This is a genomic window from Pseudochrobactrum albidum (assembly GCF_051851455.1).
Classification (GTDB): Bacteria; Pseudomonadota; Alphaproteobacteria; order Rhizobiales; family Rhizobiaceae; genus Pseudochrobactrum.
The window spans coordinates 288,002-345,672 of sequence record NZ_JBPVTR010000023.1; the positions used below are offsets into that span (position 1 = coordinate 288,002).

47 protein-coding genes and 2 pseudogenes (2 of these 49 running past the window's edge) are annotated in these 57,671 nt (G+C 51.1%); 27 read left to right on the forward strand and 22 right to left on the reverse strand.

Annotated elements, in window-relative coordinates; genetic code table 11:
- Nucleotides 1-683, forward strand: the 3' end of a protein-coding gene (locus ACSTTO_RS10400; protein ID WP_439273119.1) for an alpha-D-glucose phosphate-specific phosphoglucomutase. The gene continues 949 nt to the left of window position 1, outside the view; 683 of the gene's 1,632 nt are visible here — the last part of the coding sequence; the start codon falls outside the window, past its left edge; the stop codon is at nucleotides 681-683.
- 57 nt (nucleotides 684-740) lie between these two features.
- On the opposite strand, the gene ACSTTO_RS10405 is transcribed toward ACSTTO_RS10400, so the two are convergent.
- The 3 genes from ACSTTO_RS10405 to ACSTTO_RS10415 all read right to left on the reverse strand — a co-directional run bounded on the left by ACSTTO_RS10405 (nucleotide 741) and on the right by ACSTTO_RS10415 (nucleotide 4,946).
- Nucleotides 741-1,472 (reverse strand): Bax inhibitor-1/YccA family protein, encoded by a 732-nt coding sequence (locus ACSTTO_RS10405; RefSeq protein ID WP_439273120.1) that lies wholly within the window; start codon nucleotides 1,470-1,472, stop codon nucleotides 741-743.
- Nucleotides 1,473-1,686: 214 nt separating this feature from the next.
- Nucleotides 1,687-4,239, reverse strand: coding sequence for an ABC transporter permease (locus ACSTTO_RS10410; RefSeq protein ID WP_439273121.1), 2,553 nt, complete (start codon nucleotides 4,237-4,239; stop codon nucleotides 1,687-1,689).
- A complete protein-coding gene (locus ACSTTO_RS10415; RefSeq protein ID WP_439273122.1) occupies nucleotides 4,236-4,946 on the reverse strand; it encodes an ABC transporter ATP-binding protein in 711 nt (236 codons plus the stop codon). The genes ACSTTO_RS10410 and ACSTTO_RS10415 overlap by 4 nt, the downstream gene beginning before the upstream one ends.
- 271 nt (nucleotides 4,947-5,217) lie before the next feature.
- On the opposite strand from ACSTTO_RS10415, the gene ACSTTO_RS10420 reads away from it, so the two are divergent.
- Nucleotides 5,218-5,826, forward strand: coding sequence for an arylesterase (locus tag ACSTTO_RS10420; protein ID WP_439273275.1), 609 nt, complete (start codon nucleotides 5,218-5,220; stop codon nucleotides 5,824-5,826).
- A 296-nt stretch (nucleotides 5,827-6,122) separates the two neighbouring features.
- The gene (thpR, locus tag ACSTTO_RS10425; RefSeq protein WP_439273123.1) at nucleotides 6,123-6,770 is read left to right on the forward strand and encodes an RNA 2',3'-cyclic phosphodiesterase; all 648 of its coding nucleotides are present in this window, start codon (nucleotides 6,123-6,125) and stop codon (nucleotides 6,768-6,770) included.
- 75 nt (nucleotides 6,771-6,845) lie between these two features.
- Here thpR and ACSTTO_RS10430 read toward each other — a convergent pair whose 3' ends face one another.
- Nucleotides 6,846-7,364, reverse strand: coding sequence for a low molecular weight protein-tyrosine-phosphatase (locus ACSTTO_RS10430; protein ID WP_439273124.1), 519 nt, complete (start codon nucleotides 7,362-7,364; stop codon nucleotides 6,846-6,848).
- Nucleotides 7,365-7,566: 202 nt separating this feature from the next.
- On the opposite strand from ACSTTO_RS10430, the gene ACSTTO_RS10435 reads away from it, so the two are divergent.
- The 5 genes from ACSTTO_RS10435 (at nucleotide 7,567) to ACSTTO_RS10455 (ending at nucleotide 11,177) form a co-directional block, all read left to right on the forward strand.
- Nucleotides 7,567-7,866 (forward strand): 4a-hydroxytetrahydrobiopterin dehydratase, encoded by a 300-nt coding sequence (locus tag ACSTTO_RS10435; protein ID WP_439273125.1) that lies wholly within the window; start codon nucleotides 7,567-7,569, stop codon nucleotides 7,864-7,866.
- A gap of 61 nt (nucleotides 7,867-7,927) precedes the next feature.
- Entirely contained in the window at nucleotides 7,928-8,332 is a 405-nt protein-coding gene (locus tag ACSTTO_RS10440; RefSeq protein WP_439273126.1) for a YkvA family protein, read from the forward strand.
- Nucleotides 8,333-8,615: 283 nt separating this feature from the next.
- Entirely contained in the window at nucleotides 8,616-9,119 is a 504-nt protein-coding gene (locus ACSTTO_RS10445; protein ID WP_439273127.1) for an invasion associated locus B family protein, read from the forward strand.
- A gap of 379 nt (nucleotides 9,120-9,498) precedes the next feature.
- Nucleotides 9,499-10,734 carry a dual-specificity RNA methyltransferase RlmN gene (gene rlmN, locus ACSTTO_RS10450; protein WP_439273128.1) on the forward strand — a complete coding sequence of 412 codons (1,236 nt, stop codon included), beginning with the start codon at nucleotides 9,499-9,501 and terminating at the stop codon, nucleotides 10,732-10,734.
- Nucleotides 10,731-11,177, forward strand: a complete 447-nt coding sequence (locus tag ACSTTO_RS10455) for a hypothetical protein (RefSeq protein WP_439273129.1) — start codon at nucleotides 10,731-10,733, stop codon at nucleotides 11,175-11,177. Before rlmN ends, ACSTTO_RS10455 begins: the two co-directional genes overlap by 4 nt.
- 22 nt (nucleotides 11,178-11,199) lie before the next feature.
- On the opposite strand, the gene ACSTTO_RS10460 is transcribed toward ACSTTO_RS10455, so the two are convergent.
- Nucleotides 11,200-11,859, reverse strand: coding sequence for a LysE family translocator (locus ACSTTO_RS10460; RefSeq protein ID WP_439273130.1), 660 nt, complete (start codon nucleotides 11,857-11,859; stop codon nucleotides 11,200-11,202).
- Between the two features lie 222 nt (nucleotides 11,860-12,081).
- On the opposite strand from ACSTTO_RS10460, the gene ACSTTO_RS10465 reads away from it, so the two are divergent.
- On the forward strand, nucleotides 12,082-13,302 hold the full coding sequence (locus ACSTTO_RS10465; RefSeq protein WP_439273131.1) for an argininosuccinate synthase: 1,221 nt from the start codon (nucleotides 12,082-12,084) through the stop codon (nucleotides 13,300-13,302).
- 68 nt (nucleotides 13,303-13,370) lie between these two features.
- Here the strand turns inward: ACSTTO_RS10465 and map are convergent, their stop codons facing one another.
- The 8 genes and pseudogenes from map to acnA all read right to left on the reverse strand — a co-directional run bounded on the left by map (nucleotide 13,371) and on the right by acnA (nucleotide 20,864).
- Nucleotides 13,371-14,150, reverse strand: a complete 780-nt coding sequence (gene map, locus ACSTTO_RS10470) for a type I methionyl aminopeptidase (protein ID WP_439273132.1) — start codon at nucleotides 14,148-14,150, stop codon at nucleotides 13,371-13,373.
- Complete coding sequence (locus ACSTTO_RS10475; protein WP_439273133.1) at nucleotides 14,147-14,359, reverse strand: ParD-like family protein; 213 nt, start codon at nucleotides 14,357-14,359, stop codon at nucleotides 14,147-14,149. The genes map and ACSTTO_RS10475 overlap by 4 nt, the downstream gene beginning before the upstream one ends.
- A gap of 147 nt (nucleotides 14,360-14,506) precedes the next feature.
- Nucleotides 14,507-14,620, reverse strand: a pseudogene (locus ACSTTO_RS10480) (lytic transglycosylase domain-containing protein); the annotation flags it as partial.
- Nucleotides 14,621-14,750: 130 nt separating this feature from the next.
- Nucleotides 14,751-15,410 (reverse strand): PAQR family membrane homeostasis protein TrhA, encoded by a 660-nt coding sequence (gene trhA / locus ACSTTO_RS10485; RefSeq protein ID WP_439273134.1) that lies wholly within the window; start codon nucleotides 15,408-15,410, stop codon nucleotides 14,751-14,753.
- 472 nt (nucleotides 15,411-15,882) lie between these two features.
- Nucleotides 15,883-16,713: pseudogene (locus ACSTTO_RS10490) on the reverse strand (transglycosylase SLT domain-containing protein); the annotation flags it as partial.
- A complete protein-coding gene (locus ACSTTO_RS10495) occupies nucleotides 16,713-16,901 on the reverse strand; it encodes a hypothetical protein (RefSeq protein ID WP_439273136.1) in 189 nt (62 codons plus the stop codon). The gene ACSTTO_RS10495 and the pseudogene ACSTTO_RS10490, both read right to left, overlap by 1 nt.
- Nucleotides 16,902-17,134: 233 nt before the next feature.
- Nucleotides 17,135-17,827: a fumarylacetoacetate hydrolase family protein gene (locus ACSTTO_RS10500; protein WP_439273137.1), complete on the reverse strand. Its 693-nt coding sequence runs from the start codon at nucleotides 17,825-17,827 to the stop codon at nucleotides 17,135-17,137.
- A 346-nt stretch (nucleotides 17,828-18,173) separates the two neighbouring features.
- Nucleotides 18,174-20,864: an aconitate hydratase AcnA gene (gene acnA / locus ACSTTO_RS10505; RefSeq protein ID WP_439273138.1), complete on the reverse strand. Its 2,691-nt coding sequence runs from the start codon at nucleotides 20,862-20,864 to the stop codon at nucleotides 18,174-18,176.
- A 335-nt stretch (nucleotides 20,865-21,199) separates the two neighbouring features.
- On the opposite strand from acnA, the gene ccmA reads away from it, so the two are divergent.
- From ccmA to ACSTTO_RS10530, 5 genes are all read left to right on the forward strand, one after another.
- Entirely contained in the window at nucleotides 21,200-21,859 is a 660-nt protein-coding gene (ccmA, locus tag ACSTTO_RS10510; protein WP_439273139.1) for a heme ABC exporter ATP-binding protein CcmA, read from the forward strand.
- Nucleotides 21,856-22,521, forward strand: coding sequence for a heme exporter protein CcmB (gene ccmB, locus ACSTTO_RS10515; protein WP_439273140.1), 666 nt, complete (start codon nucleotides 21,856-21,858; stop codon nucleotides 22,519-22,521). The genes ccmA and ccmB overlap by 4 nt, the downstream gene beginning before the upstream one ends.
- Nucleotides 22,522-22,601: 80 nt before the next feature.
- Complete coding sequence (locus ACSTTO_RS10520) at nucleotides 22,602-23,414, forward strand: heme ABC transporter permease (RefSeq protein WP_439273141.1); 813 nt, start codon at nucleotides 22,602-22,604, stop codon at nucleotides 23,412-23,414.
- A complete protein-coding gene (ccmD, locus tag ACSTTO_RS10525; protein ID WP_439273142.1) occupies nucleotides 23,411-23,572 on the forward strand; it encodes a heme exporter protein CcmD in 162 nt (53 codons plus the stop codon). Before ACSTTO_RS10520 ends, ccmD begins: the two co-directional genes overlap by 4 nt.
- Nucleotides 23,572-24,177: a DsbE family thiol:disulfide interchange protein gene (locus ACSTTO_RS10530; RefSeq protein ID WP_439273276.1), complete on the forward strand. Its 606-nt coding sequence runs from the start codon at nucleotides 23,572-23,574 to the stop codon at nucleotides 24,175-24,177. The genes ccmD and ACSTTO_RS10530 overlap by 1 nt, the downstream gene beginning before the upstream one ends.
- Here the strand turns inward: ACSTTO_RS10530 and ACSTTO_RS10535 are convergent.
- The 4 genes from ACSTTO_RS10535 to ACSTTO_RS10550 all read right to left on the reverse strand — a co-directional run bounded on the left by ACSTTO_RS10535 (nucleotide 24,174) and on the right by ACSTTO_RS10550 (nucleotide 27,235).
- Nucleotides 24,174-24,296, reverse strand: coding sequence for a hypothetical protein (locus tag ACSTTO_RS10535; protein WP_439273143.1), 123 nt, complete (start codon nucleotides 24,294-24,296; stop codon nucleotides 24,174-24,176). The two genes, ACSTTO_RS10530 and ACSTTO_RS10535, sit on opposite strands and share 4 nt — an antisense overlap.
- A 1-nt stretch (nucleotide 24,297) precedes the next feature.
- On the reverse strand, nucleotides 24,298-26,133 hold the full coding sequence (gene ilvD / locus ACSTTO_RS10540; protein ID WP_439273144.1) for a dihydroxy-acid dehydratase: 1,836 nt from the start codon (nucleotides 26,131-26,133) through the stop codon (nucleotides 24,298-24,300).
- A 269-nt stretch (nucleotides 26,134-26,402) separates the two neighbouring features.
- Nucleotides 26,403-26,639 (reverse strand): Lrp/AsnC ligand binding domain-containing protein, encoded by a 237-nt coding sequence (locus ACSTTO_RS10545; protein WP_439273145.1) that lies wholly within the window; start codon nucleotides 26,637-26,639, stop codon nucleotides 26,403-26,405.
- 176 nt (nucleotides 26,640-26,815) lie between these two features.
- On the reverse strand, nucleotides 26,816-27,235 hold the full coding sequence (locus ACSTTO_RS10550; RefSeq protein WP_439273146.1) for an MliC family protein: 420 nt from the start codon (nucleotides 27,233-27,235) through the stop codon (nucleotides 26,816-26,818).
- A 166-nt stretch (nucleotides 27,236-27,401) separates the two neighbouring features.
- Between ACSTTO_RS10550 and ACSTTO_RS10555 the strand changes: the two genes are divergently transcribed.
- The 7 genes from ACSTTO_RS10555 (at nucleotide 27,402) to pncB (ending at nucleotide 42,809) form a co-directional block, all read left to right on the forward strand.
- Nucleotides 27,402-27,890, forward strand: coding sequence for a hypothetical protein (locus tag ACSTTO_RS10555; RefSeq protein WP_439273147.1), 489 nt, complete (start codon nucleotides 27,402-27,404; stop codon nucleotides 27,888-27,890).
- 170 nt (nucleotides 27,891-28,060) lie between these two features.
- Entirely contained in the window at nucleotides 28,061-29,086 is a 1,026-nt protein-coding gene (locus ACSTTO_RS10560) for a sulfate ABC transporter substrate-binding protein (RefSeq protein WP_439273148.1), read from the forward strand.
- A 67-nt stretch (nucleotides 29,087-29,153) separates the two neighbouring features.
- The gene (cysT, locus tag ACSTTO_RS10565) at nucleotides 29,154-30,065 is read left to right on the forward strand and encodes a sulfate ABC transporter permease subunit CysT (protein ID WP_439273149.1); all 912 of its coding nucleotides are present in this window, start codon (nucleotides 29,154-29,156) and stop codon (nucleotides 30,063-30,065) included.
- Nucleotides 30,055-30,930: a sulfate ABC transporter permease subunit CysW gene (gene cysW / locus ACSTTO_RS10570; protein WP_439273150.1), complete on the forward strand. Its 876-nt coding sequence runs from the start codon at nucleotides 30,055-30,057 to the stop codon at nucleotides 30,928-30,930. Before cysT ends, cysW begins: the two co-directional genes overlap by 11 nt.
- 122 nt (nucleotides 30,931-31,052) lie before the next feature.
- Nucleotides 31,053-32,114 (forward strand): sulfate/molybdate ABC transporter ATP-binding protein, encoded by a 1,062-nt coding sequence (locus ACSTTO_RS10575; RefSeq protein ID WP_439273151.1) that lies wholly within the window; start codon nucleotides 31,053-31,055, stop codon nucleotides 32,112-32,114.
- Between the two features lie 565 nt (nucleotides 32,115-32,679).
- Nucleotides 32,680-41,352, forward strand: coding sequence for a GH36-type glycosyl hydrolase domain-containing protein (locus ACSTTO_RS10580; RefSeq protein WP_439273152.1), 8,673 nt, complete (start codon nucleotides 32,680-32,682; stop codon nucleotides 41,350-41,352).
- A 152-nt stretch (nucleotides 41,353-41,504) separates the two neighbouring features.
- Complete coding sequence (gene pncB, locus ACSTTO_RS10585) at nucleotides 41,505-42,809, forward strand: nicotinate phosphoribosyltransferase (protein ID WP_439273153.1); 1,305 nt, start codon at nucleotides 41,505-41,507, stop codon at nucleotides 42,807-42,809.
- A 17-nt stretch (nucleotides 42,810-42,826) separates the two neighbouring features.
- On the opposite strand, the gene ACSTTO_RS10590 is transcribed toward pncB, so the two are convergent.
- Nucleotides 42,827-43,783 (reverse strand): carbohydrate kinase family protein, encoded by a 957-nt coding sequence (locus ACSTTO_RS10590; RefSeq protein WP_439273154.1) that lies wholly within the window; start codon nucleotides 43,781-43,783, stop codon nucleotides 42,827-42,829.
- Nucleotides 43,784-43,804: 21 nt separating this feature from the next.
- A complete protein-coding gene (locus ACSTTO_RS10595; protein WP_439273155.1) occupies nucleotides 43,805-44,551 on the reverse strand; it encodes an SDR family NAD(P)-dependent oxidoreductase in 747 nt (248 codons plus the stop codon).
- A 236-nt stretch (nucleotides 44,552-44,787) separates the two neighbouring features.
- Here ACSTTO_RS10595 and glpK point away from each other — a divergent pair, with 236 nt between their 5' ends.
- On the forward strand, nucleotides 44,788-46,281 hold the full coding sequence (glpK, locus tag ACSTTO_RS10600) for a glycerol kinase GlpK (protein ID WP_439273156.1): 1,494 nt from the start codon (nucleotides 44,788-44,790) through the stop codon (nucleotides 46,279-46,281).
- 161 nt (nucleotides 46,282-46,442) lie between these two features.
- The gene (locus ACSTTO_RS10605; RefSeq protein WP_439273277.1) at nucleotides 46,443-46,754 is read left to right on the forward strand and encodes a GNAT family N-acetyltransferase; all 312 of its coding nucleotides are present in this window, start codon (nucleotides 46,443-46,445) and stop codon (nucleotides 46,752-46,754) included.
- A 1-nt stretch (nucleotide 46,755) separates the two neighbouring features.
- Here ACSTTO_RS10605 and ACSTTO_RS10610 read toward each other — a convergent pair whose 3' ends face one another.
- Entirely contained in the window at nucleotides 46,756-49,071 is a 2,316-nt protein-coding gene (locus ACSTTO_RS10610) for a transglycosylase domain-containing protein (protein WP_439273157.1), read from the reverse strand.
- 272 nt (nucleotides 49,072-49,343) lie between these two features.
- Here ACSTTO_RS10610 and ACSTTO_RS10615 point away from each other — a divergent pair, with 272 nt between their 5' ends.
- Nucleotides 49,344-50,432, forward strand: a complete 1,089-nt coding sequence (locus ACSTTO_RS10615) for an acyltransferase family protein (RefSeq protein ID WP_439273158.1) — start codon at nucleotides 49,344-49,346, stop codon at nucleotides 50,430-50,432.
- 78 nt (nucleotides 50,433-50,510) lie between these two features.
- On the opposite strand, the gene ACSTTO_RS10620 is transcribed toward ACSTTO_RS10615, so the two are convergent.
- Both ACSTTO_RS10620 and ACSTTO_RS10625 read right to left on the reverse strand, forming a co-directional pair.
- Nucleotides 50,511-51,131, reverse strand: coding sequence for a ribonuclease D (locus tag ACSTTO_RS10620; RefSeq protein WP_439273159.1), 621 nt, complete (start codon nucleotides 51,129-51,131; stop codon nucleotides 50,511-50,513).
- Nucleotides 51,132-51,179: 48 nt separating this feature from the next.
- Complete coding sequence (locus ACSTTO_RS10625; protein ID WP_439273160.1) at nucleotides 51,180-52,571, reverse strand: dipeptidase; 1,392 nt, start codon at nucleotides 52,569-52,571, stop codon at nucleotides 51,180-51,182.
- A gap of 278 nt (nucleotides 52,572-52,849) precedes the next feature.
- On the opposite strand from ACSTTO_RS10625, the gene ACSTTO_RS10630 reads away from it, so the two are divergent.
- From ACSTTO_RS10630 to ACSTTO_RS10640, 3 genes are all read left to right on the forward strand, one after another.
- Nucleotides 52,850-52,999, forward strand: a complete 150-nt coding sequence (locus tag ACSTTO_RS10630; protein WP_439273161.1) for a hypothetical protein — start codon at nucleotides 52,850-52,852, stop codon at nucleotides 52,997-52,999.
- A 112-nt stretch (nucleotides 53,000-53,111) separates the two neighbouring features.
- Nucleotides 53,112-56,060: a DNA polymerase I gene (polA, locus tag ACSTTO_RS10635; RefSeq protein WP_439273278.1), complete on the forward strand. Its 2,949-nt coding sequence runs from the start codon at nucleotides 53,112-53,114 to the stop codon at nucleotides 56,058-56,060.
- Nucleotides 56,061-56,407: 347 nt separating this feature from the next.
- On the forward strand, nucleotides 56,408-57,671 hold the 5' portion of the coding sequence (locus ACSTTO_RS10640; protein WP_439273162.1) for a DEAD/DEAH box helicase. The gene runs 566 nt beyond the window's last position; the window shows 1,264 of its 1,830 coding nt (coding positions 1-1,264); the start codon lies at nucleotides 56,408-56,410; the stop codon falls past the right edge of the window.

Sequence of the window (57,671 nt, forward strand, 5' to 3'; positions counted from 1 at the left end):
GTATTGCCCGCTCTATGCCCACCAGCTGTGCCGCTGATCGTGTGGCAGAGAAACTGAAAATCGGCATATATGAAACGCCAACCGGCTGGAAATTTTTCGGCAATTTGCTGGATAAGGGTCTTGTTACCATTTGCGGTGAGGAAAGTGCCGGCACCGGTTCAGACCATGTGCGTGAGAAGGACGGGTTATGGGCCGTGTTATTATGGCTTAATATTCTGGCGGTGCGCAAACAATCTGTCGCCGCGATTATGCGTGAGCACTGGCAGATCTATGGCCGCAACTATTATTCCCGCCACGATTATGAGGAAGTGGCTTCTGACAATGCCAATGCCATGATGGACAGATTACGCAGCACATTGCCTGCATTGGCAGGCAAAACAGTGCAGGGCATGGTTGTGACCGCTGCCGATGATTTTGCCTATCATGATCCGGTTGATCATTCGGTCAGTAAAAATCAGGGTATCCGCATTTTATTTGCAGGCGGCTCCCGTGTGGTGGTGCGCCTGTCCGGCACCGGCACAGCAGGCGCCACAATCCGTATTTATCTGGAGCGTTATGAGGCTGACAGCAACAAGCATGATCTGGAAACGCAAAATGCCTTATCGTCCGTGATTGCCGCTGCCGCTGAACTTACTGAAATCACCCGTTTTACTAGGCGAGAACATCCAAGCGTTATCACCTAATATGAAAAAGGGCGGCTTTGGAGCCGCCCTTTTAATTTATAAATTCAGTATGATGAATTAGTCGCGGTTGCCGAGAAACTGCAACAGGAACATGAACATATTGATAAAGTCGAGATAGAGACGCAGTGCGCCCATAACGACCTTGCGACCCATTGCATCAGACGAATCGCCTTCATAATACATTTCCTTGATGGACTGGGTGTCATAAGCGGTAAGACCTGCAAAGATCAAAACACCAATGACCGAAACCGCAAATTGCAGCGCCGAGGAACCAAGGAAAATATTGACGATGGAAGCAAGGATCAGGCCAAACAGCCCCATCATCAGGAAAGAGCCCATTGCCGACAGATCACGCTTGGTGGTGTAGCCATAGAGCGACAAGGCACCAAAGGAGGCTGCGGTAATGAAGAATGTGCGCACAATGCTCTCACCGGTAAAGACCAGGAAAACCGAAGACAGTGACAGGCCAACCAGTGCGGCATAAACCCAGAAAGTAAGCTGGGCGGTTGCAGTTGTCATACGCTCAATACGGAAGCTGAGGAAAAAAACTGCCGCCAGAGGCGCAAACATGATCACCCATTTCAACGGGCTTCCATAAATAAGCTGGGCAAAGCCCGGATTATTCATAGCGAGATATGATGTGCCGAGTGCGGCCACGCCGGTCACGGCCAGACCGATCGCCATCATATTGTAAATACCAAGCATATAGGAGCGCAGCCCCTGATCTATGCCCGCATCCGCGCGCGCCCCGACCGGGTTTTGCGCCTGTATATTGCGAAAATCTACCATAATATTCCTCTTGCCTTGTTCCGTCCGGTGTCAGGGACGCTTCAGGGCGCTCCCAGGCGCCGCTGGCGGAACCCCAGCATGCCTGCCTGATATAATGGTTATTTTACATGGTCAAAACAAGGCTGAACATGCCTGAAAAAGCAAAAAAGCTTATATTTTTGAATCTTTTGTATTAATTTTTCGCCTTCATGAAACGGGAAAAGCAACTCCTGCCTCATAATTCCCGCAAGACAGTGCCAGCCTTCTGCCCCAATACCCGCCATGTGCCGGCAAGTCCGAAACCAATTGTTACAACCAGCGCCGTCAGCACGGTAAAAAATGCCACATCCGGCAATATTCGCATCGGAAAATTCATCAGCAGCGCCACCACAAACCATGCCGCAAGCCCGCCTGCACCAAGGGCAAAAACAGCTGTGGCAAAACCAAGCAATGCATATTCGTAAATAAAGGCACGGATCAGTGTCAGACGTGTGGCACCCAGTGTTTTTAATACCACCGCATCATATTGCCTTGCGCGGTTGCCGGCTGCCAATGCACCTGCAAGCACCAATATGGCAGCAAGCAGGCCAATTGAGGCTGCAAAACGGATTGCCGTTGCCAACTGGCTGATAAGATCATTTGCCACTTCAATGGCATCTTTAACCCGCACAGAGGTAACTGCCGGAAAATTTTGCGTTATCTCACGCAAGACAGCCGCTTCCTCTTTTGATGTGGCCTTTGCATCTGTGAGCGTGGAGAGCCATGAATGCGGCGCGCCGGCAAATGTATTGGGGGAAAACACCATGACAAAATTGATCGCCAATGTTTCCCATTCCACCTGGCGGAAATTGGCAATCTTTGCAGTAATATCGCGGCCAAGCACATTCACTGTGATTGTATCGCCAAGTTTAAGCCCGAGCTCTTCCGCTTCTTTTGCTGAAAAAGACACCAGCGGCTCACCGTGATAATCTGCAGGCCACCATTTACCCTGTGACAGGGTGGTATTTTCCGGCAGATTTTTGGCATAGGTAATACCGCGATCGCCACGCAACACCCATGCACCTTGCGGCGGCACATTAACTTTATCCGCTTTGGTGCCATTCAGCGCCACAATACGCCCGCGTAACATGGCAGCACTCACTATTTTGCCTTCGGGCGCAATTTTTGCCAGCAAATCACGAAAATCATCAATTTCCGTATTTTGAATATCGATGAAAAAGAAATTTGGTGCATGGGCAGGCAGGTTCTGAGTGATCTGGCGGCGCAGATTGCCATCCACCATTGCCAGCGCCACAATCAATGTCAGCCCAAGGCCAAGTGACAGCACAACGGAAGATGTTAATGCGCCGGGGCGATGAATATTGCCAAGCGCCAGCCGCAAAGCCGGCGATCTGAACCGCGGTGCCTTGCGTGCCAGCATCCGCAAACCGGCTGACACGCCGCGCAAGATAACAAAAGCTGCAATAGCGCCAATAATAAACACACCGGCAATGCGCTGATCTTCAACAAAAAATAACACAAGTGCAATCAGTGCCAGTAACAAAAAGCCGGCAGCAATCATATAAAATACCGGCCGCCGGCCGCCTTGATCAAAACCTTTTTGACGAAACAGGCTCGTTGCCGGAATTATCCGCGCCCGCCCCAGAGGCAGCAATGCAAATATCAGCGTTGTGATAATGCCAAAAACTGCCGCCAGTATCAAAGCCTGCGGATAGAATTGCATATTATGGCCGACCGGCAGATAGGACGACAGGCCATAAATTGCGCCGGCACTCAAAACCAGTGAGAAGACAAGCCCTGCTGCAATACCAATCAGGGCAATCAGACATATCTGGCAGAGATAGATCAGCACTACAAAATCAGCCGGTGCTCCCAGCGATTTGAAGGTTGCAATAACAGATCTTTTGCCGTCAAGAAAACTGCGTACGGCATTAGCCACGCCAACACCGCCGATAATCAGAGATGTAAGGCCAACAAGGGTGAGAAATTGCGAAAACCGCTCAATATTGGCCGCCAGTGCCGGCGCAGCATTGGCGCGGGTGCGGATATTCCAGCCTGCTTGAGGGAAATCTTTTTCAGCGGCACGTATAACAGCCTTTAAATGGCTGTTCTGCACATTATCCGGCAAGGCGATTTTATAAAGATAATTGACAAGACTGCCGGGCTGCACCAGGCCGGATGCACGCAATGCCTTATCCGAAATTAAAAAACGCGGGGCAAGCGCCATGCCGGCACTTAGCATATCCGGCTCGTTTTCAATTATTGCCCGTAAGGTGAATTTTGCCGCGCCAAGCATGACCTGATCACCAATTTTCAGGTTCAGACGATCCAGCAAAAGCGGTGACACCGCAGCGCCATAGGCACCATTTTGCAATATAAAACTTTGACCGGCAGGCAAATCCGGCCGCAGTTTCAGCCTGCCATAGAGCGGATAGGCGCTATCGACAGCCTTCACTTCAACCAGCGCCTGATCAGATCCGTCCTGCAGGCGCACCATTGAGCGCATGGTGATATTTTCTGATACTCTGCCCTGATTTTCCAGAAACTGCCGTTCTCCGGCATTCACTTCACGCTGGTTGAGCATGAAACTGATATCACCGCCCAGAATGGCCTGTCCTTCTGTTGCCAAACCATCTGCAATGGAACGGGCGATGGAGTTAACTGCGCCAATTGCCGCCACACCAAGGGCAATACAGCCAAGAAATATGTAAAAACCGGCCAGACCGCCGCGCATTTCACGCAAGGCAAAGCGAAAAGCCAGTGCAAAAGATGGTTTTATCTTGTTCATTGTGCCGCTGCCATCTGCATCGGCTTTTCATGAATTTGACCGGAGCACACCCTGATCTCACGCCCGCAGCGGGCAGCCAGTGCCGGATCATGGGTAACCAGCACCATTGTCAGCCCGTGTTCTTGTTGTTTGGCAAAGAGCAAATCGGCAATCTGACGGCCGGTTTCCGTATCAAGATTTCCGGTTGGCTCATCCGCAATCAGTATAGCCGGCTTTGGTGCCAGCGCCCTGGCAATTGCCACACGCTGCTGCTCGCCGCCGGACAGGCTGGCCGGATAATGCGACAGGCGTTGCCCGAGCCCCACCGCCTGCAAGGTTTGCCGCGCAAGATCAAAGGCATCCGCACGGCCTGCCAGTTCCAGCGGTACGGCCACATTTTCCAGTGCAGTCATATTGGGAATAAGGTGAAAAGACTGAAAAACAATGCCGATATTGCGCCCGCGAAACGCCGCTGCCTGATCCTCGCTCATCTGGTCAATGCGCCTTCCGCTAATTTGCACCTTGCCGCTATCCACTTTCTCAAGGCCTGCAAGCACCATCAGCAAGGTTGATTTTCCGGAGCCAGAAGGCCCGACAATACCAACCGATTCACCATTGCCTATCTTCAGGGAAATATTTTTGAGCACATGTACACGGGCACTGTCATGCCCCAGGGTCAGATCAATCTTTTCAAGCTGAATAACGGGTTGCAAAGGCTGCTTTGTCACATCATTTCCCTGATCAATGGCGAAAGTTTATCTTTATCTGGGGGCATAACGATAAAATGTACAGGGAGATTGGCTAAATTGTGCCCTTCAATTTCAGCCCTGTTATTCCGCAACCTTGTCCGTTTTCCCCTCAGGCATAAGATCGGATCCAAGCCCTTGCAAGCTTGGTAAAATGTGCCATATGGATAGTATCCGAAGCTGACGGGATAAAACAATGATGCAGCGGTGCATTTCTATGGCCGGTTTAGGTTTTTTTCTGGCATTTTCCCTGATGCTGTCTTTTGCAGCATCGGCGCAGGAAGCTGATAGCGAAACCGTTAAGATTGTCGGCTTTGGTGACAGCCTGATGGCCGGATATCAACTGGCACAGGATGATGGCTTTACCGCCCGGCTGCAGGCTGCATTAATGAAGGATGGCTACAGGGTAACAGTGAGCAATGCCGGCGTCTCCGGTGATACCAGCAGCGGCGGGCTTACAAGGCTTGATTGGTCCATTCCTGATGAAACGCAACTGGTTATTCTGGAACTTGGCGCCAATGATGCCTTGCGCGGCATTTCTCCTGAATTGACCGGCAAAAATCTTGATCAGATGCTGTCGCGCCTTAAGGAGCGCGGTATTCCTGTCTTGCTGGCCGGTATGATCGCCCCGCCCAATATGGGCAGTGACTATGCTGCAAAATTTAATCCGCTTTATAAGACACTTGCCGATAAATATCAGGTCAGGCTCTATCCGTTTTTTCTTGAAGGCGTGGCAGGCAATAAAAAACTGCTTCTGGAAGATGGTATGCACCCCAATCCGCAAGGGGTGAAAGTGATGGTGCATAATATTTTGCCGGATGTGAAAGCCATGCTGGACAGGGAAGCGATGGATCTGAATTAGAATCAGGGCAGCACGCTTTAACAGGGATTCATCTTCCTGACACAATCCCTATGTTATTTCTCAATTGCGCAATACATGACCTGGTATAACCGGCAGGATTTTGAAATAACCAGAAAACCCTGTCAGTTACAGCAACAAAACCCTTGTTTAACGGGCAGATCAGTGTTTCGCTCTTTGTCAGGCCGTGCTACCCTTTTTAAAGGGAGCAATCCGGCCGTTGCAGATCAGACCGCCGGTTAATGGTGCTGATCTTGCAGGATCGCTTTTTGAGACCCATCCTGTTTGAGGAGGATGCCATGCCGCGCCTTTTCACTGCCCTTGAAATCTCCCGCGATGCCGCACTTTCCCTGTCTTTATTACGCGGCGGGCTTATTGGCCCCAAAGGCTCAGTACGCTGGATTGATCCGGAAAATTATCACATCACACTGCGTTTTATCGGTGATGTTGAAGGCCATGTGGCCGATGAGATTGTTCATGCGCTGGATCGCATTGACCGTGAGAGTTTTACCCTGCAGCTTGCCGGTGTGGATGTTTTTGGTAACAAAAAACCGCATAGTATTTATGCAGCTGTTGCGCCTTCGCCGGAACTTCTGGCACTGCAGGCAGAAATGGAGCGTATCTGCCAGCGGCTGCGCCTGCCGCCTGATCCGCGCAAATTCACGCCTCATGTTACATTGGCGCGGCTTAAAGGTTTGCCGGATACACAACTTGCGCGCTATCTTTCCGCGCGGGGCAATTTCAGCACAAATCCGTTTAATGTCTCGCGCTTTGTGTTGATGTCTTCAAAGGAATCCACTGGCGGCGGCCCTTATGTGGTGGAAGAAGTCTGGCCGTTGCGTCAATCACATCACCTCCCATCGCAGGAAAACAGGGGAAGCCCTGTTTTATTACGGCATGGGTTTTCAGCCGGTGCATCGGCTGATCTTTTGCGGGGATTTAAATAATTTAACCGCGCAAGGCTAAAAAAAGAGCCTTGTGCGGTTTTTTTCGGATAAATAATGAGCAGGCTGCAGAAGCGGTTAGACCTTTTCCGCCTTTTCAAAAATATGTTCCAGCCGTTCGGCCAGAGCTTTGGCTGCATCATAAATCATATGATAAACCTGTTCAAACTCTCTGTCCGTGCCGTAATAAGGATCAGGAATTTCCACACCATAATCTGCATTCTGGCTGTTCAGCCCGTCCCGGGCGATCGCCGTGAACAAGCCGGTTTTGGCCGGCGAGCCTGAAGGCGCAAGACGGTTGACCGTCATCAGATTTTTCTGATCCATGGCCAATATCAGATCAAAACGGTAAAAATCGCTGGTTTCTATTTGCCGGCAACGATGGCCGGCTATATCCACATTATGTTGCGCGGCAACGGTTACGGAGCGGGCATCCGGAGCTTCACCGATGTGATAATTGTTGGTTCCTGCAGAATCGATGATAAATTCTTTGTTTGGATAGCGCTGTTTGAGAACAGAACGCATAACGCCTTCAGCCAATGGTGAACGGCAAATATTACCAAAACAAATAAATAAGATTGAGAACGGCTGCTGCATAAGACCCCCTCAGCACTTGAATATAAAAATTGGCATTTTCCCGCATTTCTGCCAAAATTTTTCAGACAAATTTCTCAATTTATATCAGCCTGTTTCTGAACCGAAGCTGTACAGATCTTGGAATATGATAATATTATTTCAAAAAATAGTATTATTTTCCGGTCAGTATCACTCGTTTAAATCACTGCAAATGAGGTTTCCCATGCCCTATACTTTGCTGACACCCGATGCGGTAAATATGGCTCTTGCCTCTCTGCCGGGCTGGATCCTGTCATCAGACGGCAGTGCAATAAGCCGCAATTTCAGGTTTCATGATTTTAATGCCGCCTTTGCCTTTATGACGCGCATTGCCATGGCCGCTGAAAAGCTTAATCATCATCCGGAATGGTCAAATGTTTATAATAAAGTGGATATTACGCTGACCACTCATTCCGCCAAAGGGCTGACAGAGCTTGATATGCGCATGGCGCAATGGATCAGTAATTATGCAGGCCAGGGCTGATCTTGCAATTTACTGTATCCGGCACCATTTCTTCGTTTGAAAGGGTTTTGGAAGGTTTGCTATGGATAATGCAAAGATCCGTCATATTTTGCAGCCGGGCTCAGAGCGCACACAGCAAAGCCGTGCGCAATATGTGCGCAAAAAATTCTGGAAAACCCTGAAAAAGGCCGCAGGTAATATACCTTTTACTGAAGAGCTTGTTGCCTCTTATTATTGCGCGCTTGATCCGCAAACGCCGCGCCGTGCGCGGGCAATCCTGCTTGCGGCATTAGCCTATTTTGTATTGCCGTTTGATTTTGTGCCGGATTTGCTGGTGGGGATAGGCTTTACCGATGATGTTGCAGTGTTGATGGCAGCACTTGCTGCCATCCGCAATCATATCACACCGGCGCATTTTGCAGCCGCACGCAATGCCTTGCGCCAGGATCCGGAATCGGAATCCGATATCAAACCTGATATTGCATAGGCTGCCAAACCATATTCTCCGGCTGTTTTATAAGGCTTAGAGAAGCAGAAACAAAAATTGGCGGCCAAATTATCGCCTTTTTCATGATGCTCAAGTCACCATAAGGGGCGGATGAGCAATGATTTTTGCATATTGTGTAAGAAAACAGCTCATTTGCATCAAAACTTCACGGTTTGGTAACCCAGATTAAGTCAAATTAAGACAAACAAACGGGACATGCTGTGCAAAAGCATGTTTCCCGGATTTTGAGTTTGAAGCAAACGAAAGAGAACCGGTAGGACCTATGCTTGGAAAATCGATCGTCGCGGCTTCTGTGTTCATGATTGGAATGGCAGGCAGCGCACTTGCCCAAACCCCGAGCCAGATCAGCCAATTCAACGCCTGGGGCGCATATAGCTATCAGTCGGGCAACGGTAAAGTATGCTATGTCCTGTCTGTTCCGACCCAGAAACAGCCCTCCAATGTTGACCACGGAGATAATTTCTTTCTCGTCAGTCAAAAGCCGGGTCAAAATGTATCTTTTGAACCGCAATTTATGGCCGGTTATGAGCTGCAGGCCAATTCAAAAGTCAATGTTACTATTGGCAATGCACGCTTTACCATGTTTACCAATGGCAAATCCGGCTGGATGGAAAATGCAGCGGAAGAGCCAAAGCTGATTGCCGCCATGCGCGGCGGTGCCGATATGGTTGTGAATGCCGTTTCAAAGCGCGGCACAAAAACCACCTATACCTATTCTCTCAAAGGAATTACCGCGGCACTCTCCGCCATTCAAAAATGCCGATAAGGCAGGTAAATCCCTGTAAATTTTTTAAGCCGGGGCTATCCCCGGCTTTTTAGGCTGTTTTTGTCAGAGCAGAATCGCTCACTGTTTCAAACGTTCTTTTGCCGCTTACAGGCACAAAAAGCCTTGCTTGACGCAATTTTGGCATGAAGGGCTGTTATTTCTATATTCAGCATGACACAACGCATAATCCCCGATGCCCGATAAAAGCGTGACGCGGCACATTTTCCGTGATATGAGGCCTCAATTCAGGGCGTTTTTTGTGTTATTTAATACCGAGCCCGTTTTTTGATCATGCAACAATGTCGCTTTATCAGGCAATCCCGTCAGGGTTTTGATTCTTTTGATGCGGCTGTGCAATTGTGAGCCTTAAGTAAAGCCAATGTCTGTTTCTTACGACCTTACCGCGCCGCAAACCCGTGATGCTCTGGCAGTCAATGCACGTATGATGCTGGCGCAGAAGCCAAGCCTGATCGGGTTGTCACGCGAGGAGCTGGGCGCTGCCTTGCTGGAAATAGGTGTTCCCGCCAAACAGATTAAAATGCGTATTGCCCAGCTCTGGCACTGGCTCTATGTGCGCGGCGTATCTGACTTTGATGACATGCTAAATATTTCTAAGGATCTGCGCCACAGTTTGAAGGAAAATTTCAGCATCGCTCGTCCGGAAATGGTTGAAGAACAAATTTCCAATGACGGCACACGCAAATGGCTGTTCCGTTTTCCGCCTCGCGGTGCTGGCCGTCCGGTGGAAATTGAAACCGTCTATATTCCCGAAGAAGGCCGCGGCACATTGTGCATTTCCTCGCAGGTTGGCTGCACGCTTACCTGTTCTTTCTGCCATACCGGCACGCAAAAAATGGTGCGTAATCTCACCGCAGAAGAAATTCTAGCGCAACTTTTGGTGGCGCGCGATCGTCTGGGGGACTTTCCGGAAAAAGGCACGCCCGACGGTGCAATTGTTCCCGCCGAAGGACGTAAAGTCACCAATATTGTGATGATGGGGATGGGCGAGCCGCTTTATAATTTTGAAGAGGTCAAAAAAGCACTGCTCATTGCCTCGGATGGCGATGGCTTAGCGCTTTCCAAACGGCGCATTACTTTGTCCACCTCCGGGGTTGTGCCGGAAATTTACCGTACCGGTGAAGAAATCGGCGTGATGCTGGCTATTTCACTGCATGCGGTGCGTGACGAATTGCGCGATATGCTAGTGCCGATCAATAAAAAATATCCACTCACCGAACTGATACAAGCCTGCCGCGATTATCCAGGGCTTTCCAATGCCAAACGCATCACTTTTGAATATGTGATGCTCAAAGATGTTAATGACAGTATGGAAGATGCCAAAGCACTGGTGAAACTGCTCAAAGGCATTCCGGCCAAGATCAATCTCATCCCCTTCAATCCGTGGCCTGGCACCAATTATCAATGTTCTGATTGGGAACAGATTGAGCGGTTTGCTGATTATGTGAATGCGGCAGGCTATGCCTCGCCGATCCGCACGCCGCGCGGACGCGATATTTTTGCCGCTTGTGGTCAATTAAAATCAGAATCTGAAATTATGCGGAAAAGCGAACGTCTTAAACTTGAAGCCATGATGGCAGAAGGAAATGCTATTTGAAGCAATCTTCAATTTTTTTGCTTTTAAAGATTTTAGCCGGCTATTTTTTAACCACGGCGATTGCGCTTCTTTGCCTGTTATTTTTCTCTTATCCGCAGAGTTTTTTATTTCCGGCAGGGATTGAAGATCCGGTTGAGTTTATCAAAGGCATGGGCGGCGCCTTATTACTCGGCTGGATTTTAGCATCTTATTTTCTGGCGCTTCCCTGCGCCGTTTTTATTCTGGTTACAGAGATTTTCGCTTTAAGAAAACGCCTTTTTTATATGGCTTTTGGCGCCATTCTGGGCATTGCCATGCTTTATTATAACTGGCTTCATGACAGCCTGTTCAGGATTGGCGGCATTTTGATCAGCGGCGCATTTTGCGGGCTGATTTACTGGAAAATTGCCGGCCGCAATGCCGGCACTATCAAACAGAATATCTGCAATAAAAACAAAGTTTGAAACCCGTTAGTTTTTATCTTGGCTATTGAGATTGTGCCGTTAAAATTTTCAGCGCAAAAACTGAAAACGCGCCGGCAAATATATAATCAACCCAGCGCGTAACAATCGGATTTTTCTTTAAAAGCCCTGCAAATTTATCCGCTGCCACAATCATCGGCACCACAACAGGCAAAGCCAGCGGAATGAAGGAAAGACCAAGAAACAACAATTTGCCCGGCGCATGAGGATCATGCGCGGAAACAAATTGCGGCAGAAAGGTCATGTTAAACAGGATAATTTTCGGGTTCAATAAATTAATTCCCAGCCCCGTTGCCCAGTTTTGAAACAGGCTATGCTTTTTTCCGCTGCCTTTTTCAGGTGAAAAGGCCGAGCCCTGACGAATAGCCTGTATAGCCAGCCACACCAGATAGCCGGCACCTGCCGCTTTCAGCACGAAAAACGCATTTGGCGAAGCAATTATGAGTGCAGACAAACCGACTGCCACCATTGTTGTATGCACCACAATACCGCTTAGCGCGCCGGCAAGGCAGGCAAAACCGGCTTTTTGCCCTTCCGATAAGGCGCGCCCGACAAACAGGGTCATATCCGGCCCCGGCGTGATGGAGAGAATAAAAGTTGCAATGGCAAACTGAACCAGCACCGGCCAATCCGGTATAAAAGTCAAAGAACTGAAGAAAGACATAAACAGGCCCCGAAACAACAAAGCCTGGTCAAATTAACGCAGAAACATCTGGCAAGGAACCGGATTTGCATGCCGGCCTTTAAATTTTAATAATCGTACTGTTCAGCCTCAAGATCGCTTGCTTCGCATTATTGAAATGATAAAAGAAAACACAGACAAAAAGTCTTCTGCTTGGCAGAAACCACCTCATAAGCCACAGCGGCGCTGTACTGGACACAAAAAATGAATAACTGGAAAGACGTTAAAAAAGTCGTGCTCGCCTATTCAGGCGGCCTTGATACATCCATCATTCTGAAATGGTTGCAGACCGAAATCGGTGCGGAAGTTGTTACCTTCACCGCCGATCTTGGACAGGGTGAAGAACTGGAGCCGGCACGCAAAAAAGCCGAAATGCTCGGCATTAAAGAAATCTATATCGAAGATGTGCGCGAAGAATTTGTTCGCGATTTCGTCTTTCCGATGTTTCGCGCCAATGCCGTTTATGAAGGGGTGTATCTGCTCGGCACATCCATTGCCCGTCCGCTCATTTCCAAGCGTCTGATTGAAATTGCTGAAGAAACCGGCGCTGATGCCATTGCCCATGGCGCAACCGGCAAGGGCAATGATCAGGTACGTTTTGAGCTGTCCGCCTATGCGCTCAATCCGGATATCAAAATCATCGCGCCATGGCGTGACTGGTCGTTCAAAAGCCGTACGGATCTGCTCAATTTTGCAGAAAAGCACCAAATCCCTGTAGCCAAGGACAAGATGGGCGAAGCACCATTCTCGGTTGATGCCAATCTGCTGCATTCTTCCTCGGAAGGCAAAGTGCTGGAAGACCCGGCAATTGAAGCACCGGAATATGTGCATATGCGCACGATCTCGCCGGAAGCAGCGCCGGACAAGCCAACCATTATCAAAATCGGCTTTGAAAAAGGTGATGCGGTTTCCATCAATGGCGTGCGCATGTCGCCTGCAACCCTGCTGGCAAAACTCAATGATTATGGCCGCGATAATGGTATTGGCCGTCTCGATCTCGTGGAAAACCGTTTTGTCGGCATGAAATCACGCGGTGTTTATGAAACACCGGGCGGCACTATTTTGCTCACCGCACATCGCGCTATGGAAAGCATTACGCTGGATCGCGGCGCTGCCCATCTTAAAGATGAGCTGATGCCACGCTATGCAGAACTGATCTATTACGGTTTCTGGTTCTCGCCGGAGCGGGAAATGCTGCAAGCTGCCATTGATCACAGCCAGCGCCATGTGGAAGGTGAAGTGACCCTGAAACTCTATAAGGGTAATGTGATTGTGACAGGTCGTGAAAGCGATAAATCGCTTTATTCCGATAAGCTTGTTACCTTTGAAGATGATCACGGCGCCTATGACCAGAAAGATGCGGCAGGCTTTATCAAGCTCAACGCATTGCGTCTGCGCACATTGGCTGCACGCAATCGCCGCTAATAGCGATTGCTCACCAAATAAAAAAGCCCTTTGCGATGCAAAGGGCTTTTTTGTATCTGGGCTTGCTTTTATTTCAGCAAATCCAACATTTTTGTCTCATCAGGGCGCAGTGTTAAAACCTTGACACCATCGGCTGTCACTTGCACCGTATGTTCGAATTGCGCTGATAATTTTCCGTCCTTGGTCACCACTGTCCAGCCGTCTTTTTTGGTTTTGACCCGCGCGCTGCCCTGATTGAGCATCGGCTCAATGGTAAAAGTCATGCCTTCGCGCAGCACCACGCCGGTGCCGGCCTTGCCAATATGGATAATATTCGGCTCTTCATGCATTTCACGTCCGATACCATGGCCACAATATTCACTCACCACACCATAGCCATGTTCTTTAGCAAAGCGCTCAATCGCATGGCCAATATCGCCAACCGTTGCGCCGTCGCGTACGACAGCAATCCCCCTCCACAAGGCTTCGTAGGTGCTGCGCACCAGCTTTTCCGCATAAGGCGGCACGTCGCCAATCATATAGGTCTTGCTTGAATCAGCAATAAAGCCGTCTTTTTCAAGCGTAATATCGAAATTGATGATCTGGCCGTCAGCAATCACATCTTTTTCAGACGGCATGCCGTGGCAGACAACTTCATTGCGCGAGCAATTTAATACATAAGGGTAATTATATTGCCCTTTACTGGCAGGACGTGATTTCAGCGTGTTGATGATATAATCTTCCACCTGATCATTCACCTGCATAGTCGTCATGCCTATCAGCGGCAATTGATCAATGAAGACAAATACATCAGCCAGCAAACGGCCAGCAACGGCCATTTTTTCCAATTCTTCAGCAGTTTTTATCATGATAACCTTTGTGCAATCTGCCCAAGGTCAACCTTGGCATTGCGTAACTGCATCTGCACAATATCATTAAATGTCATGTCGGGATGAGCTTGCGCTAACATGCCGATTTTTATCCAATATTCTGCCTGTGCATTAATTGAGCGGCACATTACATCACTGGTTTTACGCAGCTCCTCATGCAATGCGTCATTAATTTTTACAATACCCATGGTGCAACCAATATATGATTCATATACGAAACGTATATTGGTGATAAAACTAAAAATCAATAGAATATGAAAAAGACAACGCTTGCCTTAGCAACCCGTTGCCGTTCATCATTCTAGCCAGATTGAAAAACTTAAATGCTACTTGCGTGCGGGACGCAAACCAGTTTCTTCCAGCAAGCCGCTTGGCTGCCCACGATACCCCATACCGCGCGCAGTCGGATGACTGATCTGCATCAACCCCCAATAAGGCCCGTTGCGGGCGGCTGCAATCGCGGTTAATCAGACCGGACTCTTATGATCATAAACAGCCGGAGTGATCCCGTTGTTTTTATGCGGATTTTTATATTGTCTTTATGCAACCCAATCCGGCATCCGCTTTAATGCTGCAATATCAATAAACAGCGAGAAACACGGCACTATAATGAAGAGCCGCACCTGTTACCACAAAGCCGTGCCAAATGGCATTTTGGAAGCGAAGACGCTCCCAGACATGGAATATAACACCCAGTGAATAAATAATGCCGCCTGCGGCGATCAGTACTACCACCGGCATTGAAAGAAACTGCAATAACTGATCATAAATCAGCACGCCACTCCACCCAAGCGCCAGATAGAGCAGGATTGCCAGACGGTCAAAACGTCCCGGCAGCAGCAATTTCAGCGCAATACCACAGGCGGCAATCAGCCAGACAAAACCCAGATGCCCCAAAGCACCTTCTCCCATTTTCATAATAAACGGCGTGTAGGTACCGGCAATCAGCACATAAATCATTGAATGGTCAAAGCGGCGCAAAAACTGCTTTATCGGTGACACCGGCCAGATATTATAAATTGCAGAGACTGTCAGCGCGGCCACAAGGCTCAACACATAAATCAGGGCGGAAATATAAATTACCGGTGAAATTTGTCCGGCAAAATACCAGAGCATAACAACCGCGCCACTAATGGCCAGCAGCACACCAATAATATGAATAATGCCGTCTGCCCATAATTCGGCCTTATCATATAATCGTGCAACAGAGGCTTCAGCTTTTTGCAAAATCTGGTTCATAGCAAACAATCTGCCTTGTTTTTTGCCCGTTTTGCCTCTTGCCGTAATATAATAATAACCGCCTGAAAGATTATCATGGCAAGATTATATTGGCGGGACGAAACAGCTTCAAAATCCGGGCGAAAGGAATATGCAACCGGCTCAAGATAAATATGCGTGGTAAAATGACTATGCGGCAAAATGATTATAGTTTCATGACCAGATAATGACTGCCGGATAAAATCATCGTTTTAATCACAGCAGCTCTGCGGCCTGCAATAAAACCCGCCTGATGCGCAGCCGCACAAGCGGGTTATGAAAAAATGCAAAATCAGCGTTGGATCATTTCACGTTTTTTAAAATAAACGCGGGATGCCTTGCCGGCCGGGTCTGCTTTTTTCACAGATTGCGTGATAACGGGGTCAGTCTGTGCCAGATTTGTTGCTTCACTATCCGCAGATGGTGCTTCAGCAAGATTTGTTGTGGTTTTTCCGGGCTCTATAAAAACCGTACGGATGGATTTGGGGCCGGTACGCAATCCTGTTTCTTCCAGCAGGCCCTTGCGCTTGGCATCATAATAATAACCGCGGGCATAGAATTTAACCGCCTGCGTTTCATTGCCGCCAGCCACTTTATAGGCGCCGGCAAGATATTTGACCGCGTAACGCAGATTGGTATTGGCATTGAGCAAACCTTGCGGGCTGCCCTGATAGCCCATACCGCGTGCCGTGGCATGGCTGATCTGCATTAAACCGAAATAAGGTCCGTTGCGGGCTGCCGGATTATAGCGGCTTTCACGTTGTACCACACGATGCACCAGCCGTTCCGGCACCTGATAAGCGGCTGCATATTGACCGATGAGACTATGCAATGCCGGTTTGGATTCAGCTGCAATGGCAGCACGTGCTTCAACCAGATGGTTCGCCGTGCCGGATTTGGTAACACCATTATATTTAACTTCGCCAGGCACATTATGTGCGCCGGTAACCGGCGAGGGCGCTGCAGAGGCAAGCAGGGCTTCCGTCGCCGTTTGGCGAAACATTGGTAACGGCACTGCGGCCGGCAAAGCCGGATCAGCTGTAGTGGTTGCAGCCATTGCCAATATTTGCGCGCCCTCATCATCAGGCTTGCTGTCAGCCGCATAGGAAGATGCAACTAAAGCGGCACTTTTGGCGCTGTCCTGCCCGGTTTGAGCGGCTATGGCTGTGTCTGTTAAAGCATCGTTATTGGCAAGTTTGGGATCAGCAGTGGTGTTGCAGCCTGCAAGCATTACAGCGCCGGAAAACAGAAGAACAAAACGCAGTGCCAGAGAAACCATTCGCATCAGGCACCCAATTCGTCATTAAGTCGATTTTCCAGTTCTACCAGATCTTCCGGTACAGGCAGACCGCCGGCGCGCATCGCATTAAGCTTTTCACGAATGATCTCAGCCAGTTCATGCTTATCTTCCGGCTGATTGACCATTTGCTCAAACAGCAAAGCGATTTCCGCCTTGATCTCTTCAAATGCCATCGGGCGATCCTTTATGTTATCTGCGTTTGCGCAACACAAAGCATTTCTTGTCAAATCCAGACAGTGTTATCAGGCTTGCCCATTGCTGTCATACAAGCCGGAAACAAAAACGCTTTCGCAGTAAAAATCGTCACAGAACCCTGAAGATGAAGGATTCCGTATTATGGATGATTAAATATTTACAGGGATTTTGCCAGTGAAGCCAGCCGTAAAATTCGCCAAGGCCTCACAGCTCAGACAACTTTTGTTGTCAGTTGTCCGATAGCGTCAACACCCCCTTGTAAAATATCGCCTCTTGCAACGGCACCAACACCGGCAGGCGTACCGGTAAAAATCAGGTCGCCGGCCTGCAATTCATAAAGGGTGGAGAGAATGGCAATCGTCTCCGGCACAGACCAGATTATCTGATTAATATCACCTTGCTGTACAATTTTACCATTTACTTTCAGCCAGATAGCGCCGTTTTTCAGGTGGCCGATACGGCTGGCAGGCACTAAGGCTGAACATGGTGCAGAATGTTCAAAAGCCTTGGCGGTTTCCCACGGGCGTCCCAGTTTTTTGGCCTGTGCCTGCATATCGCGCCGCGTCATATCCAGCCCCACCCCATAACCATAAATATGATTATGGGCTTCTGCCGCCGGAATATTCTTGCCACCTCTATCAAGCGCCACAACCAGTTCAATCTCATGATGCACATCACCGGACAGCGGCGGATAGGGGAAATCGCCGCCGTCTGTAACCAGATTGTCAGGGTTTTTCTGGAAGAAAAACGGCGGATCGCGCTCGGGATCATGCCCCATTTCCCGTGCATGGTCTGCATAATTGCGCCCGACACAATATATACGGCGAACAGGAAAACGCTGCTCGCTGCCTTCAACCGGCAAAGTAACCGGCGGCTGTGCGGCAAAAATCAGCTTATCAGGCATGGGGTTCTCTCAAAAAATCAATATCTGCATATAGTTGAAACTTATAAGCATTTTTAACCGAAATGCGAAGAGATTTTACATAGAGATAAAATGACGAAAAAATTGGCTGAATAAATAAATGATGCCGATAATCCCGTTCGCAGGCACTTTTTCTATGAGGCGGCTGCCGCCTCTGGTCAAAGCAATAAACTAAAAAAGAGTCCCGGAGCTCTCTGCTAAATTATACAAATGCGGTTTTGAATGGTTGGCGGCACATGAATTTGCTTAAGCAATAATGCTGTGAAGCTGCTATAAAAAAACGCCGCTGAAGAAATTCAGCGGCGTTTTATCAGTCTGTATATGCCTGTCAGGCTTTGGCCAGATCACGCAGAACCGTCTGCAAAATACCGCCGTTCTTCATATAATCCAGCTCATCCAGCGTATCGATACGGCAAATCAGCGGTACCTGCTTTACCGTGCCGTCAGCAAAGGTAACGGTTGCATTGGTCTTTTGGCGCGGACGAATATCTGCCAGACCTTCAATAGTTACCACTTCATCGCCTTTAAGCCCCAGAGACTGCCAGCTTGTGCCCTCTTCAAACACAAATGGCATAATGCCCATACCAACCAGATTGGAGCGGTGGATACGCTCAAAAGACTGGGCAATCACTGCTTTTACGCCAAGCAGATTGGTGCCTTTGGCAGCCCAGTCACGCGATGAACCATTGCCATATTCAACGCCTGCAAAGACAACGAGCGGTACGCCTTCACTCTTATATTCCATCGCAGCGTCGTAGATCGACATCTCTTCCTTTGATGGATAATGGATGGTGTAACCGCCTTCACGGCCATTTTCACCCAGCATATGGTTGCGGATACGGATATTGGCAAATGTACCGCGCATCATCACTTCGTGGTTACCGCGGCGGGTACCATACTGGTTGAAATCTGCCACAGCCACACCGTGATCGAGCAGATATTTACCGGCAGGCGACTGCGCCTTGATCGAACCGGCAGGGGAGATGTGGTCGGTGGTGATCTTGTCACCGAACAGGCCAAGCACACGTGCGCCGTTAATATCCGAAATTTCACCGGCTGATTTGCTCATTCCTGTGAAATATGGCGGATTGCGCACATAGGTTGACTTGTCGTCCCATGCATAGGTCTGGCCGGCCGGCACCTGAACAGCCTGCCAGTTTTCATCACCCTTGAATACGTCGGCATATTTTTCCGAGAAGATTTTGCGGGTAACATTCTTGGCAATGAAATCCTGAATCTCAGCGGAAGACGGCCAGATATCACGCAAGTAAACCGGATTGCCATCCTTGTCCTCGCCAAGCGGTTCCTTGGTGAGATCCTTGGTAACGGTACCGGCAAGAGCATGGGCAACAACCAGCGGCGGAGAAGCCAGATAATTGGCCTGAACATCAGGCGACACACGGCCTTCAAAGTTACGGTTACCCGAAAGCACTGCAGCGCCGATCAGCCCTTTTTCATTAATGGTCTTGGAGATCGGTGCAGGCAGCGGGCCGGAATTGCCGATACAGGTGGTGCAGCCAAAACCGACAAGGTTGAAGCCCAGAGCATCCAGATCTTTCTGCAGGCCTGCATTTTCCAGATAGGCAGCAACAACCTGAGAGCCCGGAGCCAGCGAGGTTTTAACCCAAGGTTTGGTTTTCAAACCTTTGGCAACAGCATTGCGGGCAAGAAGACCGGCAGCAATCAGCACGCTTGGGTTGGATGTGTTGGTGCAGGAGGTGATCGCGGCAATCACCACATCGCCATGGCCGAGGTCAAAATCTTCGCCCTCAACCGGATAGCGGGTGGTCTGACCGGTGGTCTTTTTATATTCGCTTTCCAGCGCACTCGCAAAACCGGAAGCAATGCCTTCCAAAGGAATGCGGCCTTCAGGGCGCTTGGGGCCGGCCATGGACGGAACAACATCGCCCATATCCAGTTCAAGCACATCGGTAAAGACAGGATCTTCACTGCCTGCCTCACGCCACATGCCCTGTGCGCGGGAATAGGCTTCAACCAGTTTGAGACGATGCTCGTCACGACCGGTTGTGTTCATATAATTGATGGTTTCCTTATCAAGCGGGAAGAAACCGCAGGTCGCACCATATTCAGGCCCCATATTGGCGATTGTGGCGCGGTCTGCCAATGTCATATTATCAAGGCCGGCACCGAAAAATTCAACAAATTTGCCCACCACGCCTTTTTTTCGCAGCATCTGGGTAACGGTCAGCACGAGGTCTGTTGCGGTTACCCCTTCCTTGAGCTTGCCGGTCAGCTTGAAGCCGACAACTTCCGGCAGCAACATGGAAACAGGCTGGCCAAGCATGGCAGCTTCAGCCTCGATACCGCCAACACCCCAGCCTAAGACGCCCAGACCATTGACCATGGTGGTGTGGCTGTCTGTACCAACGCACGTGTCAGGATAGGCAATGGTTTCACCGTCTTCTTGCTTAGTCCACACGGCCTGTGCCAGATATTCCAGATTAACCTGATGGCAAATACCGGTGCCGGGCGGCACAACACGGAAATTCTGGAAAGCCTGCTGGCCCCATTTCAGGAAGCGGTAACGCTCGCCATTGCGCTGATATTCAAGTTCAACATTGTTTTTGAAAGCCTGGCTGTTGCCGAATTCGTCAACAATAACCGAGTGGTCAATAACGAGGTCAACCGGTACCAGCGGGTTGATTTTTGATACATCGCCGCCAAGCGCCACCATGGCATCGCGCATGGCTGCAAGATCAACCACGGCAGGAACGCCGGTGAAATCCTGCATCAATACACGTGCAGGACGATAGGCGATTTCCGCGCCGGCCTGACCGCGGTCTGCAAGCCATTTGGCGACATTTTCAATATCGGTTTTCTTGACGCTGCGACCATCTTCAAAACGCAGAAGATTTTCAAGCAGAACCTTCATCGAAAAAGGGAGTTTGGATACGCCTGTCAGACCGTTTTTTTCAGCATCGGTCAGGCTGTAATAAACGTAGTCTTTGCCGTCGACGGTAAGCGTCTTGCGGCATTTGAAACTATCGATGTGCGACACAATGTTCGTCCTTCATGCTTGCGGCCGAAACCTGAGACGAACGCCTTAGCTTGCGTTTCAAGGACGCGCTTCAAGGTGCGGGTGCAGTCATTTCCGCTGTCCGTCCCGGGGCCTGCGCTTGAAATAAACATCAGGCTTTTGAGATCGGCCAAAAATGGTTTCCACGCCGACCGCTGGCATGGTCGCTCCCCATATAGTCAGTTTTTTAAAACTGTTCCAGACTCTTCTGCGGCAAAATTATGCTATTGCGGCGAAATGTTGCGGATTGTTTTCTTGTCGTTCCTGATAGGGAATATCCCGTCAATTTGTAAAAAAATCATGTTACGGGAGGGCTTATGCGCCTTGTTGCGGAAAATCTGGGCGGTGAACGGGCAGGAAACCTTCTGTTCAACTCTCTGTGCGCAACAGTAAAAAACGGGCAGGCTCTGATTATAACCGGCTCCAATGGCGCGGGGAAATCAACTTTGCTGCGAATCATTGCCGGCCTGTTGCCTGCCGCAGAAGGAGCTGTGTGGCTGGAAACAGAAAGCGGTGCGGAGCCTGTTGCCGTGCACAGTCATTATTTAAGCACTCTTAATGGGATGAAACCTGCACTGACCGTTTATGAAAATCTTCAATTCTGGCAGGATTTTCATGGAAATCCGCTGCTCGAAATTGATGAAGCCCTGGAAATGGTCGGGCTTGGCAATATTGATCATCTTCCCTATGGCTGTCTTTCCACGGGGCAGAAACGCCGCGTCACCATTGCCACGCTGCTGTGCTCGCACCGCCCGTTATGGTTGCTGGATGAGCCGACTTCAGGGCTGGATAATCATGCACAAATGATGTTTGCCGGTATAATGCGTAATCATCTGGCTTCAGGCGGTATGATTGTGGCGGTTACACATATTGCACTGGGGCTGGAGCAGGCCGGTACTGATATTGTGCGGCAATTGCGGCTTGAAGACTATCGTCCGCAAGATCATGATATGGATATGCAGGACTGGATAGGATGAAAGCATTATTCTGGCGTGATCTGCGCATTGCAATCCGTGCCGGCGGCGGCGCCCTGACCGGCATCCTGTTTTATCTGGCTGTGGCTGCTGTGGTGCCTTTTGCCGTGGGGCCGGATTTAAAGCTTCTGGCGCGCATCGGCCCGGCCATGTTGTGGCTTGGTGCGCTTTTGGCGGTGCTGCTTGGCCTTGACCGGTTGTTTCAGGCAGACCGCGAGGACGGTTCGCTTGATGTGATGATCATGGCGCGGGAGCGGCACTTCCTCACGCTGACGGTGATGGTAAAATGCCTGTCGCATTGGGTGGCAACGGTTTTGCCGCTGGTGATTGCCGCGCCGTTTCTGGGGCTGATCATGAATATGGAGCCGCTGGCAATCGCAGCAACAACGCTGACATTGTTGATCGGCACACCTGCGGTTATATTTATCGGCGCGTTGGGGGCTGCATTGGCGGTGTCCATGCCGCGCGGCGGGTTGCTGGTATCTGTGATGATTCTGCCGCTGACCATTCCGGTGCTGATTTTCGGTGTTTCGGCATCCTATGGCGCGGTGACAGAAAATGCCGCATTTCTCTCGCCCTTGTTGATGCTTTCGGCCAATACGTTGATTGCAGCAATTATCGGGCCATTGGCCGCAGGTTTTGCATTAAAAATCTCGACCGATTAAACCCATGTTATGAAAAGGGAATTGTCTCTTGCAAAACCACTCTAAGGGTAGCTTAAGCTTACAAATATATCCGGGTAACCATGACTGAACGATCAACTGAAAAAGCCTTGTCCAAAGCTGCGCCGCGTCGTTTTCAGGCGTTGCTGGATCTGGCCAATCCGACACGTTTTCTGGATTTGAGCAGTATAATCCTGCCATGGCTTGCAGGGCTGACTGTGCTTGTGCTGCTTGCAGGGCTGTATATGGTGTGGTTTGCGCCGGAAGATTATCAGCAGGGGCTGACCGTTAAAATCATGTTCATTCATGTGCCTTTCGCCTGGCTGTCGATGATGTGTTATACGGTCATGACCCTTGCGGCCCTGGGTACGCTGGTCTGGCGGCATCCGCTGGCAGATGTTTCGGCCAGGGCAGCTGCACCTTTAGGCGCTATGTTTACCGCTTTGGCGTTGATCACCGGCTCTTTATGGGGCAAGCCGATGTGGGGCACATGGTGGGTGTGGGATGCGCGTCTTACTTCTGTTTTTATATTGTTCCTGATGTATCTTGGCATTATCGCCTTAACCCGCGCCCTGGAAGATCAGGCGAAGGCAGCGCGCGCGGCAGCGGTGCTGACACTGGTGGGCTTTATTAATATTCCGATCATTAAATTTTCCGTGGACTGGTGGAACACATTGCATCAGCCGGCATCTGTGCTGCGCATGCAGGGGCCGGCCATGCCGCCAAGTATGCTTTATCCTTTGCTGGTGATGGCGCTTGCCATGACTATGCTGTTTTTTACCCTTCATATAATGGCAATGCGCAATGAGATTTTCAGCCGCCGTATTGCCGCAATGCGTAAGGTTGCGGCACGCAATGCCGATTATGAAAACCGCAAGGCAGGGGCAGTTTTATGACACATATGGCCTATGTTCTTATTTCTTATGGTATTTCTGCTGTTGCCATTGCCGGAATTGTGGCATGGATTTTGCTTGCACAGATCAGGCTGCGGGCAGAACTTGCACGGTTGGAAAAACAGGGCATACGCCGCCGCTCACAAAAGGCAGGGAAATGATGACCGATCCGGTTCAGACAACAGGCCGCAATGATCTGCCACCGCGCAAGAAGACAGTTCTGACAGCATTATTACCCCTGATTATTTTTGCAGCACTTGCCGGTGTGTTTACATGGCAGTTGATGAGTGGCCATAATGCGCAGGAAATTCCCTCTGCGCTGATCGGGCAACAGGCACCACAAACAGACTTGCCTGAACTTGCAGGCCTGTATCTGCCAGACGGCACACAGGTGCCGGGGCTGAAGGCGGCAGATTTGACCGGCGGGGTAACGCTGGTGAATGTCTGGGCATCATGGTGTGTGCCATGCCGCGAGGAGCATCCGCAACTGATGAAACTGGCGCAGGATAAGCGCATCCGTCTTGTCGGGCTTAATTATAAAGATAAGCCGGAACAGGCGCGTATATTTTTGCAAAATCTCGGCAATCCATATAGTGCAATCGGCACCGATAATTCCGGCCGCGCGGGGATTGAATGGGGTGTCTATGGTGTGCCGGAGACATTCATTGTCAATGCTGAGGGTAAGATTGTTTATAAATTTGTCGGGCCTTTGAGTGATGAAAGTCTGGCAAAGCAATTTATGCCCGAGGTTGAGAAGGCGCTTTAAAGCATTTCCAGCAAAAGTGTGGTGCGGTTTTGCTTGCCGGTCATGCAAAAAATGGTGGAAAAATAAGGGAGGGCGCATTTCAGCTTTTTAAAAGGCTGAAATGCGCCCTTCAGTTTCATCTTATTCCGGCACGTGGCGAACCGCGCCCTTGGCCGCACTGGTGGCCATGGCTGCATAGGCGCGAAGCGCGGTTGAGATCTTGCGTTTGCGCTCCTCTGCCGGCTTCCAGCCTTTGGCTTCCATAGCTTTGCGCCGTTCTGCCAAAATAGCATCATCAACATCAAGATGGATTTTGCGGTTTGGAATATCGATATGAATAATATCGCCTTCTTCCACCAAACCGATTGTGCCGCCTTCTGCGGCTTCCGGTGAAACATGACCGATGGAAAGACCGGAAGACCCGCCCGAGAAACGCCCGTCGGTGATAAGCGCACAGGCTTTGCCTAAGCCCTTTGATTTCAGATAGCTGGTCGGATAGAGCATTTCCTGCATGCCCGGGCCGCCGCGCGGGCCCTCATAGCGAATAAGGACAATATCCCCTTCCTTGATCTTGCCATTCAAAATGCCGAGAACCGCACTGTCCTGACTTTCAAAAATACGTGCCGGCCCCGAGAAGGTCAGGATACTGTCATCCACACCTGCGGTTTTAACAATGCAGCCATCTTCCGCCAGATTGCCATAGAGAACAGCCAGACCGCCATCCTGGCTGAAAGCGTGCGCCTTGTCACGGATAACGCCTTTCTTACGGTCTGCATCCACATTGTCAAAATAACGATTCTGGCTGAATGCCACCTGTGTCGGGATGCCGCCGGGCGCTGCGCGGAAAAACTGCTGCACATTTTCATCCTTTGTGCGCTTGATATCCCATTTTTCCAGGGCGTTTTTTAATGTGCCGGAATGAATATTGCCAACCTGTGTGTTGAGAAGGCCTGCCCTGTCCAGCTCGCCGAGAATACCCATAATGCCGCCGGCACGGTGAACATCTTCCATATGCACATCTGCTACGGCGGGTGCTACCTTGCACAGAACCGGCACCTTGCGCGACAGGCGGTCAATATCGGACATGGTAAAATCCATTTCCGCTTCATGGGCTGCCGCCAGAAGATGCAGCACGGTATTGGTAGAGCCGCCCATGGCAATATCCAGTGTCATGGCATTTTCAAAAGCTGCAAAACTGGCAATGGAGCGCGGCAGGACACTGTCATCATTGCCTTCATAATAACGCTTGCACAGATCAACAATCAGGCGGCCCGCTTCAAGAAACAGCTCCTTACGCGCCGCATGGGTGGCAAGGGTTGAGCCGTTGCCGGGCAGGGAAAGGCCGAGTGCCTCTGTCAGGCAGTTCATGGAATTGGCAGTAAACATGCCCGAGCAGGAGCCGCAGGTCGGGCAGGCCGAGCGTTCAATAGCATCAACCTGTTCATCCGTATAATGGTCATCGGCGGCCGCTACCATGGCATCCACCAGATCGAGTTTTTTCTCTTTATCCTGCCAGATAACCTTGCCCGCTTCCATAGGCCCGCCGGAAACAAACACCACCGGTATATTGATGCGCAAAGCGGCCATTAACATGCCCGGCGTGATCTTATCGCAATTGGAAATGCACACCATTGCATCGGCACAATGGGCATTGACCATATATTCCACAGAGTCGGCAATAATCTCACGCGAGGGCAGCGAATAGAGCATGCCGTCATGCCCCATGGCGATACCGTCATCCACCGCAATTGTGTTGAATTCCTTGGCAACGCCGCCGGCTTTTTCAATTTCGCGGGCGACCATCTGGCCAAGATCTTTCAGATGCACATGTCCGGGAACAAATTGGGTAAAAGAATTGACCACGGCGATAATCGGTTTGCCGAAATCACCATCCTTCATGCCTGTGGCGCGCCAAAGGCCGCGCGCACCCGCCATATTGCGGCCATGAGTGGAAGTTCTTGAGCGATAGGCTGGCATGATCATATTCCTTAATCTGGCAGCGCGCTGCACCGGCCTTCTTTCCGGAAATTGCAGAAACGGCGCTTTATCTTGCTGAATATGTCTTACAGTACCCGCGCGTACGGTGCAAAGTACAAATTGCCTCACATGAAAAAAATTCTGCCGGTCTGGCACTCCATAATCATTTGATGAGTGCTGCCGCTTAAAATGGGAAAACAGGGCAGGCGGGTGTGTTTTACCATATCTGCCCTTTAGCAGCTGATCTTGCGCAACAAATAGCAGGCAGATCAGAAAGCCTTGAAGGTCAGGGTGGTCAGCGAGCGGACAATATGGGGAATATCCAGCACATTCTCATTGATGAATTTGCCGATATCATCACCTTCCTGAATATAGATTTTGGCCAGAAGATCATATTCACCGCTGGTGGAATAAAGCTCCGAGGCGATTTCACGTTCATAAAGCACTTTGGCCACTTCATAGGTTTTGCCCGGGCTGCACTGTATTTGCAGAAAGACTGGCTTCATCACACATTTTCCCTGTCAGTTTCCTGTAAGGCAAGAATCACAGGGCTTTTTATCTCAGGCACAAATTTAAGGCTCCTGATTTAAAATATCCCTGTATTGTTTATTGCGCACATAGCACAGATAGCAGCGCACAGATACCGGCCTGTTCAGATAATAAACAAGCTGGTACCAGTTTTTTAATCCTGATTTTCTGCCTTGCTTTTATCAACACATTTGCTCAGCAGAACCTGTTCTTCTGCGCTGTCATCAGCCTCAAGAAATGACAGGATACCCTCATCACCCTTGCTGTGCCAGCGATAGCTGTCCTGCTCATCCAATGCGATATAACGCGCTCCGGAGCCGGACGGGGCGATGCGCATGGGCACCAATTTGCCTTCAACCGAGATCACAGCCATTGATTCATCATTTTTCAGGCCGTTGACATAAACCACCGGCACTTCCACATTGCGCTCGCAAATATAGGTTACTTTGGTGAGCGGTGCCATTTCTTCTGCTTCCGGAGCCGGAGATTGCGCCAGCGCAGCGCCTGCCATACCGGAGAGCAAAAGACCCGAGAAGACCAGGGTGCCAAGTGTTGATGTTCGCATATTCAGCATCAGTTTATCCTTTTGGTTTATTCCGGTAAAACAGAAATCAATCGGGAAGGAAATTGACAGGACAACCTCAGGAGCATTTAGGGTAAAAATCGTTCCGGATGATTCCTGAAAATATCTTTCCTGATTTGTCTGATATAAATAGTATCAGGCATAAATAAGATAATTCATGAAAGTATTGTTAAATATGGATAAAATTATCTGCCAGACAGAAAAGCAAAGCCGCACAAATCCCGGATATTTTTTAAAATCGCAAGTGCGTAATTTTCTGGGGGCTGCAGGTTTTTTGGCGGTTCTGGCGCTTGGTGGCTGCGCGGGTGTCAATTATGTGCAGGCCAAATATCAGGGGCTGCCTTCTGTTGAGTTTGTTGGCAGCAGCGGGGTTAATTATCGCATTGTCGATAATCCGCAGCAAAATCGCTTGTTGATTGGACCCGGCACTGCCGGCACTGTCACGCAGAATTTTGTCAAAGGGTTTTCCACAGGTTCAGGGCTCAATGCCACACCGCCTGTGGTGTTGCGTGATGTGGCAGAGGAATATCTTAAATCGACCGGCAAACGCTGTGAAACCCGGGATATTACTCTGGTTGTCGATCCTTATTACGAGGTGCGCTATAAGTGCAGCCTGCGTGGTTCGCGTATGGCACCATTGCTGTGATGTGATTTGAATTTTTCTGCAAGCCTGCCTTTGGCAGTGCCGGATTTTTATTTTATAATGTGCTGATAGGGAAAAATATTTCTGTGCGGACGGCGTAATGAGGTTTCTGTAGCATTCCTCTCCGTTCCGGCTCTGTTAACTTGTGCTGAAAACATAAAACGGAGGCCGTAATGCAGTTGCGAAAGACTATATCTACCGTTGTTATTTTAACATGCGCATCAGTTTTTTCGCTGTCTTATCAGGCTGTGGCAGCGCAAACATTGTTGAATGTTTCCTATGATCCGACGCGCGAGCTCTACAAGGATTATAATCAGGCTTTTGCCAAATACTGGAAGGCCGAGACCGGAGAAACGCCTATTCTGCGTGCCTCGCATGGCGGCTCCGGTGCACAGGCGCGTTCGGTTATTGATGGTATTCCCGCAGATGTTGTGACACTGGCGCTGCAAAGCGACATTGATGCCATTGTTAAAAAAAGTGGCAGGATTAATGCTGAATGGCGCCAGAAATTTCCTAATAATTCAGCGCCCTATACATCCACAATTGTGTTTTTGACCCGCAAGGGCAATCCTAAGAATATCCACGATTGGGGGGATCTGGTGAAAGATGGCGTGGAGGTTATCACTCCAAACCCTAAAACCTCCGGCGGCGCAAGGTGGAATTATCTGGCGGCCTGGGGCTGGGCATATCAGCAATATGGCGGCGATCAGGCTAAAATCAAAACCTATATAAGCGATCTTTTTGCACATGTGCCGGTGCTTGATACCGGTGCCCGCGGTGCCACAACCAGCTTTGTGCAGCGAGGTTTGGGCGATGTATTATTGGCATGGGAGAATGAGGCCTATCTGGCCGTTGCCGAATTTGGCGCTGATGCTTTTGATATTGTGGTGCCGCCGCAATCCATTCTTGCAGAACCGCCGGTTGCCGTGGTGGATAAAAATGTTGATGCGCATGGTACGCGCAAGGTGGCGGAAGCTTATCTTGGTTATCTCTACTCTGAAGAGGGGCAGAAAATTGCAGCCAGACATTTTTACCGCCCTGCAAAGCCGGAACTGGTACCGGAGGCTGATCGCAGTTGGGCAAAAGAGGTGAAACTCATCACCATTGATGATCCCATTTTCGGTGGCTGGGCAAAAGCGCAGCCGGAGCATTTCGGCGATGGAGGAATCTTTGATCAAATCTATCAGCCGACTAAATAAATGGGGGCTGAACATTATTCATATTCCTGTTTTCTGCCAGTTTTGACCACGCAGCCATGGATGATTGATGAAAAACACATCTGCAAAGAATGACGGTCCGGCGGCTAAACCGCCACAGGAGAGGCAGAGCCGGCTGTCTTTCTTTGCCGGTTGGCGTAAGCCGGGGATCCTACCCGGTTTTGGTTTAACCTTTGGTTTTACCGTTACGTATTTGTCCTTGCTGGTCTTGATCCCGTTGATGGTTTTGATGCTTTATGCCGCTTCTGTCGGGCCTGAGCGGTTCTGGCAGCTGGCAAGTGATGCGCGAATGATCAGTGCATTGCGTGTAAGCTTTGTCAGCGCGCTGATTGCAGCCATGATCAATGTGGTTTTTGGTGTGCTGCTGGCATGGGTTCTGGTGCGTTATCATTTTCCGGGGCGGCGCCTGCTGGATGCCATGGTTGATTTGCCATTTGCATTGCCAACCGCTGTGGCCGGTATTGCGCTGACGGCACTTTACACGCCGCAAGGCTGGATCGGGGCATGGCTTGCACCACTGGATATTCGCATTGCTTTTACAAAGGCCGGCATTGTGACGGCTCTGGTTTTTATCGGGCTTCCCTTTGTGGTGCGCACGGTGCAGCCGGTTATTGCGGAGATCAACCGTGAGCAGGAAGAGGCCGCGGCAACCTTGGGCGCCAGCCGTTTTCAGACAATTTACAGCGTTTTATTGCCAGGTCTGCAGCCGGCAGCCTTAACCGGTTTTGCCATGGCTTTTGCCCGTGCGGTCGGGGAATATGGCTCGGTGATCTTTATTGCCGGTAACCGCCCTTATTCCACGGAGATTGCGCCGCTTCTTATTTTTATCCGGCTGGAAGGATTTGATTATGCAGGTGCAACCGTATTGGCCACGGTGATGCTGCTGCTTTCTTTTTTCATGTTGCTGCTGATTAATCTGGTGCAGACATGGTCACGCAGGAGATATGGCTATGGCAGCTAGTGTCGGTAAACTTGCAACGCGCAGACTGACGCCTTTGACACATAACCGCTCAGCAATCACTGAGAGCCCGCTGACGCGTGTTTTACTGATCACCGTCAGCGTGGTGTTTATGCTGTTATTTGTAGGCCTGCCGCTGGTGGTGATTTTTACGCAAGGCTTCAGCAAAGGGCTTGCCGATTACTGGGCGGCATTGACAGATCCTGATGCGCTGTCTGCCATCCGCCTGACTTTGCTTGTTGCAGCAATTGCTGTGCCGCTTAACACATTATTTGGTATTGCGGCCGCATGGGCAATCGCCAAATTTGATTTTCGCGGCAAAACATTTCTGATCACACTGATAGATCTGCCGTTTTCTGTATCTCCGGTTATTTCCGGACTGGTTTTTGTGCTGCTGTTTGGCGGCGGCAGCCCGCTCGGGGCATGGTTATTATCGCATAATATTCAGGTATTGTTTGCTTTGCCGGGAATTGTACTGGCAACGGTTTTTGTAACATTTCCCTTTGTTGCACGGGAGCTGATCCCGTTGATGCAGGATCAGGGCAGCGGTGATGAAGAGGCGGCGCTGTCTCTTGGTGCCAGTGGCTGGAAGACATTTTTTTATGTAACCCTGCCCAATATCCGCTGGGGGCTTTTATATGGTATTTTGCTTTGCAATGCGCGCGCCATGGGAGAATTTGGCGCCGTGGCGGTGGTGTCAGGGCGCATAAGAGGGCTGACCACAACCATGCCGCTGCATGTGGAGATGATGTATAGCGAAAATATTGTTGCAGCCTTTGCCGTGGCTTCACTGCTGGCTGGTCTGGCGTTGATAACGCTGGTTTTTAAAACATGTCTTGAAATGCGTTTTGCTAGCGAAAAAAGTTGAGCCGTGAGGATAAAGAAACTGAAATCATATGCACGTCCGGATAATTTTTTTGATGCCGGGCGGGCTCATAATTCTCTGTTCATACAGTCATTTTGGCGTGAGCATGCCTGAAAGGATAAAAAATGGAAGTTCGCGTTGTTGATGTGCGCAAGGAGTTCGAGCATTTTCCGGCGCTGCACAACGTTTCGCTCGATATAATTTCGGGGGAACTGATTGCTTTGCTCGGGCCTTCGGGTTCAGGAAAAACCACCTTGTTGCGGCTGATTGCCGGGCTGGAGCGCCCAACGGAAGGCACGGTGTATTTCGGTGCGGAGGATGCTTCAGAAAAAACCGTTCAGGAGCGCAATGTTGGCTTTGTGTTTCAGCATTATGCCTTGTTCCGGCATATGACATTGGCGCAGAATATTGGTTTTGGCCTTAAAGTGCGTCCGCGTGCCACAAGACCCTCCCGGACGGAAATTCATCAACGCGCTGTTGACCTGCTCAAACTGGTGCAATTGCAGGGGCTGGAAAACCGCTATCCCGCACAATTATCCGGCGGGCAGCGCCAGCGTGTGGCATTGGCGCGTGCCCTGGCAATTGAGCCGAATGTTTTGCTGCTTGATGAGCCTTTCGGTGCGCTGGATGCACAAGTGCGCAAGGAACTGCGCAAATGGCTGCGGGAAATTCACGACAGCACCGGCCACACAACTGTTTTTGTGACCCATGATCAGGATGAGGCGCTGGAGCTGGCCGATCGTGTGGTGGTTATGAGTCAGGGGCGCATTGAGCAGGTTGGTACGCCGGATGAGATTTATGATCATCCAAACTCGGCCTTCGTCTATCGTTTTATCGGAGAGTCCAGCCGTCTTGATGTGCGTGTTGAACAGGGGGATATATGGTTCGCCGATCGCACATTAGGCTTGCGGCTGGATGCTGCATCACCGCAGACAGAGGGCGAGGCAGTTCTTTATTTCCGTCCCCATGATGTGGAACTGGTTGATGGTTGCGGCGGGTGCATTGCCGGTATTGTGATGACCACACGCCGTGTCGGAGCCAAACGGCGGGTAGAACTTGAAATCGGCGGCAGCCGTGAAAGCGTTGAGATTGAAATTTCTGCAGAATATGAGCCTGCCAATGGCAGCCGGCTGGCTTTCAGGCCGAAATATTGGAAGGTTTTTACGCGCACCGGTACGGCTTTGTAAATTTCATTGAATGATTCTGTTTGCGGGGATGCTGTTTTCAGGCGAAAATCAGGCTGCATATTATGGATTTTATTGAATTTTGACGGTGGCTTTCAAAATAATTCATTTCGTTTAAATTAGTGCCCGTATACGAGGATCAGGCAACCTTTTGCACTATGCAACATTGTATCCCTGACAGGGGCTTTTCACCGGTTCTTGCTGTATAGGGTTACAGGAGCGCGTATAATTTGCTGTTTGTGAGCAGATTATAACAAAATGAAATGTCATGCGGGCAGATTGCAAGGGTGGCAAGTGGCCTTTATGCCGGCAATATGCGGGGGACAGGGCTGTCAGCCTGTTGATTTTTATAACGTAAAGTTAAAATTCGCTATGAATTTTGCTTTGCGATTTTATCAAAATCAACCAAGGCATTTTTTGCGGACGTAATTTTGTCATAACTGTCGGACACCTGTGAGGCAGTGATTTAAAAAAAGCGAAAACGCTTCTGAAATATGTATTGGCGGATCATAAAAACTGTTGATCTGCACCGGAACCTGAATTTTTTATAAAGGGCTGTAAGGGGCAAATGCCGGCTTTATCTTTCTCACTTTCGTCGTTGTTTTCCCGCCCTGTCACAGATCGTCTTTTGCCGGTGTTGCCCCTGCCGATCAGGGGGCATTATAAAACGCCGGAAGAATTGCAGGCTCTGGCTGCGGCACTGGCACGCAATGAGGCAGTAAGGCTGCCTGATTATGAGCGGTTTGATTTTAACAAACGGCTTTCGGAAAATGCGGGGCTGATCCTTCATGCCTATCGCGCTTCCGATGCGGCATCGCGCAATGGCGAGACAATAACGCCAGCTGCCCAGTGGCTGCTCGATAATTATTATGTTGTTGATAAGAGCATGCAGCAGGTGCGCCGCGATTTGCCGGACAAATTTTTGCGTCAATTGCCGCTTGCCGCCAATATCAGCCCCGCACAAATGATGCAGGAGCCGGTTCCTCCGCGTTTGGGGGCGCCACAGGGCTTGCCGCGTATTTTTGCTTTTGCCTGGCTTTATGTCGCCCATAGTGACAGCAGTTTTTCATTGAAAAGACTGAAGGCAATGGTAGATGGCTTTCAGAGTGTGGAGCCGCTGCGTATTGGTGAATTATGGGCGCTTCCTTCGGTCATCCGTTTTATGCTGGTGGAAAATGCCCGCCGTTTGGCACAGCGTGTTGAGCGCGCCCGTGCCATGCGCAATTTTGCCAATCGCGTGGCCGATAAGATTGCCATTGCCGCCACGCCGCAGGATGTTGAGGCTATTCTTGCCGAATATAGTGAGCCGGCACGCGACGGCACTTTTGCCACTCATTTGCTTTATCGCCTGCGCAGTGCCTCCAGCGGCAGCAGCATGGCGCTGGATTGGCTGGAAGAACAGCTGGAAGCAGACGGCCATGATGCAGAAGAGGTGATTGTCGAGGAACATGCCCGTCAGTCTACCGGCGGCATGACCATGGGCAATGTTATCCGCGCGCTTAAAGCCATTGATGATGTGGACTGGACAGCCTGGGTTGAGACAGTGAGCATCATGGATGCCATATTGCGTGAAAACAGCGATTTTGAATCGCTCGATTTTGCGTCACGCAATAGCTATCGTGTGACAATTGAGAAAATAGCCCGCAATTCCGGCCTGACTGAAATTGAGGTCACCAATACGGCGCTGAGACTGGCGCGGGAAAAATCTGTCCGTGAGGGCAAGGTGACCGAACGTGAACAAAGCGGCGCAATTGCCTATTATTTAAGCGGCAATGCCCGCACCGAGCTGGAACAGGTTTGCGGTTACAAACCGCCTTTGTCGCTCAGGCTGTTGCGGTTTTATCGCAAGCTTGGCCTGTGGGGCATTGCGGTGCCGGTTTGGGCAATGACAATCGGCCTGCTGGCGCTGATCTATATCGGTATGGGGCATATCGGCTTTGAGGAGGGTGAGCAATTATTGTTCACAATCTTGGCGCTGTTTCCGGCTTATGAGGCAGCGTTGGGTCTGTTCAATGCGCTGGTGCCGTGGTTTGTGCAGCCTGTGCGCCTTGTCGGCTATGAATATCGCGACGGGCTGCCGGAAGATGCGCGCACACTGGTTGCTGTGCCGACACTGATCAATTCACGTGATAGTGTGGATGAGCATATCCGTAATCTGGAGGTGCATTATCTGACCAATCCGCGTGGCGAGGTTTATTTTGCCATTGTCAGCGACTGGACAGACAGTGCGGTTGAGGTCACGCCGGCCGATATGGAAGTGCTGGATTATGCCCGCGAGCAGGTGGCAAAGCTCAATGCGCATTATGCACAAGGCGGGCCGGCACGGTTTTATTTCCTGCACCGCCGCCGTCTTTACAATCCGTCACAGGGTTGCTGGATGGGCTGGGAGCGCAAGCGCGGCAAGCTGCATGAGCTGAACCTGCTGTTGCGCGGGGATCATGATACAAGCTTTTTCGCGCCGGATGTGCCGCTGCCGCGCGATGTGCGCTATGTGATGACACTGGATTCCGACACCCGCCTGACGCCGCAATCCGTTGCCAATCTGGTGGGTAAAATGTCCCACCCGCTCAATCACCCGGTTTTTGATGATAAAACCGGCCGCATTGTCAGCGGTTACGGCATTTTGCAGCCGCGTGTCACCCCATCCCTGACAACAGGTGATGATGCCTCTTTCCTGCAGCGTGTTTTCTCAGCCAATCGCGGTATTGATCCTTATGTTTTTGCGGTTTCTGATGTTTATCAGGATTTGCTGGGTGAGGGCACATTCACGGGCAAGGGGCTTTATGATATTGATGCCTTTGAACGGGTGATGCAGGGCAGGATTGAGGAAAATACCGTTCTCAGCCATGACCTTCTTGAAGGCGGCTATGCGCGCTGTGCGCTGGCCAGTGATGTTGAGGTCGTGGAAGATTATCCGACCGGATATAATGTGGATGTTTCCCGCCATCACCGCTGGGCACGCGGGGATTGGCAATTGCTGCCCTTCCTCTTCTCGGCAGGCAAGGGCGTGAGCAATGTAACGCGCTGGAAAATGGCTGATAATCTGCGCCGCTCGCTCAATCCGATAATGTGGGTGATCGCCTCTTTTGCCGGCTGGTGCCTGCTGCCGCTTGGCGTGGCGGCAATCTGGCAGCTGTTTTTGATCTTGTCGATGTTTGTGCCGATGCTGTTTGGCATTGTCACCAATCTTATCCCTGTGAATATGGATTATTCGTTGAAAGGCCATGTGCAATCTGTCCTGACAGATGTAACACTGGCTGTTGCGGATATGGCGTTGCGCCTTGGTTTTATTGCCCATAGCGCAACCTTGATGGGGGATGCGATTATCCGCACGCTTTACCGGCTGTTTGTATCGCGTCGTTATCTTCTGGCATGGCGCGCGGCAGCACAAATGAAATCATCGCATGATACGCTTGATTTTTATGTGCGGCTGATGTGGCCTTCATTGCTGATCGGTGTGCTGGCTTTTATTGTTCCGGCGCTTTTTGGCAGCAAGGCAGTGCTGATTGCCGCGCCCTTTGCCTTTTTATGGGTGGCCTCCCCCTGGATTGCCTGGGCCGTGAGCCGCTCGGCCAAACCGCAGGATATGCTGGAAGTGCGCACAAGCGATAAAGGGGATCTGCGCCGCTATGCACGCCGCACATGGCGTTATTTTGAAACCTTTACCAATGAGGAAAATAATTATCTGCCGCCGGATAATTATCAGGAAGATCCGGTCGGGCTTGTTGCCATGCGCACCTCGCCGACCAATATCGGCGTTTATTTGTTATCGCTCATTTCCGCGCGTGATTTTGGCTGGATATGTTTCCAGAATACGCTGACACGTATCGGGCAGACACTGGATACGCTGGAAAAAATGGAGAAATTCCGCGGCCATCTTTATAACTGGTATGAAACTGATACGTTAAAACCTTTGCAGCCGCTTTATGTCTCAGCCGTAGACAGCGGCAATCTGGCAGGCCATCTGGTTACCTTATCCTCGGCATTGGAGGAATGGGCACAGGCTCCTTCTGTTTATCTGCAGGGCGATTTTGAGGGCATTCTTGATGTGAACGACATTCTGGAAGAGGCGATTGCTGCTATTCCGGATGATCGCCGCATTTTGCGCCCGTTGCGCCGCCGTCTTGAAGAGAGGATCGCCAATTTCCGCCGCGCGGTGCGGTCTTTCCGTGAAGAGCCGGAAACAGCCTCTTTCCGCACGATCAATATTTCGCTGTTTGCCAAGGATATTGAAAAACTGGCACAGGAACTGGATGACGAACTGGAAACCCTGCAATCGCAGGAGGCGCTGGAATGGGCGCGCATTCTGGTTGCCACCTGCAAGGCGCATACGGATGATGCTATTGGCGAGCATAATGCTGAAGATTTGCGCATGCAGTTGCAGGATCTTGCCCGCCGCGCCCGTCAACTGGCTTTTGATATGGAATTCGGCTTTCTGGAACGTAAGGAACGCCGTCTGTTATCCATCGGTTTTCGTGTGCAGGAAAATGAGCTGGATGAGAGTTGCTATGACCTTCTGGCTTCGGAAGCCCGTCTTGCCAGCCTGTTTGCCATCGCCAAGGGCGATGTGCCGGTAGAGCACTGGTTCAAGCTTGGCCGTTTGCTGGTGCCTGTGGGCTGGAAAGGCGCCTTGCTGTCCTGGTCAGGCTCGATGTTTGAATATCTTATGCCGCCTCTGGTGATGAATGAGCCGCTTGGCTCGCTTCTTGACCAGACCAACAAACTGGTTGTGCAGCGCCAGATTGAATATGCCACCTCGCGCAATTTGCCCTGGGGAATCTCGGAAGCGGCCTATAATGCCCGCGATCCGCAGATGAATTATCAATATTCCAATTTTGGCGTGCCCAAACTGGGGCTGCAGCGTGGCCTTTCACGCAATGCGGTGATTGCCCCTTATGCAAGCCTGCTTGCATCACAATACCGCCCTGCCGAGGCGGTGGCCAATCTCAAGGCTTTGCAGAAACTTGGCGCTCTGGGGCGTTACGGTTTTCATGATGCGGTTGATTTTACCCCTTCACGTGTGCGCGAGGGCGAGAAATGCGCCGTGGTGAAAAACTATTATGCCCACCATCACGGCATGTCGATTATTGCGGTAAATAATGTGATTTTTGATGGCCGTATGCGCAGCCGTTTTCATGCCGATCCGGTGATTGAGGCGGCAGAATTGCTGTTGCAGGAAAAGGCCCCGCGGGAAATTCCGATGGTTTATGCCAAAACGGAAAATCCGATGCGTGTTGATAGCGGTGCTTTTGATGAGGCGCCGATGCGCATTATTGAAGAACCGCTGAAAGCGCCGCGCAGCGTGCATCTTATGTCAAACGGGCAATATTCGCTGATGGTGACGGCAACCGGCTGTGGCTACAGCCGCTGGCATGATCTGGCGATTACCCGCTTTAGCCCCGATGCATCGGAAGGGCTGCAGGGGAGTTTCCTGTTTCTGCGTGATGTGGAGAGCGGGCGCTGGTGGTCTGCCACGGGTGATCCGGCGCGCCACCTTGAAACCGAAACCAAGACGGTTTTCACCGAGGATAAGGCTGAGTTTTACAAGACCTCCGGTGATATTAAAACCGTGGTTGAAACCATTGTAGCCAGTGATGCCGATGGTGAAGGCCGCCGGATTGATATTATCAACACCAGTTCGCGTGACCGGGTGATTGAGGTGACATCCTATGCGGAACTGGTGCTGAATAATCCGGATATGGATGATGCGCATCCGGCTTTTGCAAAAATGTTTGTTGAGACGGAAATTGCGCCGGATGGCACTACGATTTATGCCAAGCGGCGCAAACGTGCGCCATCGGATACGGAAGTGCATGTGGCGCATTTTGTAACCGATCTGTCGGGCAGTTTCCGTGAGGCAGAGGCTGAAACAGACCGGCGTGTGTTTATTGGCCGTGGCCGCACATTGCGCAATCCGGCAGCCTTTGACAAGGATGCCGGATTTGCCGGCCATCAGGGAACAGTGCTTGATCCGATCGCGGCATTGCGCACACGGGTGCGTGTTCCTGCCCATAAAAAAGTGTCGCTGGTGTTCTGGACACTTGCTGGCGGTTCGCGCTCCTATCTGGAGGAAAAGGCGGCATTGCTGCGCTATCCGGAAGCTTTTTCGCGGGAATATACGCTGTCATGGACGCGCTCGCAGGTGCGTCTGCATCATGTGGGTATCAAACCGGCAGAAGCTACGGATTTCCAGAAAACTGCAGCCTATCTGCTCTATCCTGAAAAAGCCTTGCGTCAGCCGCCGGAGGCGATAGCCGCCGGCCTTGGCGCGCAGTCTGATCTCTGGCCCTTGTCGGTTTCCGGCGATAATCCGATTTTTGTGCTGCGGATTGATAATGAGGCCGATCTGGAAGTGTTGCGCGGTGTGCTGAAGGCGCAGGAATACTGGTATGAAAAAGGCCTGATTGTTGATGTGGTTGTGGTTAATGAGCGGGCATTTTCCTATGCGCAGGATACCCAGCGCGCTGTGGAATGGCTGAGTGAGGCCTTCCGCATACGCTCTCAGCATCAAAATCGCAAACAGCATATTTTCACGGTACGCCGCGATCAGATGAGCGATGAAACCTATAACACGCTGCTTGCTGCTGCCCATATTGTGATACATGCGCAGAATGGTTCGCTGGCTGAACAGCTCAAGCGTATTCAGGATTTGTCTGTTGATCTGGCCGGCCGCAAGGATAGCAGGCAGGAGGGCATAGAACCGCGCTCAGGCCGGCGTGACAGCCGTTCTGAAGGGGCTGATACCGCGCATCAGGGCGGTGATCATGCAAAGGCCGCGGCACATTTGCCGGGTGTGGCGCCGCGCGCCATTGCAGATATTGCCGCGCCGTCGGGTGAAGGGCTGGAATTCTGGAATGGCTATGGCGGTTTTGATGCATCGGGTGATTATGTTATCCGGCTTAACGGTGCGCGCACTACGCCGCATCCGTGGATCAATGTGATTGCCAATGCGGATTTTGGCTTCCATGTCAGCGCAGAAGGCTCTGCCTTCACATGGAGCGGCAACAGCCGTGATTATCAGCTGACTCCGTGGTCGAATGATCCGGTTTCCAATCTTCCGGGCGAGGCGCTTTATATTGCAGATCGCGACAGCGGCAAGGTGTTTGCGCCGTCGGCCAATGTGCTGCGCGATGAAACGGTAACCTATGAGGCGCGGTTTGGTCAGGGCTTCAGTATCTTCTCTTCCCGCCATGGGGATGTGGCGCAGGGAGAGATAGATTGTGAACTGACAATGCTGGTGGATCGGGAAAAACCCGTGCGTATCAGCCGGTTGCGTCTTGTCAATCATGGCCGGTCTGCCCGCCGTCTGCGGCTTTATAATTATGCGGAATGGGTGCTGGGCAGTGTACGCACCAAAAATGCCGCCTATATTGTGCCGCATTATGATGCGGCAACGGGCGCATTGCTTGCCCGCAACCCTTATCACACGGACAAGACCGGGGCGCTTGCCTTTATGGCAGCCGATATCCTGCCTGATTCCGTGACCGCTGACCGTCAGGAATTTATTGGTGAGACTGGCTCTGTTACCGAGCCGGATTGCGTGATGCAGGGCAAAGCCCTGTCCGGCACGGTTGAGGCAGGGCGCGATCCCTGTGCGGCGCTGAGCTATGATCTGGATTTAAAGGCCGGAGAGAGCAGGGATATTGTCTTTATTCTTGGTCATGCGCCGGATGCGCAGACGGCGCAGGCATTGATCACCTATTGTCGGAATCTTGATGTGGATACGGCTCTGCAACAAATCAGACAGCAATGGCAGGATTTTACCGCACCGGTGCAGGTAAAAACACCGGATCGTTCTTTTGATCTTATGGTCAATCGCTGGCTGCCCTATCAGAGCATGGCTTCGCGTATTCTGGCGCGTGCGGCTTTTTATCAGGCCAGTGGCGCCTATGGTTTCCGCGATCAGCTGCAGGATACATTGTCATTGCTGATGCTGGATCCGCTTTTGGCGCGCAAGCAATTGCTCAATGTTGCCGGCCGCCAGTTTGAGGAAGGCGATGTGCAGCATTGGTGGCTGCCGGTGACAGGGGCAGGCGTGCGCACGCTGATCTCTGATGACGTGGTGTGGCTCGCTTATGCGGCAACACTCTATACACAGGTAACAGGCGATCTGGCGGTGCTTGACGAGGAGATTGCCTATCTGCAAGGCCGCGCCCTGGAAGAGGGGGAACATGATGCATTTTACCAGCCGGAAACCTCTGATAAGACAGCAACAGTCTATGAGCATTGCGTAAAAGGGCTGGAGCTTGCCATGCAGCGCACCGGCGCGCACGGTTTGCCGCTTATCCTTGGCGGCGACTGGAATGATGGTATGAATCTTGTCGGCATTGAGGGCAAGGGGGAGAGTGTCTGGCTTGGCTGGTTCCTGAGCTATACGCTGCAGCAATTCATTCCTCTCGCTATGGCGCGTGGTGATAATAAACGTGCACAGGCCATGCAGAAATATCTGGATGCCCTGAACAGCGCACTGGAAGAACATGGCTGGGACGGCGAATGGTATCGCCGCGGTTATTTTGACGATGGCGCACCGCTTGGCTCGCATTTGAGTGATGAGTGCCGGATTGATGCGATTGCCCAGAGCTGGGCTGTGTTGTCGGGTGCGGCTGATCAGCAGCGTGCAGCTAAAGCCATGGATTCACTGCAAAAACATTTGCTGGATGAGAAAAGCGGCCTGTTGCGTCTGTTTACCCCGCCATTTGACAAGACCGATCATGAGCCGGGCTATATCAAAGGCTATCCGCGTGGTGTGCGGGAAAATGGCGGGCAATATACCCATGGCGCTACATGGGCAATTATGGCGCAGGCCAGGCTTGGCCGCGGTGATGAGGCCTATAAGCTGTTCTCATTGATCAATCCTGTGCATCATGGGGCAGATCCTGAGACCTATCGTGTGGAGCCTTATGTGATTGCTGCCGATATTTATTCTGTCGCGCCGCGTTGCGGTCAGGGTGGCTGGACATGGTATACCGGTTCCGCAGGCTGGTTCTACCGTGTGGCAACAGAGGCTATTTTGGGCTTGAGCAAGCGCGGCAATGCATTGTTCCTCAATCCGGTTCTGCCATCAGACTGGGATGGTTTTGAGCTGGATTACCGCCACGGCGGGGCGCTGTACAAGATTATTGTGCGCAATAAAACCGGCCGTGATCATTTAAGCCTGAATGGCAAGACGGTGAGAAAACCGGATGAAGGCATTGCCCTTGAACATCAGGGACATCATGAAATTCTGCTTGAATTGAAATAAGCAGAATAAAAGAACCTGAAATAAAGGGCGGGGTGCAATCATCCGCCCTTTATTTTTGCCGAATTCTGCTTATGGTCAGCAAATCAATAATGCTCAAGGTGAGTTTAATCAGTGTTACGGAACACTCATCGGATCAGATAAGGATATCTGGCATGACCAGAACAGATATTGCGCGGCGCGTTTATAATCACACCTGGAAGCTGGATCCGATTATCCGCAGCCTGCTGGATACGGATTTTTACAAACTTTTGATGCTGCAGATGATCTGGGGGCTTTATCCGCAGGTTCATGCCACCTTTTCGCTGATTAACCGCTCAAAGACCGTGCGTCTGGCCGATGAGATTGATGAGGGGGAATTGCGCGCCCAGCTTGATCATGCCCGCTCCTTGCGTATGACTAAAAAGGAGATGATCTGGCTGGCCGGTAATACATTTTATGGCCGCAAGCAGATTTTTACGCCGGAATTTTTGCAATGGCTAAGCACATTTCAATTGCCGGATTATGAATTGAAACGGCGTGACGGTCAATATGAACTGCATTTTCACGGGCCCTGGACACATACCACAATGTGGGAAATTCCGGCATTGGCAATCATCAATGAATTGCGCTCGCGTGCGGCAATGAAATCGCTCGGACCTTTTGCGCTGGATGTGCTCTATGCCCGCGCCAAGGCTAAAATGTGGGGCAAAGTTGATCGTTTGCGGCAATTGCCGGATTTGAAGATTTCTGATTTCGGCACCCGCCGCCGCCATTCTTTTCTTTGGCAGCGCTGGTGTGTGGAGGCGTTGAAAGAAGGTATCGGTGATGCTTTTACCGGCACCAGCAATGTGCTGCTGGCAATGGATACGGATCTGGAAGCCCTTGGCACCAATGCCCATGAATTGCCGATGGTTCTGGCGGCGCTGGCTGATACGGACGAGGAGTTGCGCTCGGCTCCCTATCGTGTATTGCAGGATTGGAACCGTTATTATGGCGGCAATCTTTTAATCGTTTTGCCGGATGCTTTCGGCACTACGGCATTTTTGCGCAACGCGCCGGACTGGGTTGCTGACTGGACGGGGTTTCGTCCGGATAGTTCCCCGCCAATTGAAGGCGGGGAGCGTATTATTGCGTGGTGGAAATCCAAGGGCAAGGATCCGCAGGAAAAATTGCTGATTTTCTCGGATGCGCTGGATGTGGATACGATTGAAGAGACCTATCGCCATTTTGAGGGCCGCGTGCGGATGAGCTTTGGCTGGGGCACCAATCTCACCAATGATTTTACCGGCTGTGCGCCCAAACATATATCCGGCCTTGATGCGATTTCGCTGGTTTGCAAGGTGATTGATGCCAATGGCCGTCCTGCGGTGAAATTATCGGATAATCCGTCAAAGGCCACGGGTGATAAAAAAGCCGTCAGGCGCTATATTGAATTTTTCGGCGGCGAAGACCGCATTATACAGGAAGTGCGGGTTTAGGATACAGATAAGCGGCACTATAATGAAGTGCCGCTGGTTTCCTGCATTTCATAATCCCATGGCGGGTTGGCACCGGCACGCGATACGGTAATGGCTGCGGCTTTAACGCCAAATGCAACGGCTTTGGCAAGTTGCTCCGGCGATATTGCCGCAAGCGCCTGTTTGTTTAACAGCCCCTGCCGGTCAAGGCTTGCCATCACACCGGCATTTACCGTATCTCCGGCACCTACCGTGTCGGCAATGGTTACCTTTTCACCCGCTATGCTGATTTTTCCACAGGCCGCATAGGCATCAGCCCCTTGTGCGCCTTTGGTAATGATCAGGATTTTCGGGCCGGTTTGGCCTGGTGTTGCCAGCCAGCTTGCAGCAAATGCATCATGGTTTGTTTCTTCATCAAACCAGAGCAGATCCTCATCCGATATTTTGACAATATCGGCAAGCGCGATCATCCGTTTCATCCGCGCCAGATGTTTCCCTTTGTCGGGGATAAAATTCGGCCGGATATTCGGATCAAGCATTATAACGCGACGGGGCGCTTCACGGCGCATCAATATTTCATAGGTGCTGCCGCAGGGTTCGGAAATAAGACTGATACCGCCAAATAACAGCGCGTTGACATGATCGCCTAATATGGGAAGCTGCGTCTCATCAAGCAGGCGGCCGGCGGTGTTTTCATCATAAAAACTATAGCTGGCCTGACCATTTTCAAGCCGCACAAAGGCAAGTGTTGTCGGCTGGCTGGTAATGGCACACAAGCTTGTATCAACACGGGATTTTTCCAGCGTATCACGCAAAATCCGTCCGAAAAAATCTGAGGAAAGACCCGAGAAAAATCCGGCCTTTGCGCCCAGCCTGCCAAGGGCAATTGCTGTGTTGAAAACCGAACCGCCCGCATGGGGCACAAAACCGGTTTCACCGGCCTGTGTTTCACGCGGCAGCATGTCAATCAGGGCTTCTCCGCAAGCGAGGATCATGATCTGTCCTTTATCCGGGTTTCAGACATGTTGGCCGCCATTAATGTGAATTTCTGAGCCTGTTACATAGGAAGAGGCCTCAGTGCAGAGAAAATAGATGGTTTCCGCCACTTCAGATGTTTGGCCAAGACGGCGCAGCGGCAGTTGCTCCACCAGCTTTTCAGTGCCGGGCGACAGGATTGAGGTTTCAATCTCCCCCGGTGCAATCGCATTGACGCGGATGCCATAGGGGCCAAAATCCGAGGCCATTTCACGGGTCAGCCCTGCAAGTGCCGCCTTGGATGTGGCATAGGCCGTGCCGGCAAAGGGATGCACGCGGCTGCCGGCAATTGAGGTGACATTAACGACGGAGCCCTGTGCCGCTTCCAGTTCCTTGAACAGGCCGCGCGCCAGCATGATTGGAGCAAAGAAATTTACCTGAAACACATCGCGCCATATGGTCATCTGGGTTTCAATGGAATTGAGGCGGCGCCCGCCTGCACCTTTGGGGGAAATGCCGGCATTATTGACCAGCGCATTGAGCCGGCTGCCATTATCTTCCAGACGGCGGCGGATTTCAGCAATGGCGCGGCCGATATCTTCCGGATCTGCAAGATCAACACGGATATGATCTTCAGGGCCTGCAGGCCATGGGCAATTTTCTGAAAAATCCTGCCGTGAACAGGTGATGACACGCCAGCCAGCTTGCGAAAACCGCTTGACCGTTGCATGGCCGATCCCCCGGCTGGCACCGGTTAGAACGATAGTTTTTTTAGGCGCGTCAGTCATTTTATTGAACCTTTTTCACGAAATTTAAGCTGACACTATCACTATAGATTTTAAAATTTGCAAGGTGGGTTTAAGCTCAGCGCCAAATCATTGCGGATTGCCTGCAATTGTGCAAACAGGCCTTGTTTTTTGATATGTGCAGAACAAAAAGATAAAACAGCTCCAACAAGTCGGACTTAACTCAAACTGTTTAAGCATATAATTAAAAAATATAATTTTGAGAATCGGAGAAATTGATGTCGAAGCTGATTTTGGCAATTGATCAGGGTACAACCTCCAGCAGAGCCATCTGTTTCGATGAAAAACATAAAATTGTCGGCCTGGGGCAACAGGAGTTTACCCAATATTACCCTAAATCAGGCTGGGTTGAGCATGATCCGGAAGAGATCTGGCAAAGTGTGATTGCCACCTGCAAGCAGGCAGTTGTGCAGGCTGAAGCTGCAATGGCAGATGTGGCGGCGATAGGAATTACCAATCAGCGTGAAACTGTGGTGGTCTGGGATAAGATCACGGGAAAACCGGTTTATAATGCCATTGTCTGGCAGGATCGCCGCACACAAAAAGAATGCCTCAAGCTTAAAAAACAAGGACTGGAACCACGCATTCGCCGTAAAACAGGCCTGCTGCTTGATCCGTATTTTTCAGGCACCAAACTGGCATGGATCTTAAACAAGGTATCCGGTGCACGTAAAAAGGCCGCAAAAGGCGATCTGCTATTTGGCACAATTGACAGTTTTTTGATCTGGCGTCTGACGGGCGGCAAGGTGCACGCAACCGATGCTACCAATGCCTCACGCACCCTGTTGTTTAATATTGAGCAGAATGACTGGGATGATGAACTGCTTAATCTGTTTGGTATTCCCCGTGCAATGCTGCCTGAAGTCAAGGATTGTGCGGATGATTTCGGGGTCAGCGATGCTGCAATATTGGGTGCGCAAATTCCGATTCTCGGTGTGGCGGGTGATCAGCATGCAGCCATGATCGGGCAGGCTTGTTTTGAAAAAGGCATGTTGAAGGCAACTTTTGGCACTGGCTGTTTTGCTTTGCTTAATACCGGCAAGGATAAGGTTTTGTCGCGCAACCGCTTGCTGACAACCATTGCCTATCGCCTTAACGGCGAGGTGACCTATGCGCTGGAAGGCTCGATTTTTGTTGCCGGCGCTGCAGTGCAATGGCTGCGGGATGGTTTGAAGATTATCAAAAATGCCGCTGAATCCGGTGAACTGGCATTGCAGGCTGATGAGGCGCAGGATGTTTATCTGGTGCCTGCCTTTGTAGGGCTTGGTGCACCATATTGGGATGCGGAGGCACGCGGGGCAATCTATGGCCTGACACGCAATTCCGGCCCTGCGGAAATTGCAAAAGCTGCATTGGAATCCGTGGCTTTTCAGGCGCATGATTTGCTGGAAGCCATGCATAAAGACTGGAAGACGGATGAGAATGATGTGGTGCTGCGGGTTGACGGCGGCATGGTGGCTTCTGACTGGACGATGCAAAATCTTGCCGATATTCTCAATGCTCCGGTGGATCGTCCGGTTATTCTTGAGACCACGGCTCTCGGGGCAGCATGGCTTGCCGGCATGAAGGCGGGCCTCTGGGGCAATATGCAGGCTTTTTCTCAAGGCTGGGAACAGCAACAGCGTTTTGAGCCGTTGATGGATTCCGCTTTGCGCAAGCGTAAAATGAATGGCTGGCGCAAATCCGTGCGCAGTACTTTGCGAGTGAAATAAATGCAGATACGTGTGGCAAGAGCAGATGATGCGGCCGAAATCTGTGTGATCCTGCAACGCTCAATCACTGAGCTTTGTGCTGCAGACCATAAGAATGATCCGCAGATTTTAAGCCGGTGGATTGCAAACAAAACGCCGGATAATCTGGGGGGGGGGAGTGGATTGCACGTGATGGCCAGATCTATTTTGTTGCAATGATTGACGGGCAGGTTGCGGGTGTTGGCGCGGTTTCGGCAATAGATGGTATTCTGCTCAATTATGTTTCGCCGGATTATCAGTATCGCGGTGTCAGCAAGGCCCTGATGGCGGCAATGGAGAATTGGCTGAAAGAACAGGGGCAGCTTGTCAGCCGGCTCACCAGTACTGTTACAGCTAGACAATTTTATGAAAGCCTCGGTTATCTTGCCGATAAAGAGCCTGTAACGGGAAGGTCGGCAAATCCGGCCTTCCCGATGAAAAAATATTTGTTTTAACCTATTCTCCGTTTCCCATAATCACATCAAGCAATGTGGTGTTTTTGCGTGCCGGTTGCCCGCCAACCTCGCCTTGCGGGCGCGGGTGCCCGCTGGCATCGGGGGTTGCACCATTGTTAACAGGCTCTTGTACCGGGGTTGGCGGCTGAACTGTCCGGCCTTGTTGTGATGGCAAATGGGCGCTTTCAGGCTGGCGCGGGGTGCCGGGTGCCGGCGGCCAATAGGTTTCATCATTGTCCGGCAAGGCGGGATAGCCGCTATTGCCCGCCATTGGCTGCTGGCCGATGCTGGCGGAAATATCCGGCAATTCATCACTGCCGCCCGGCAAAACATTCTGAATTTCATAGGTGCTGATAAGATTGGCAACCGGCACACCTTTATGCGCGGCGGTCATGAAAGTTTTCCATGCCATGGCGGGCAGGCCGCCACCGGTCACTTTTTTGGTCGGCTTGCCGTCATCATTGCCAAACCACACACCGGTGGTAAGATTGGCAGTATAGCCGATAAACCATGCATCGCGTGAATTCTGGCTGGTGCCGGTTTTGCCTGCGGCAGGCCAATTGCCGAATTTGGCACGTTTTGCCGTGCCGTCTTCAATGGTACGGCGCAGCATAGCATTCATCATGCCCAGCACCTGCTCTGTTACAATGCGCTTTTGCGGCGCAGCCGGATAATCATAAAGCACCTTGCCATTATTATCGGTGATGCGGGTAATCATGTGCACCGGCGCGCGATAGCCGCCATTGGCAAAAGGCACAAATGCATCGGTCAGCTCCATCAATGTAACCTCAGATGTACCAAGTGCCAGTGAGGCATTGGGTGTGAGGGCTGATTTGATGCCAAACCGGTGAGCCGTATCGACCACGGCTTGCGGGCCTACCTCCATAACAAGCTGCGCTGCAACTGAATTGAGAGAGTGTGACAAGGCGGTCGCCAATGTTACCTCGCCAAAATATTTGCCATTATAATTGCTTGGCGTCCATTTGCCGATGCGCACCGGCGCATCATTGCGTATGGAATCCGGTGTGCGTCCCTGCTCCAGTGCCGCGAGATAGACAAATGGCTTGAAGGTTGATCCCGGCTGGCGGTGTGCTTCCGTTGCCCTGTCAAACTGGCTGCTGGCATAATCATATCCGCCAATCATGGCGCGTACGGCACCGGTACCATCAATAGAGACAAGCGCCCCCTGGCTGACATCCATTTTCTTGCCATTTTGCGAAATAAGATCGCGAATAGCCTCTTCGCCGATTTTTTGCAGTGTAAGATCAACAGTAGTGTGGATGGTAATATCTTCTTTTGTCTCGCCAATAAGCTGCGGCAATTCGGCAATAACCGCATCGGCGACATAATTTTCAGAGCCCGACCAATAGGCTGCGGCGCGTGCTGGCGGTTCACTTTCAGCAATGGCTTGCTGTTTCATATCAATCATGCCCTGATCGCGCATAGCGGCAAGCACCAGTTTTGCACGGGCATTGGCAGCTTCCGGATCGCGGGCAGGAGAGAGGCGTGAGGGGGCTTTCAAAAGTCCGGCAAGTGTTGCCGCTTCGTTGAGATCCACATCTTTGGCGGATTTGTCAAAATAGCGCCTTGCGGCAGCATCCACACCATAGGCACCGGAGCCGAGATAGACACGGTTGAGATACATCTCAAGAATTTGATCTTTTGTGTAAGTATGCTCCAGCCACAAAGCGAGCATCACTTCCTGCAATTTACGTTCCAATGTTCTGTCGGGTGAGAGGAACAGGTTTTTTGCCAGCTGCTGGGTAATGGTAGAGCCGCCCTGAACCGCGCGCCCCTTGATAATATTGGTGAAAACAGCACGAGCCAGACCAATCGGATCCACACCATAATGGGAGTAGAAGCGCCGGTCTTCAATGGCAATCACAGCCTGCGGAATATAGGGCGACATTTCGCGTAAGGAGATTTCCTCGCCGCCTGTGGTGCCGCGATTGGCTATCAATTTGCCGTTAACATCAAGGATTTTGACATTGGGCGGCCGGTCAGGAATGGCCCAGTCGCTGGCAGGAGGCATTTTCACGGCAACATAAACCGCAAGGCCGGCAACAGCGATACCGCCCCACAATATCGATACCAAAGACCAGTAAATCAGACGGCGCAGCCAGCGAAATGCACCGGATGGGGATTGTTTGCGATTCTTCTTGCTGCGGGATTTTCTTTGCGGGGAAGACGCGCGTTTTTTCGGGCTGCCATTGACACGGTCGCTCTCATCAATACGCATCTCATTTTTGCCCTCAGTTGCTTTTGGCTTTTCGAAGGACGGTTCAATGCGCCGGTCTTTTGAATGTCTGGAAGCCATATGTGCCGATATACCCGCTCAAACTTTATCAATAAAATACATGCAGCACCGGCAGGACTGCCTGATGAAGCCCAGACCGGTTATGCGCAGATTGTCCTTGCAGGGTAATTGAGGCAGTTTAAAGAGCGGTAAAGTTTTGTTAACAGCCCTTGATCCGGGTATTGCGGTTTTTGCTCAGGCTTTTGAACTTAGCAGGAGATTGAAAATATTGCTCGGGTTTGGAATAATTTTATTGTAAACAACAGTTACGATAAATTCAGGCAGGTATATGCGTGACCAAACGGATTGACTGGGTAGATATAGCCAAAGGTATCTGCATCATTTTTGTTGTGATGATGCATTCAACGCTCGGCGTTGAGGAGGCGGCAGGCAGGGATGGCTGGATGCATTTTGTCGTTGCATTTGCCAAACCGTTTCGGATGCCGGATTTCTTCCTGATTTCAGGCCTGTTTCTGAGTGCGGTGATTGACCGGCCATGGTTGCGCTATTTTGACCGCAAGGTTGTGCATTTTCTGTATTTTTATGTGTTGTGGCTGACAATTCAATTCCTGTTCAAGGCGCCTGCCATTATGGGCGATGGCGGCATACAGGCGGTTATCAGCGCCTATCTGATGGCTTTTATTGAGCCATTTGGCACCTTATGGTTTATTTATTTGCTACCGGTGTTTTTTCTCGCCACCCGCTTCATGCGTGAGGTGCCGGCCTGGCTGGTGCTGATCATGCTGGCTATTCTGGAAATTTTGCCAATTCATACCGGCTGGGTAATGATTGACGAATTTTGCGCACGATTTGTTTATTTTTATGCCGGCTATGCCTTGGCACCGCAGATTTTTCAGCTGGCAAATTTTGTGGCCAAAAACAAAATCATGGCCGTATCCGGCCTGTTGCTTTGGTTTTTTGTGGAATATCAACTGGTGTTTACACCGGTGCCGGAATTTGGCCGGTCCTTGCTGGGCGGTCAGGCATGGCAGGCAGGCGGTCTTGGCGGTTATAGTGAACTGCCGCTCATTTCGCTGTTTCTTGGCTTTCTTGGCGCTTTGGCTATTATCAGCCTTTCATCGCTGCTGTCCTGTTTGAGTGCGGCCAATATTATGCATCGGGCGCTGAGCTTTCTTGGCGCGCATTCCATTGTTGTTTATCTGGCTTTTTTCCTGCCGATGGCTGTCACCCGTACCGTGCTGCTCAAAACAGGTGTGATCAGTGATATTGGCACAATCTCGGTTTTGACAACAGCGGCAGGGGTGATTCTGCCGGTTATTCTTTATATGCTGATTGATAAAACCGGCTATGGCCGCTTTTTGTTTGAGCGGCCGCAATGGGCAATTATTGATAAAAAAACGGTGCAGACCGTGCGGGCGTGAAATAATAATTATACCCGCTGCCGGTCTGCGCCTGTTTTAACAAAACCGCGAAAATGCCTGAGCAGCGGGTTGTCATTTTCAGCTATGGGCAAAAATATCCTGTTCCCCCCAGCCCATCAGGTCAAGCTCTGCACGGCTTGGCAGGAATTTAAAACAGGCTTCGGCCTGTTTTTCGCGCCCCTCACGCGCCAGACGATATTCCAGCACTTCCTTCAGCCGGTGCAGATAGAGCACATCGGAAGCTGCATATTCAAGCTGCGCCTGTGAGAGGTTTTCCGCGGCCCAGTCGGAAGATTGTTGTTGCTTGGAGATCGATATATCAAGCAGTTCTGAACAGATTTCCTTCAAGCCGTGACGATCCGTATAGGTGCGGGTGAGTTTTGAGGCAATTTTGGTGCAGAAAACCGGTTGCGGCATAACGCCGAATGTATGGGCCAGAACGGCCAGATCAAAACGGCCGAAATGAAAAATCTTGGTGATTGAGCGATCCTTGAGCAATTTTACCAGATTGGGGGCTTTTTTCTGCCCCCGCCTGATCTGGATAATATCCGCGCTGCCATCACCCGGTGAAATCTGCACAACGCACAGGCGGTCACGCAGGGGATTAAGCCCCAGCGTCTCCGTATCAATGGCGATGGAATCCACCTGATAATTTTCAAGATCAGGCAGATCATTCTGGTGAACGCGGATAGTTGTCATCTAAAATTCCGTTCGCTGTTTTTTCAAAAATATGCGCGGTATCCGGCCTTATCTGGTGGCAAGGGCTGCCAGAATGCGCGCCCATGAACGCTGTCCCTTATGGAAGGAGGATAGTTCATATTTTTCATTAGGTGAATGAATGCGGTCATCCTCAAGGCCAAAGCCAACCAGCAGGGATTCCATACCAAGGAATGTGTCAAAATCGCCGACAATGGGAATGGAACCACCCATGGCAATCAGAACGGCCGGGTTTGGCCATTCATCCGACAAAGCCTGTTTGGCCTTTGTAACCAGCGGTGAATCATAGGAAAGCTGGATGGCAGGTGAGCCGCCATGAGGGTGAAATTCCACACGGCAATCTGCCGGCACGCGTGCCTCTACGAATTTGCGGAAACTGGCGCGGATTTTATCCGGATCCTGTTTGTGGACAAGACGGAAAGAAACCTTGGCCGTGGCTTCAGCGGCAATAACTGTCTTGAAGCCTTCTCCCGTATAGCCGCCGGTCATGCCGTTGACCTCAGCGGTCGGGCGTGCCCATGTTTGTTCCAGAACGCTGCGGCCTTTTTCACCGGAAGGCAGGGAAAGACCGATCGGCCCGAGGAAATTTTCCGCCGTGCGGCCAAGCCCCTCCCATGATTTGAGAATCTGGCTTGGTGTTTCTTCCACGCCTTCATAAAAATCTTCTATCGTAACGCGGCCGTTTTCATCATGAAGATCGGCCAGAATTTTCGACAGGATATGCAGCGGATTGGCTGCCGCACCGCCAAAAAAGCCGGAATGCAGATCGCGGTCGGCGGCCTTGATGGTGATCTGCTCACCCACCAGCCCGCGCAGGCCGACACAGATGGCCGGTGTATTGCGGTTCCACATGGATGTATCACAAACCAGAGCCACATCGGCTTTCAGCTCTTCCTTGTGGCTGTCAAGGAATGGCTTGAGCGATGGTGAACCCGATTCTTCCTCGCCTTCAAAGAGAATGGTCACCCTAACCGGTAACTGGCCATGTACCGCTTTATAAGCGCGAACCGCTTCAACAAAAGTCATCAGCTGGCCTTTATCATCGGAAGTACCGCGGCCGGTCAGGATTTTGCGCCCTGGTTCAATCTCCTTTACCTTGGGGTCAAAAGGATCATTTTCCCACAGGTTGAGCGGATCAACCGGCTGTACATCATAATGGCCATAAAACAACACATGCGGCGCATCGGCAGTCGGGCCTTCATGATGGGCAACAACCATCGGATGCCCCGGCGTGTCACGCAGGCTGGCATCAAAGCCGATGCTTTTGAGATCCTCTGCCAGCCATTGTGCTGCCTTGCGGCAATCGGCCTTGAAAGCCGGATCAGTTGAAATGGATTTGATGCGCAGAAGATCAAACAGGCGGTCAACACTCTTATCGAGATTCTGATCAAGCTGTTTCAGGACTGGTTCAAGTGCGGACATGTTACCCTCATGATTAAACGCGCTTTGCAGGCAAAGCATTGCATATCCCGTATAACGGGGTTGGTTGTAACTTATATTGCCGGAACCTGTACAGGGAAGATGTGCCGCAGTTTCATTTTAGCTGAAAGCATTATTTGAACACTGTCTGAAAAATAAAAGCCGTTACGGTGAGGGGATCCGTAACGGCTTATAATAAATGGTGGCAGCCAGAGGGGGGGGGAAGGCTACCACCCCTGTTTTCCGGCGGGGGACGTGCCGAAAAACGGAAACCGACAATCATGTCGATGGCTGTAATGTGGCCTGAAAAAATGGCAATACAAGGGCTGAAAATAGGCATTACAGTCACAAAAAAGTTATTGCTTATAAAAGTTTTTATCGTCTCTCATTTTTTTGAAAGGCTGTTATGCGGGGCTGTCTTTAAATTATGACACGATCAGGCCTGCCGGTACTGATAAAAATGCGGGCATTGATGCAGGCGCGGCCAGCTTTTTTCTGATCCGAGATTTCCTTTTGCGCGTTGATGCTTTACATCTTTATCCTATGAAAAAAGGTGATCATCTCTTTCTCGTCGACGGCTCCGGCTATATTTTTCGCGCTTATCACGCATTGCCACCGCTCACCCGCAAGTCTGACGGCTTGCCGGTGGGGGCGGTATCGGGTTTCTGCAATATGTTGTGGAAGCTTTTGAAAGATGCGCGCAATACGGATGTTGGTATTGTGCCTACGCATTTTGCGGTGATTTTTGATTATTCATCGCAAACATTCCGCAAAGAGCTTTATCCGGATTATAAGGCCAATCGTGCAGCCCCTCCGGAGGATCTGATCCCGCAATTTGGCTTGATTCGTCAGGCAACACAGGCTTTCAACCTGCCTTGTATTGAAAAGGAAGGTTTTGAGGCGGATGATCTTATTGCCACCTATGCCCGCCTTGCGGAAGAGGCCGGCGCCACCGTCACCATTGTTTCCTCTGATAAGGATCTTATGCAACTCGTGACGCAAAAGGTCTCTATGTATGACGGGATGAAGGATAAGCAGATCTCCATTCCGGAAGTGATCGAGAAATGGGGCGTGCCGCCGGAAAAGATGATTGACCTGCAATCGCTGACCGGTGATTCAACCGATAATGTGCCGGGTATTCCCGGTATCGGGCCAAAAACGGCGGCACAATTGCTGGAAGAATTCGGCGATCTTGATACGCTGCTTGCCCGTGCTTCTGAGATTAAGCAGAATAAGCGCCGTGAAAATATTCTGGCTTTTGCCGATCAGACCCGCATTGCCCGCCAGCTTGTAACGCTGAAAAATGATGTGCCGCTGGATGTTGATCTTGACGGTTTGCTTCTGGAGCCGCAGGACGGGCCAAAGCTTATTGCCTTTCTCAAGGCTATGGAATTTACCTCACTGACCCGGCGAGTGGCAGAGGCAACAGATACGGTTGCAGCTGAAATTGAGCCGGTTACCGTTGTTACGGAATGGGGCGCACAAGCCCGCGGCCCTGATCTTGACCCTGCCGATAATGCGGATAGCGCAACAGAAGCAAGATCTGAACAGGCAAAGGCAGAGAATACTGTCTCGGCGGCAGAGGGTATGCTGCAGCCGCAAATGCTGGCTGAAGCGCGCAAGGCGCAGGCTGTAGCAACAAGGATTGATCATTCCGCCTATATTGGTATCACTGATGTGCAGGTGCTGAAAGACTGGATTGATCAGGCGATTGAGCAGGGTTTTGCGGCTTTTGATACGGAAACCACTTCGCTTGATCCGATTCAGGCGGAACTGGTTGGCTTTTCGCTGGCGCTCATGCCGGGCAAGGTCTGTTATGTGCCGTTAACGCATAAATCCGGTGAGGGGGATCTTCTGGGTGGTGGGCTGATTGAGGGGCAGATACCTTTTGATATTGCGCTTGCTGAACTCAAGCGCCTGCTGGAAGATCCTTCAGTGCTGATTATCGCGCAGAATATGAAATATGACTGGCTGGTTATGCACCGTCTTGGGATCGATATTGCGCGGTTTGATGATACAATGCTGCTGTCTTATGCACTGGATGCAGGTACCGGCACCCATGGTATGGACGTGCTGGCAGAGCGGTGGCTTGGCCATAAGACCATTCCTTACAAGGACGTGGCTGGCAGCGGCAAATCTATGGTGACTTTTGACAAGGTGCCGCTGGAACGTGCCATTGCCTACGGGGCGGAGGATGCGGATGTAACGCTGCGCCTGTGGCAGGTATTGAAGCCGCGCCTTGCCGCAGAGGGTATGGCTGCGGTTTATGAGCGGCTGGAGCGCCCGCTGGTTGAGGTGCTGGCGCGGATGGAAGAGCGCGGTGTTTGCGTGGACAGGCAAATTCTCTCTCGTTTATCCGGTGAGCTGGCGCAATCGGCCGCAGCAATTGAAGATGAGATTTATGCGCTTGCCGGCGAGAAGATGAATATCGGCTCGCCAAAACAGCTTGGCGATATCCTCTTTGGTAAACTTCAGCTTCCCGGCGGTTCAAAAACCAAAACCGGCCAATGGTCAACCTCGGCACAGGTGCTGGAGGATCTTGCAGCGGAAGGCCATGAGCTGCCGCGCAAGATTGTTGACTGGCGGCAGCTTACCAAGCTGAAATCAACCTATACAGATGCGCTGCCCGGCTATATCCACCCTGAAACAAAACGGGTGCATACATCTTATTCCATGGCGGTAACCACCACAGGGCGTCTATCCTCCTCGGAGCCAAACCTGCAGAATATTCCGGTGCGCACCAGTGAGGGGCGCAAAATCCGCACAGCCTTTGTGGCGCCACAGGGCAAAAAACTGATTTCTGCCGATTACAGCCAGATTGAATTGCGCGTATTGGCGCATGTGGCAGATATTGCGCAGCTTAAAAAAGCCTTTGACGATGGAATAGATATTCATGCAATGACGGCATCGGAAATGTTTGGTGTGCCGGTTGAAGGCATGCCGGCTGAAGTGCGCCGCCGTGCCAAGGCGATTAATTTCGGGATTATTTACGGCATTTCCGCCTTCGGCCTTGCCAATCAGTTGTCGATTTCCCGCGAAGAGGCCGGCTCTTATATCCGCACTTATTTTGAACGTTTTCCCGGCATCAAGGATTATATGGAGGCAACCAAGGCGGCCGCGCGTGAAAAGGGCTATGTTGAGACGATTTTTGGCCGCCATATTCATTATCCGGATATCAAGGCCAGCAATCCGCAAGTGCGGGCTTTTAATGAGCGTGCGGCTATCAATGCGCCTATTCAGGGTTCGGCGGCAGATATTATACGCCGTGCGATGATCCGGATGGAGCCGGCCTTGCAACAGGCTGGACTTGATGCGCAAATGCTGTTGCAGGTGCATGATGAGCTGATTTTTGAGGTTGATGATGATCAGGTTGAGCGCACAATTGATGTGGTGCGGGACGTGATGGTCAATGCCGCCATGCCGGCAGTTTCGATGAGCGTGCCGCTACAGGTAGATGTGCGCTCTGCGCAAAACTGGGATGAAGCACATTGATCTTATGCGGTTAATGCAGTAAGAGGCAGGCAACATGCTGTAAAATTCCGGTTTTGCGGCATTGCGCCTTTTAAAAGCGGGTGGCAGACCGCCGCACAGCAGGATTTTAAACAATCAGCTGTTATGGATTGATTTGTCTGTCATTCACTTTTACGCAGCGCACCGTCATCATTTTAATGTTTTTTGCTTATTTACGTTACCGGCCACGGATGTGTGAAAGCATGGGTTTACGGTTTTTACCGTTTAATCATGGATGAAGCCAGGGATGGGACATTTGCCTGATTTTTCAGGGCTAGTGAATGTCGGGGCCGTTTGCTGCGTGGGTGAGCCTTTGCTGAAAGTCATTCATGACCATGCCTTCAAATATCGCACCTGCACTTGCCGGTGCTCTTGCCGCACGCGGCTATGCTGAACTCACCTCTGTACAACAGGCAGTGCTTGCACCTGAAACCGAAGGGCGCGATTTGCTTGTATCCGCCCAGACCGGCTCCGGAAAAACGGTTGCCTTTGGTATTGCTATTGCGCCGACCCTTCTGGAAAATGCCGGAAAACTGGCTGCGCCGCAGGCACCGCTGGCACTGATCATTGCCCCCACCCGTGAACTGGCCTTGCAGGTCTCCCGCGAGCTGGAATGGCTCTATGCACAGGCCGGTGCGCGTATTGCCACTTGTGTTGGCGGTATGGATATCCGCAGCGAGCGCCGCAATCTGGAGCGCGGGGCGCATATTGTGGTGGGCACACCGGGGCGCCTGCGCGATCATATTACCCGCAATGCGCTGGATATGGCGCAATTGCGCGCCGTGGTGCTGGATGAAGCGGATGAGATGCTTGATCTTGGCTTTCGTGAAGATCTGGAATTTATTCTCGGAGAAGCGCCTGAGACGCGCCGCACCTTGTTATTCTCGGCAACGGTTTCCAAATCTATCGCCCAGCTTGCCAAGCGTTTTCAGCAGGATGCACTGCGCATTACCGCCACTGCGGCTCATGAAAAACACGCTGATATCACCTATCAGGCGATGATTGTGCCGCCTCAGGAGCGTGAAAATGCAATTATCAATACGCTGCTCTATCATGATAATGTCAACACAATCATTTTTGCCTCAACCCGCGAGGGGGTAAAACATCTTTCCAGCCGTTTAAACAATCGTGGTTTTTCGGTGGTGGCCTTATCGGGAGAATTGTCACAATCCGAGCGCAATAATGCGCTGCAATCCATGCGCGATGGCCGCGCCCGCATCTGTGTGGCAACAGATGTTGCTGCCCGCGGCATTGATCTGCCAAATCTTGATTTGGTCATTCATGCCGATCTGCCAACCAATGGCGAAACACTTTTGCACCGCTCCGGCCGTACGGGGCGTGCGGGCCGCAAGGGCACCTGTATTCTGGTTGTGCCTTTTTCCCGCCGCCGCACTGCCGAGCGCCTGTTGCAGATGGCGCGGCTGGAAGCACAAAGCATTGCCGCGCCGACAATTGATGTCGTGCAGCACAAAATGCGCGAAATTATTTTGGAAGACAGCCGCCTGAGTGATGAAATTCCCGCGGATATCCGGGATTTGATGCGTGAATTGCAGGCGCGTTACACACCGGAACAGATTGCAGGCGCTTATCTGC

What these genes read in the sequence shown, in the direction of transcription:
- ccmA (WP_439273139.1), top strand. Translation starts at nt 21,200, where the DNA reads ATGCGCCTTGTTGCGGAAAATCTGGGCGGTGAACGGGCAGGAAACCTT.
- ACSTTO_RS10445 (WP_439273127.1), top strand. Translation starts at nt 8,616, where the DNA reads ATGCTTGGAAAATCGATCGTCGCGGCTTCTGTGTTCATGATTGGAATG.
- ACSTTO_RS10535 (WP_439273143.1), bottom strand. Translation starts at nt 24,296, where the DNA reads ATGAAACTGAAGGGCGCATTTCAGCCTTTTAAAAAGCTGAAATGCGCC.
- ilvD (WP_439273144.1), bottom strand. Translation starts at nt 26,133, where the DNA reads ATGCCAGCCTATCGCTCAAGAACTTCCACTCATGGCCGCAATATGGCG.
- ACSTTO_RS10555 (WP_439273147.1), top strand. Translation starts at nt 27,402, where the DNA reads ATGAAAGTATTGTTAAATATGGATAAAATTATCTGCCAGACAGAAAAG.
- trhA (WP_439273134.1), bottom strand. Translation starts at nt 15,410, where the DNA reads ATGAACCAGATTTTGCAAAAAGCTGAAGCCTCTGTTGCACGATTATAT.
- ACSTTO_RS10435 (WP_439273125.1), top strand. Translation starts at nt 7,567, where the DNA reads ATGCCCTATACTTTGCTGACACCCGATGCGGTAAATATGGCTCTTGCC.
- ACSTTO_RS10590 (WP_439273154.1), bottom strand. Translation starts at nt 43,783, where the DNA reads ATGATCCTCGCTTGCGGAGAAGCCCTGATTGACATGCTGCCGCGTGAA.
- ACSTTO_RS10475 (WP_439273133.1), bottom strand. Translation starts at nt 14,359, where the DNA reads ATGGGTATTGTAAAAATTAATGACGCATTGCATGAGGAGCTGCGTAAA.
- ACSTTO_RS10460 (WP_439273130.1), bottom strand. Translation starts at nt 11,859, where the DNA reads ATGTCTTTCTTCAGTTCTTTGACTTTTATACCGGATTGGCCGGTGCTG.
- glpK (WP_439273156.1), top strand. Translation starts at nt 44,788, where the DNA reads ATGTCGAAGCTGATTTTGGCAATTGATCAGGGTACAACCTCCAGCAGA.
- ACSTTO_RS10610 (WP_439273157.1), bottom strand. Translation starts at nt 49,071, where the DNA reads ATGGCTTCCAGACATTCAAAAGACCGGCGCATTGAACCGTCCTTCGAA.
- ACSTTO_RS10575 (WP_439273151.1), top strand. Translation starts at nt 31,053, where the DNA reads ATGGAAGTTCGCGTTGTTGATGTGCGCAAGGAGTTCGAGCATTTTCCG.
- ACSTTO_RS10530 (WP_439273276.1), top strand. Translation starts at nt 23,572, where the DNA reads ATGACCGATCCGGTTCAGACAACAGGCCGCAATGATCTGCCACCGCGC.
- ACSTTO_RS10560 (WP_439273148.1), top strand. Translation starts at nt 28,061, where the DNA reads ATGCAGTTGCGAAAGACTATATCTACCGTTGTTATTTTAACATGCGCA.
- ACSTTO_RS10620 (WP_439273159.1), bottom strand. Translation starts at nt 51,131, where the DNA reads ATGACAACTATCCGCGTTCACCAGAATGATCTGCCTGATCTTGAAAAT.
- ACSTTO_RS10440 (WP_439273126.1), top strand. Translation starts at nt 7,928, where the DNA reads ATGGATAATGCAAAGATCCGTCATATTTTGCAGCCGGGCTCAGAGCGC.
- ccmB (WP_439273140.1), top strand. Translation starts at nt 21,856, where the DNA reads ATGAAAGCATTATTCTGGCGTGATCTGCGCATTGCAATCCGTGCCGGC.
- ACSTTO_RS10405 (WP_439273120.1), bottom strand. Translation starts at nt 1,472, where the DNA reads ATGGTAGATTTTCGCAATATACAGGCGCAAAACCCGGTCGGGGCGCGC.
- ACSTTO_RS10520 (WP_439273141.1), top strand. Translation starts at nt 22,602, where the DNA reads ATGACTGAACGATCAACTGAAAAAGCCTTGTCCAAAGCTGCGCCGCGT.
- ACSTTO_RS10465 (WP_439273131.1), top strand. Translation starts at nt 12,082, where the DNA reads ATGAATAACTGGAAAGACGTTAAAAAAGTCGTGCTCGCCTATTCAGGC.
- ACSTTO_RS10625 (WP_439273160.1), bottom strand. Translation starts at nt 52,571, where the DNA reads ATGTCCGCACTTGAACCAGTCCTGAAACAGCTTGATCAGAATCTCGAT.
- thpR (WP_439273123.1), top strand. Translation starts at nt 6,123, where the DNA reads ATGCCGCGCCTTTTCACTGCCCTTGAAATCTCCCGCGATGCCGCACTT.
- ccmD (WP_439273142.1), top strand. Translation starts at nt 23,411, where the DNA reads ATGACACATATGGCCTATGTTCTTATTTCTTATGGTATTTCTGCTGTT.
- ACSTTO_RS10500 (WP_439273137.1), bottom strand. Translation starts at nt 17,827, where the DNA reads ATGCCTGATAAGCTGATTTTTGCCGCACAGCCGCCGGTTACTTTGCCG.
- rlmN (WP_439273128.1), top strand. Translation starts at nt 9,499, where the DNA reads ATGTCTGTTTCTTACGACCTTACCGCGCCGCAAACCCGTGATGCTCTG.
- polA (WP_439273278.1), top strand. Translation starts at nt 53,112, where the DNA reads ATGAAAAAAGGTGATCATCTCTTTCTCGTCGACGGCTCCGGCTATATT.
- ACSTTO_RS10630 (WP_439273161.1), top strand. Translation starts at nt 52,850, where the DNA reads ATGTCGATGGCTGTAATGTGGCCTGAAAAAATGGCAATACAAGGGCTG.
- map (WP_439273132.1), bottom strand. Translation starts at nt 14,150, where the DNA reads ATGATAAAAACTGCTGAAGAATTGGAAAAAATGGCCGTTGCTGGCCGT.
- ACSTTO_RS10430 (WP_439273124.1), bottom strand. Translation starts at nt 7,364, where the DNA reads ATGCAGCAGCCGTTCTCAATCTTATTTATTTGTTTTGGTAATATTTGC.
- ACSTTO_RS10580 (WP_439273152.1), top strand. Translation starts at nt 32,680, where the DNA reads ATGCCGGCTTTATCTTTCTCACTTTCGTCGTTGTTTTCCCGCCCTGTC.
- cysT (WP_439273149.1), top strand. Translation starts at nt 29,154, where the DNA reads ATGAAAAACACATCTGCAAAGAATGACGGTCCGGCGGCTAAACCGCCA.
- ACSTTO_RS10550 (WP_439273146.1), bottom strand. Translation starts at nt 27,235, where the DNA reads ATGCTGAATATGCGAACATCAACACTTGGCACCCTGGTCTTCTCGGGT.
- cysW (WP_439273150.1), top strand. Translation starts at nt 30,055, where the DNA reads ATGGCAGCTAGTGTCGGTAAACTTGCAACGCGCAGACTGACGCCTTTG.
- ACSTTO_RS10420 (WP_439273275.1), top strand. Translation starts at nt 5,218, where the DNA reads ATGCTGTCTTTTGCAGCATCGGCGCAGGAAGCTGATAGCGAAACCGTT.
- pncB (WP_439273153.1), top strand. Translation starts at nt 41,505, where the DNA reads ATGACCAGAACAGATATTGCGCGGCGCGTTTATAATCACACCTGGAAG.
- ACSTTO_RS10545 (WP_439273145.1), bottom strand. Translation starts at nt 26,639, where the DNA reads ATGAAGCCAGTCTTTCTGCAAATACAGTGCAGCCCGGGCAAAACCTAT.
- ACSTTO_RS10410 (WP_439273121.1), bottom strand. Translation starts at nt 4,239, where the DNA reads ATGAACAAGATAAAACCATCTTTTGCACTGGCTTTTCGCTTTGCCTTG.
- ACSTTO_RS10595 (WP_439273155.1), bottom strand. Translation starts at nt 44,551, where the DNA reads ATGACTGACGCGCCTAAAAAAACTATCGTTCTAACCGGTGCCAGCCGG.
- ACSTTO_RS10495 (WP_439273136.1), bottom strand. Translation starts at nt 16,901, where the DNA reads ATGGCATTTGAAGAGATCAAGGCGGAAATCGCTTTGCTGTTTGAGCAA.